Raw genomic sequence first — 54,275 nt, 5'->3', positions numbered from 1 at the left:
CGCGAAGGGTCTGCGGCCGCCGCCGGACGAGGCCGGCGCCCGCGGGTTCAGGAAATGCGACGAGATCGACGGCTGCGCCGCAAGGACCGACGATCGCTTCATCGACCCCGTGACAGCGGAGCTACGCAACCAATGACCGACGCCTACATCTTCGACGCCGTGCGCACGCCGCGCGGCAAGGGCCGCAGGGACGGCGCGCTGCACGAGGTCACGGCGCTGAGGCTCGCCGCCGGGGCGCTCTGCGCGATCCGCGACCGCAACGACCTCGACACCGCACAGGTCGAGGACGTCATCCTCGGCTGCGTGACGGCCGTCGGCGAGCAGGGCGGCGAGATCGCGCGCTCCGCCGCGCTCTACGCCGGCTACGACGACGCGTGCCCCGGCCTGCACATCAACCGCTTCTGCGCCAGCGGCCTGGAGGCGGTGAACCTCGCCGCGAACCAGATCCGCGGCGGCGCCGGGGATCTCTACGTCGCCGGCGGAGTGGAGAGCATGAGCCGCGTGCCCATGGGCTCTGACGGCTTCGCGATCGGCGTCGATCCCTACCTCGCGATGAACAGCTATTTCGTGCCGCAGGGGATCAGCGCCGACCTCATCGCCACGAAATACGGCTTCTCCCGCGATGACGTGGACGCCTACGCCGTCGAGAGCCAGAAGCGCGCCGCCCGCGCCTGGAACGAGGGCCGCTTCGACCGCGCGGTGGTGCCGGTGCGCGACCAGAACGGCGTGAAGATCCTCGACCGCGACGAGCACATGCGGCCCGAGACCGACATGCAGTCGCTCGGCGCGCTGAAACCCGCCTTCAGGGAGATGGGCGAGGTCATGCCCGGCTTCGACGCGGTGGCGCTGATGCGCTACCCCGAGATCGAGCGCATCGACCATGTTCACCACGCCGGCAACTCCTCGGGCATCGTCGACGGCGCCGCGGCGCTGCTGGTCGGCTCCAGGGAAGCAGGCGAGCGCATGGGCCTGAAGCCGCGCGCGCGCATCCGCGCCACGGCCCGCATCGGCGCCGAGCCGACGATCATGCTCACCGGCCCGGTGCCCGTCACCGAGAAGATCCTGAAGCAGGCCGGCATGGCGATCGGCGACATCGACCTGTTCGAGGTCAACGAGGCCTTCGCCAGCGTCGTGCTGCGCTTCATGCAGGCGTTCGACGCGCCCCACGAAAAGGTCAACGTGAACGGCGGCGCCATCGCCATGGGCCACCCTCTGGGCGCCACCGGCGCCATGATCCTCGGCGCCGCGCTGGAGGAGCTGGAGCGCAGCGGCGGGGGCGTGGCGCTCGCCACGCTCTGCGTCGCGTCGGGCATGGGCGCCGCGACGATCATCGAGCGGGTCTGAGGCGCCGATGGCGCGCGAGATCGAGACCTTCATCGAGGGCTACCGCAAGTCGCTCGGAGAGGGCGACATCGAGTCGGTGGTCGCCGCCTATCGCCTGCCCCTGCCGGTGATCCGGCCGGACCGCACCGTGATGGTGACTGAGGCGCGCGTGCTGCATGCGGAGATCACCAAGATCATCGACACCTATCGCTGGGCCGGCATGAGAACTATCGCCATCGGCGGCCTGCGCATCGACGGCTTCGACCCCGGGATGCACATGGTCAGCCTCACCTGGCGGCCGCTGAACGAGATCGGCGAGGAAGTCGCCGCCGTCGACGTGACCTACGCCGTCCGCCGCACCATGGGCGGCGCGCGCATCGCCGCCGTGGTGGCCCACAACGAGGAGCGCCGGCGCGACCCGCTCATCAGCGCCTGGTATCATCAACTCACCAGCCAGGTCGCCGAAGCGCGGCGCGGCAAGACCTGAAAACAGGGCCGGTGCGCCGGCGGGAGAGCAGCCATGACCGAGATCTTCAGCTACAGCGTGGATGACGGCGTCGCCGTGATCGCTTGGGATCTGCCCGGCGCGTCGATGAACGTGCTCACGCTCGACGGCGTCGCGCAGCTCGACGCCTGCGTTGACCGCGCGCTGGCCGACCCGGAGGTTCGCGGCGCGGTGATCGCGTCGGGCAAGCGCGACTTCGCCGGCGGCATGGACCTCGGCGTGATCGCGACGATGAAGGAGCGCGCCGGCGCCGACCCGGCCGCCGCCATCTTCGGCTTCGTGATGCAGCTGCACGGCGTGCTGCGCAAGATCGAGCGCGCCGGCGCCGACCCCAAGACCGGCAAGGGCGGCAAGCCCTTCGCCTGGGCGAGCCCCGGCACAGCGATGGGCATAGGGCTTGAGCTCGGCCTCGCCTGCCACCGCCGCTTCGCCGCCGACAACCCGAAGGCGAAGATCGGCCTGCCCGAGATACTCGTCGGCATCTTCCCCGGCGCCGGCGGCACGACGCGGCTCGTCCGGATGATGGGCGTGATGGCCGCCGCGCCGTTCCTGCTGGAGGGCAAGACGCCGGACCCCGCCCGCGCGAAGTCCGCGGGCCTGATCGACGAGGTGACGCCGCCCGACGCCCTGCTGGAGACGGCGAAGGCCTGGGCGCGCGGGGCCGGCGAGGCGGCGGCCGTCAAGCCGTGGGACCAGAAGGGCTACAAGCTGCCCGGCGGCGCGCCCTACACGCCCGCCGGCTTCCCCGTCTTCCTCGGCGCCGTCGCCATGACCCACGGCAAGAGCAGGGGCGCCTATCCCGCGCCCAAGGCGATGCTGAGCGCGGTCTACGAGGGCGCGCTGGTGGATTTCGACACCGCCATCCGCATCGAGGCGCGCTGGTTCACCTCCGTGCTGATGAACCCGTCCTCCGAGGCGATGATCCGCTCGCTCTTCATCGACAAGCAGGCGCTGGAGAAGGGCGCCTCGCGCCCGTTCGACGTGCCCGACCAGACGGTTAGGAAGCTCGGCGTGCTCGGCGCGGGGATGATGGGCGCCGGCGTCGCCTATGTCTCGCTGCTGGCCGGCATGGAGGTCGTGCTGATCGACCGCGACGCGGCCGCCGCCGAGCGCGGCCGCGCCACCGTGGAGAGCCTCTGCGACGGCGCGGTGAAGGCCCGGCGGCTCGACGCCGACGGCAGGGCCGCCACGCTCGCGCGGCTGACCGCCACCCCCGACTACGCCGCGCTGCAGGGCTGCGACCTCGTGGTGGAGGCGGTGTTCGAGGATCCGAGGATCAAGGCCGAGGCCACCGCCAAGGCCGAGGCGCATCTCGGCGGGAACGCCGTGTTCGCCACCAACACCTCCACCCTGCCGATCGGCGAACTGGCCAGGGCCAGCCGCGACCCCGCGCGCTTCATCGGCATCCATTTCTTCTCGCCGGTGCACAAGATGATGCTGGTCGAGATCATCAAGGGCGCGCAGACCGGCGACGTCGCGGTGGCCAAGGCGCTCGACTTCGTGCGCCAGCTTCGCAAGACGCCGATCGTCGTCAACGACGCGCGGTTCTTCTACGCCAACCGCTGCATCATCCCCTACATCAACGAGGGGCTGCGGATGATCGCCGAGGGCATGGCGCCCTCGCTGATCGACAACGCCGCGAAGATGCTGGGGATGCCGGTGGGCCCGCTGCAGCTCACCGACGAGACCTCGCTGGAGCTGGGGCTCTCCATCGCCCGCGCCACGAAGGCCGCCACGGGGGACGCCGACCCGGAGAACCCCGCCGACGCGCTGCTCGAGGCGCTGGTGGAGACGCACGGCCGCAAGGGCCGCAAGAACGGCAAAGGCCTCTACGACTACGACGACAGGGGCAAGCGGCTGGGCTTCTGGCCGGGGCTGGCCGGGATGCACCCGCACGCCCCCGAGCAGCCGCCGCTGGAGGACGTGCAGAACCGCCTGATGCTGGCGCAGGCGCTGGAGGCCGTGCGCGCCTATGAGGAGGGCGTGCTGACCGACATGCGCGAGGGCGATGTCGGCGCGATCCTGGGCTGGGGCTTCGCGCCGTGGTCGGGCGGGCCGTTCTCGTGGATCGACATGACCGGCCCGGCCCGCGTAGTCGCCATCTGCGACGACCTCGCGGCGCGCTGCGGCGCGCGCTTCGCGGCGCCGGCGCTCCTGCGCGAGACGGCGGCGGCGGGCGGCCGCCTCCGCGCCACGGCGACGGCGCGCGCCGCCTGAGTCCCGGCCGGCTTCCAGCTAAATTTCTTGCTACCGAACCGCTCTTAACGCGGCATTTGTGAGAAATCCTACAGCCTGCGGGCGAGATCGGCGGCACTGTCTTTGCCAGGACAGCGAGTCGCTCGCGCCCGCAGGAGACTGGAAATCATGGCGCTCGACTTGGACGCGGCCGCACTGTTCTTTATCGCAGCAGCGGTTTGCGTTGCCTATCTGATCATCTGCTTCGTCCTTTTGGGCGGCATACAGACGACCGCACGCCTCGCACAGCGGCTGGGCAGGACAGTGGGACGCGGATGCCGCGGCTCCGCCAAGGCTCGGCGCACGCGCCCGCGCAACAAGATCATCCTTTAGGCCCCACCAGCCGTGGAGGGCATCATGCGCCCAAACGCAAGAACTACCGCGCCCGAATTCATAGACTGGGTCATCACCCAGCCCGAAGTGCGCCGCCACGCGCTCGTGGACGGATGCGTGGTGGCGATCGGCGCCCATACGCTCGCGGCGCTGCGCGCGCGCGAGGACGTCGCCATCGCCCTGCGGACCGCGATGCGCCTGTCGGGCGCCGCCGGCACCGTGCTGGCCGACGGCTCGCCGATCGTCGTGAACGCCACCACGGTCTATCCCGCCGACGTGGCGCTGCTGAGCGGCGGCGGCATGGGCCAGCTCGGCGTGCAGGCCGATACGCCGGTCGTCATCTGCGACGTGCTCAGCCCGCTCCAGATTTCGGTCGACACCGCGCGCAAGCTCTCCGACTACTTCAGCCTGCCCAGCGTGCGGCACTACCTGCTCGTGGATGTCGAGCGCAGGCTGCTGATCCAGCACAGCCGCGCCGCCGGCCCGACGCCGGAGAGCGGCGTGCTGATCGAGTCGCGCGTGCTGCGGTCAGGCGTGGTCGAGCTCGGCGGGGTGGTCGAGCTCGGCGGCGTGGCGATGACGATCCGCGCGGAGGATCTGTTCGTCTCAGCCTGAGCGCGGGCCGTCCCGTCAGGCGGCGACGTCGTCCTCCAGGAACCCGCGGATGTTGTCCTCGAAGCTCGCGTCGGCGACGAAGCCGAGGCGCAGCGCGTGGTCGGGGCGAAGCCCGGCGCGCCAGCCCATGACGATGCGCTCGATCACCGGGTCGCGCTCCCATGTGATGCGCGTCGCGGCCTCCGGCCCGGCCACCCGCGTCATCGCCGCGATCATCTCGCCCACGGTGTCGCGCCGCCCCGGCAGCGCGAAGGCGCGGGTCGCGCCCAGCGCCGCGCCGTCGACCTCCGCGGCGTGGATCAGGTTGCGGATCACCACGCGCGGCGAGCAGTGCCAGATCGGGTAGTCCTCGCCCACCGGGCAGTTCGCGGTCTGGCCCTGCAACGGCTCGCGGAAGATCGACGACATGAAGGACGACGCCGCCGCGTTGGGCTTGCCCGGCCGCACCGTCACCGTCGGCAGCCGCACCGAGCGCCCGTCGATCAGCCCGCGGCGGGCGTGGTCGCTGACCAGCAGCTCGACCGCCGCCTTCTGCGCGCCGTAGGAGGTCTGCGGCTGCAGCGCGACGAAATCGTGCAGCGGGTCGGGCACGTCGCCGCCATAGACCGCCACCGACGAGGCGAAGACGAGAACCGGCGCCCCGCCGGCGGCGCGCGCGCCCTCCAGCACGTTGAGCGAGCCCTGCAGGTTCACGGCGAGACCCGTCTCCAGCTCCGCCTCGGCCTGGCCGGACACCACCGCGGCGAGGTGGAAGATCGCGTCCCACCCCTGCCCCAGCAGCGCAGCCGTCGCGGCGCGGTCGGTGATGTCGAGCGCCAGACCCTCGGCGCCGGACACCGGCTCCGGCGCGGCGAGATCGACCTGCGCCAGCCGCGAGATCGCCGCGCCGCGGAGACTTCCCCGCGCCGCGAGCGCGCCGGCGAGCTTGCGGCCGAGAAAGCCGCCGCCGCCAAGGATCAGCGCGCGCATCAGCCGAACGCCTTCGCGACCTGCATCTGCTCGCCGAGGCCCGCGATGCCGAGCTTCATCGTGTCGCCGGGCTTGAGGAAGACCTGCGGCTTCATGCCCATGCCCACGCCCTCCGGCGTGCCGGTGGCGATGACGTCCCCGGTGCGCAGCGTCATGAAGCGGCTCATGTAGCTGACGATATGGGCGACGCCGAAGATCATGTCCGAGGTGCTGCTGTCCTGCACCTTGCGCCCGTTCAGCTCCAGCCACAGCGGCAGGTTCTGCGGGTCGGCGATCTCGTCGGTCGTGACGAGCCATGGGCCGATGGGCGCGAAGCCGGGGGCGGATTTGCCCTTGACCCACTGGCCGCCCTTCTCGACCTGCCACTCGCGCTCGGAGAGGTCGTTGATCACGCAGTAGCCGGCGACATGCTTCAGCGCGTCGGCCTCGGACACATGGCTGCAGGGCGCGCCGATGACGACGCCAAGCTCAACCTCCCAGTCGGACTTCACGCTGTCCTTCGGGATCGTCACCGGATCGTTCGGCCCGGCGATGGTCGAGGTCGCCTTGTTGAACAAGATCGGCTCGGCCGGCGGCTTCGCCCCGGTCTCCGCGGCGTGGCGGGCGTAGTTGAGGCCGATGCACCAGAAGTTCGGCGTATCCGCCACGCAGGGGCCGATGCGCGGCGCGCCCTCGACCAGCGGCAGGCTCGACGGATCCAGGGCGCGGATCGCCTCGATGGCGGCGAGCGACACGCCCGCGCCGTTGAAGTCGGCGCAGCGACCCGACAGGTCGCGGACACGGCCCTCGGCGTCGAGCATTCCCGGCTTCTCTTCGCCCGCATTCCCGAAGCGCAACAGTTTCATGTTTTTCCCTCCCGTCAGGCGCCGCCGCGCCCCTTCCCGTCTCCGGTAAAGCACGATGGCCCGGCATCGCCAAGCGCCGGAGGCCGCCCTGAACCGGGCGAAGCATCAGGCGCCAGCGGGAACCTCCTGCGGCGCCGACAGCGCGCTCGTCGCGGCCCGGCCTCGTCGAAGACGGTCAAATCGGGAAAACATCCAGATCGCGTTAAACAATTGGCAATGGAAACTCGGCGAAAGCATCATGCATGATCCCGGCATTTCAGGAGGCCGACGTGCGTAAATGGTTCGGAAACGACTTGGACGATGCCCAGAACATGGCGGCGGTGGATGGCGCCTTCGCCGTCATCGAGTTCTCGCCCGACGGCGCCATCCTTCGCGCGAACGCGAATTTCCTCAGCGCGAGCGGCTTCAGCGAAGACGAGATCACCGGCCGCCACCATCGCATGTTCATGCCGGACGGCGCCGCGCAATCCGCCTGCTACGCCAAGTTCTGGGCGACGCTCGGCCGCGGCGAGCCGGTTTCGGGCCTGTTCGAGCGACGCAGGAAGGACGGCTCGCCGCTCTGGCTCGAAGCGAGCTACGCGCCGGTGAAGGACCGGCGCGGCCGGGTGCTCAGCGTCATCAAGGTCGCGCTCGACGTCACCGCGTCCCAACTTGTCCTCGGCGACGCCGCCGCCCAGCTCGCCGCGATATCGCGCAGCCAGGCGGTGATCGAATTCAAGCCCTGCGGCGAGATCCTGACAGCCAACGAAAACTTCCTCGCCGGGATCGGCTACGCCGAAGCGGAGATCGTCGGCAGACACCACCGCATTTTCGTCGATCCGGAGGAGGCCCGGTCGCCGGATTACGCGAGACTATGGCGCGACCTCGCCGACGGCCAACCGCAACAGGGCCAGTTCCGACGGATCACCAAGTCTGGGAAGGACATCTTCATCCAGGCGACCTACACGCCGATCCTCGACGCGCGGGGCAAGACCGTGAAGGTGGTGAAGTTCGCCACCGACATCACCGGGCGCGTCACGGCCCAGCAACTGCTGCGCGACAGGCTCGGCGACCTGGCGGACGGCGCGCTGGACGTCGCCATCGCCGAACGGCCTGATCCCGAGTTCACCGTCCTGTTTGAAGCCTTCAACGCCACCGTCGACCGCCTGCGGGAGATGGTCGGCGCGATTCGCGCGCTATCCGTCAAGGTCTCGGCGAGCGCGGACGCCATCGACGACGGCGCCACCTCGCTGTCGAGCCGCAGCGAAAGCCAGGCGGCGTCGCTGGAGGAGACCTCAGCGACGATGGAGCAGATCAGCGTCACCGCGGCCAACAGCGCCGGGTCGGCCAGGGCCGCGCGGACGACGTCCGAGGACGCCGCGGAGCGGACGGCGGCGGCGCGGGAGGCCGCCAGCGCGGCGACCGAGGCGATGCGCTCGATCCGCAGCGTCGCCGGGCGCATCGGCGAGATCAGCGGCGTCATCACCACCATCGCCTCGCAGACCAACCTGCTCGCGCTCAACGCCAGCGTCGAGGCGGCGCGCGCCGGCGAGGCCGGGCGCGGCTTCGCGGTGGTCGCCGCGGAGGTGCGCGACCTCGCCCAGCGCAGCGGCAAGGCGGCCAGCGACATCGCCAAGCTGGCGGACGAAAGCCGCGGGCACATCGACCGCGGTGTTGAGGTGGTCGAGCGGACGGGCGGCGCGCTCGGCCTGACGTCGGAGGCGATCCGCGAGGCGCTCGCCGCGTTCACCGAGATTTCCCAGGCGTCCACCGAGCAGGCGTCGGGCGTCACCGAGGTGTCCGCCAGCCTGCGCCAGCTTGACACGATCACCCAGGAGAACGCGGCGATGGCCGACCGCCTGTCGAACGACACGCGCGCGCTTCAGGCGCAGGCGGCGGAGCTCAACGGACTTGTCGCCGGGTTCCGCGAGAGCCGGCAAGAGCGCAGCGCGCTGGCCGCCTGAGCACGCCGACGCCCTCGCGCCCCTGCAGGCGGCGACGCCCCGCGCAGGTGCTCAGTGGTTGTCGCGCGGCAATGCCTCGGCGGCCCGCCGGTAGGCGGTGGCGAACTCCAGGCAACCGCCGTCCGACAGCTGGCCGACATGGGCTCGGTAGAGCTCCTGCCACGGCGTCTGGTTCCTCAGGTCCGGCGGCGACCACGCCGCGCGCCGGGCCTCGAACTCGGCCGCATCCACCAGCAGGTCGAGCCGCCCGGCGTTGAGGTCGAGCTTCACGCGGTCGCCGGTCCTGATGAAGGCGAGCCCGCCGCCGATGGCGGCCTCGGGCGAGGCGTTCAGGATCGAGGGCGACTCCGACGTGCCCGACTGCCGCCCGTCCCCCACCGTAGGCAGGTGGTTGACGCCCATCTGAAGCAGCGCGTCCGGCGGCTGCATGTTCACCACCTCCGCCGAGCCGGGATAGCCGACCGGGCCGACGCCGCGGATGAACAGCATGCAGTCCGCCGCGATCTGCAGGGAGGGGTCGTTGATGCGGTGGTGGTAGTCCTCCGGCCCCTCGAACACGATGGCGCGCGCCTCGTGGACGCCCTCCGCGCCGGGGTGCTGAAGGTAGCGGGTGCGAAAATCCTCCGAGATCACCGAGGTCTTCATCAGCGCGCTCTCGAAAAGGTTGCCGGTCAGCACGAGGAAGCCCGCCTTCTCGCGCAGCGGCTCGGAGACGGGGCGGATCACGTCGCGGTCTGTCGAGCGGCGCGCGCCGACATTGTCCTCCACGGTGCCGCCCGTGACCGTCAGCGCGTCGCCGTGCAGCAGGCCCGCCGCGCGCATCTCGCCCATAACCGCCGCCACGCCGCCCGCGCGGTGGAAGCCCTCGCCGAGATGGCTGCCGGCGGGCTGCATGTTCACCAGCAGCGGCAGGTCGTAGCCGATGGCCTGCCAGTCGCAGATGCTGATCTCGACGCCCGCATGGCGCGCGATGGCGGCGATGTGCGGCGGCGCATTGGTCGAGCCGCCGATGGCGGTGTTGACCATGATCGCGTTCTCCACCGCCTTGCGGGTGATGATCTTGGAGGGCCGGAGATCCTCCTTGACCATGTCGACGATGCGTCGGCCGGTGTGGTAGGCGGCGTCCATGCGCGCCTTGTAGGGCGCGGGGATCTGCGCCGTGCCCGGCAGCATCATGCCCAGCGCCTCGGCCAGCGCGTTCATGGTCGAGGCCGTGCCCATGGTGTTGCAGTGGCCGAGCGAGGGCGCCGCGGCGCAGACCCGCTCCATGAACTCGGGGTAGTCGATGAGGCCCTCGCCAAGCAGCCGGCGGCTCTCCCAGATGATCGTGCCCGAGCCCGCCAGCCTGCCGCGCCACCAGCCGTCGAGCATCGGCCCGCCGTTGAGGCAGATCGCCGGCAGGTCGACGGTTGCCGCGCCCATCAGCATCGCCGGCGTGGTCTTGTCGCAGCCGGTTGTGAGGATCACGCCGTCGATCGGGTAGCCGTGCAGCACCTCCACCAGTCCCAGATAGGCGAGGTTGCGGTCGAGCGCGGCGGTCGGTCGCTTGCCGGTCTCCTGGATGGGATGCACCGGGAACTCGATGGGCACGCCGCCGGCGTCCCGGATCCCCATCTTCATGCGCTCGGCGAGGAAGACGTGGATCTTGTTGCAGGGCGCGAGGTCGCTGCCGGTCTGGGCGATGCCGATCATCGGGCGGCCCGACTGAAGCTCCTCCCGCGTGTAGCCGTGGTTCTGGTAGCGCTCGACATAGAGCGCCGTCATGCCCGGATTGCCGGGATTGTCGAACCATTCCTGGCTGCGGAAGCGACGGTCGCGCGCCATGGGCCTTGCTCCGGCGAAGGGACAGACACGGGAAATCCCGCGTTTCTAAATCGATTAAGCCTTGGGCGACGGCGCCCGGTCAAGAGGCGCCCCGCCGCGCATGTCTCGTGCATCCGCGCGACGTCACCGCGGCGCGCCGATGGCCTAGGGTGACGTCAGGGAAGCCATGACGGCCCCCGCAACGCGTCATCGAGAAGGAGCACGCCATGCCCGGCCTCAGCCGGCGCCTGTTCGCGTGCGCGGCGGCATTCGCCCTCGCGCAGACCGCGGCGCCATCGCTCGCCATCGCCCAGGAAGACGCCCGATCCTGCGTCGGCCTGCTCTACTCCACTTCCGAGGATTTCCAGGCCTTCAACCCGCCGCCGGACGGCCCCGTGATCTCCGACGGTGATCTGCTGGCGCGTGCGCCCTCCGGCGCCGCGACGGTCTGCCGCCGCAACGCCGAGCTGATCCGCCGGTTCGACATCGACGGCGTCGACCTCGGGCTCGACGCCGTCCACGCCGTGCGCGAGGACGCCGAGAGCGAGCCGTCCCTCATCGCCTTCTCCACCGAACTCGACAGCCCCAACGGCGGACAGTTCACCGCCGGCGACCTGCTGTTCGACACCGGCGCGGCGATCCCCAACGTCGCGCTGCTGCAGCGCTTCGACGTGCGCCGCAGCCTCGACCTCGGCCTCGACGCGCTTCAGATCGTGGGCGAGCCCGAGAGCGTCCGCGGCTTCGCCGAGCGCGCCCGCGCCGCGGGAAGGGACGCCTTCGTCCAGAACCCCGGACTGTTGCTGGAGCTGTTCGAGAGCTTCGACGTGGACGTCTGGTTCTCGACCGAGGGCACGGCCCCGGAGCGCGACAAGCCGCTCTTTCTCGACGGCGACCTGCTCTCGGCGCGCACCGGCGCGATCGTGCGTCCGCAGACCGGGCTCTTCGCCATGCTGCCGGCGGGCATACCGGACCGCGGCGTGGACTATGGGCTCGACGCCTACACGATGGGCCTCGACCCGCTGGAGAACACGGTGATCGAGCTCATCTCGTCGGAGATCGTCGGGCGCGGCCGCACGACGTTCACGGACGGCGACGTGCTGTCGCCGGGGCCGAACCTCTACCTGCGCAACATCGACCTCATCGGGAACTTCGAGCCGCGCAGCTTCGACATGGGGCTCGATGCGCTGCACCTTCACGCCGGGCGCGTGGCGGACTGCGTCGCGCCGGGGATCACCGGGATCAGCGACGTCGCCATCGCCGACATCGACGCCAGCCCCATCGCAGGCGACGGCAAGACCGTGATCGACGACCGGCCCTTCGGCGGCGACATCCGCATCATCGGCTCGCTGCCCGACGCGGCGAACTGCCCCGACTTCGCCAACTACGAGTATCGCGTCGAGATCGACGACGGCGGCGGCTTCGACACGCCGATGCAGAAGGTCGCCGCGCACCCGGAGACCAACTTCTCGTCGGGCGCGGCCTGGCGGCGGATCGTGCGGCCGATGCCGGCCTCGCCCTGCCCGCCGGGGCCGAACGACGTCTACGCCTCGGACGCCGACGGCTGGTTCGCGGTGTCGGAGTACTCGAGGTGGCTCGTGGCGCCCTGCGGCTTCGGCCACGGCCCGGCGCTGGCGGTGTGGGACAGCGCCGTGTCGTTTCCTGTGGACGACGACGCGGCGCCCGGCGGCCCCTCGGTGGGCGACGTGCTGATCCGGGTGAAGATGCGCCCGGTCGGCGGCGGCGGGCCGACCTTCATCAGCAACGTCGTCAAGGTGCGCATCGACAACGAGCGCATCGACCTGCCGAACAACCTGCTGAGCCCGGCCACCGGCGACATGTGGTTCGACATCTATCTCGCCGGCGGCGCCGCGCCCATCGGCGACCAGTGCACGATCGAGGGCGAAGGCGCCGACGTCACGCTCGACCTGCAGGGCCGCGCCTTCGACGACCACTTCCTCGCCTACGACCTGAGCTGGAGCGGCGGCTACGTCGTGGGCCGGCACGCCGTGGCCTCGACGCCGGTCCTGTCGCGCAACTTCGACGGCGGGCGGCTCGACCTGACGGCGACCGGCACGCAGCCTCCGGGCTCGAACGCCATCCCGCTGGCCACGGCGTTCAACCTCTCGGCCGCCTACACCGCCGTCGCGAGCGCCCAGTCGCTGCCGGACACGGCCCTGCCCGACGTCTGCGGCTACACGATCTTCTACGGCGTGACCGAGCGCACGATCCTGCGCAACTTCGCGCCGAACGCCAACGTCGCCATTCCCGTCAACACGCGACGCGAGATGACGCGCTCCTTCTGCGTCACGCGCTGAGGCGGCGCCCCCCTTCTCTCCCCGGCCCGGCTTCGCCAGAGTGGCGCGCCGACAAGCAGGGGGGAGAAGAACAATGAACAGGATCGATCTTGAGGGCCGTCGCGCGGTGGTGACCGGCGGCGCGCAGGGCATCGGGCGGGCCGTGACCGAGCGCATGGTCGCCTCTGGCGCCAAGGTTCTGATCTGGGACCGCGAGCGCGGGCTCGCCGAGGCCGCCGCCGAGGCGATCGGGTGCGGCTTCGTACAGGTCGAGCTGACCGACTGGGACGCGGTGAAGTCCGCCAGCGCCCGCAGCGAGGCCGAGCTCGGCGGGGTGGACATCCTCGTTTGCAACGCCGGGATCGCGGGGCCGAACATGCCCGTCGCCGACTATGCGCCCGAGGACTGGCGACGCGTGATCGACGTCGACCTCAACGCCGTCTTCTACTGCCTCAAGGCGCTGACGCCGGGCATGGCGCAACGCGGCTACGGGCGCGTGGTCAACGTCGCCTCGGTGGCGGGCAAGGAGGGCAACCCCAACGCCAGCGCCTACTCCGCGGCAAAGGCCGGCGTGATCGCGCTCACCAAGTCGCTCGGCAAGGAGCTTGCGGGCAGGGACGTCGCGGTGAACTGCGTCACGCCCGCCGCGGCGAAGACCGCGATCTTCGACCAGATGACCGAGGAGCACATCGCCTTCATGCTGTCGAAGATCCCCCGCGGGCGCTTCGTCACGGTCGACGAGGTCGCCGCGATGATCGTCTGGCTCTGCTCGGCGGAGAACAGCTTCACCACCGGCGGCGTGTTCGACCTAAGCGGCGGCCGCGCGACCTACTGAGCTTCGTCAAAGCCCCGTCGCGCTGCGCCGCACCGCGACCGCGTGGCCGAAATCGGTCGGCGCCTGGGCCCGCATCAGGGTCGCGGCGCCGTCCTGGTTGACCGAGAACCACGCGGTGAACGGCTGGTCGGGCTGGCGCAGGTGCTTGTCCTTGTAGCCGGCGACGCGCCGGAAGCGCCCCTCGCAGCGCAGCGTGCCGCCGCTCTCGACCGCCGGGCCGAGAAGCAGGTCGAAGCGGCGCCGGCTGTCGAAGACGCTGAGCGTCCGGTCGCAGACCGCCGCCGCCGGAGCGGGGGCCAGCGCGGCTACGGCGGCGCTCAGCGGGTCGAGCGCGTCGCCCATCGCCGCGAGGTCGGCGTCGTAGTCGCGCGCGCGCAGCGGCGGCTCGGCCGCCAGCGCCAGCCCAGTGGCGCCGAAATCCATCTCGACGCGCTGGGCGGCGTCGCCGAAGCGGCCGTCGGCGACAAAGGCCTCCGGCGCCAGCCCCCGCGGCGTGTCGGCGCCGAACGCCTCCGCCTCCGCGGCGCCGGGAAAGAGCCAGCTCGCAAGCCCCGCCGCCTCCATCCGCGCGCTCGCGGCGTAGCGCGCGCCGCCGCGCTCGACGCCGAGGGTCAGCGCGCCGACCTTCAGGCCGCCGATGTACACCTCGTAGGACGCCTCGAAGGGCGCGCCCGTCTCCGGCGCCGGCGTCTCCGCCGAAACCGGCGCCGCCGCGGCAAGAAACAGCGCCAGGGCGGCGCGCATGGCTGCAGTCATCCAATTGTTCTCCCTGCTCTCGCGCGCGCCCGGGGCAGTTGCGGCGACGCGACGTTCCACTATCAGTGGGGCGTTTTCGGGATGTGGGCGCGAACGGGCCGCGGCGCAAATGAGCGAGACGTCACAAACGACGGCGTGGGCGGACGACCCGCTCGCGCTCGCCCGGCGCGTCGCCGCCGGCGAGCGGCGGGCGCTGGCCCGGGCGATCACGCTCGTCGAATCGACCCGCGGCGCGGATCGCGACGCGGCGCAGGCGCTGCTGGCCGCCCTGCCCCGGCATGAGACCACGCTGCGGCTTGGCCTCTCCGGCAGCCCCGGCGTCGGCAAGTCGACCTTCATCGAGGGGCTCGGCTGCGCGCTCACGGCGCGCGGCAGGCGGGTGGCGGTGCTGGCGGTGGACCCCTCCTCGACGCGCTCGGGCGGCTCGATCCTCGGCGACAAGACGCGGATGGAGCGGCTCGCGCGCGACCCCGCCGCCTTCATCCGGCCCTCGCCCTCGGGCGGCGGCCTCGGCGGCGTGGCGCGGCGCACGCGCGAGGCGATCCTGCTCGTGGAGGCCGCGGGCTTCGACGCCGTGATCGTCGAGACCGTGGGGGTCGGCCAGTCCGAGACCATGGTGGCGGAGATGACCGACGTCTTCGCCCTGCTCGTCGGCCCGGGCGGCGGCGACGACCTGCAGGGCGTCAAGCGCGGCGTGATGGAGATCGCCGATCTCGTGGTCGTGAACAAGGCCGACGGAGACCTCGCTCCCGCCGCCGCCCGCACCGCGACCGACTACGCCGGCGCCCTGCGCCTGATCCGCCCAAAGCCCGGCGACCCCGAAGGCTGGCCCCGCGCCATGACCTGCTCGGCGCTCACCGAGACCGGCGTCGTCGCGGTATGGGACGCCGCGGAGGCGCTCGACGCCGCCCGCGCGGCCACTGGCGCGAAGGCGCGGGCGCGGCGGGCGCAGGCGGCGCGCTGGTTCCGCTTCGAACTGGAGGAGGGGCTCAGGGCCGCCCTCGCCGCGCATGCCCCTTCGGCAGACCTCGCCCGCGCCATGGAGCGCGCCGTGGCCGAAGGCGAGACGACCCCCGCCGCGGCGGCGCAACGCGTGCTCGCGCGCTTCCTGGAACTGTGACGCCGCCCTTGCGCGCCGGGCCTGCCGCGCGTATAGGCCCCGCTCCCATGAGACCCGTCCGGCCGGTATGGGCTGCCGCGTCGGGTCATTGTCAGTTCTTCGATCAGGAGACCGAAATGCCCAAGATGAAGACGAAGTCGGGGGCCAAGAAGCGATTCAAGGTCACCGCCACCGGCCGCGTGAAGGTCGCGCAGGCCGGCAAGCGCCACGGCATGATCAAGCGGACGACCAAGTTCATCCGCAACGCCCGCGGAACCACTGTTCTGTGCAAGCCTGACGAGAAGATCGTCAAGCAGTTCCTGCCCTACGCGTAAGGAGGCGATGACCCATGTCCCGAGTTAAACGCGGCGTCACCGCCCACGCCCGCCACAAAAAGGTCCGCGACGCGGCCAAGGGCTATTTCGGCCGGCGCAAGAATGTCTTCCGCGTCGCCAAGCAGGCGGTCATCCGCGCCGAGGAATACGCGACGCGCGACCGGAAGACCCGCAAGCGCAACTTCCGCGCGCTGTGGATCCAGCGGATCAACGCCGCCGTGCGCGAAGTCGACGAGAGCCTCAGCTACTCGCGCTTCATCGACGGGCTGACCAAGGCCGGCGTCGAGGTAGACCGCAAGGTGCTGTCGGATCTCGCCGTGCACGAGCCCGCCGCCTTCGCCGCCGTCGTCGGCAAGGCCAAGGCCGCGCTGGCCCAGGCGTCGGCCTGATCGCGCGCTTGAAAACCGGCGCCCTTGGCGCCATGACCAGCCTCAGCGCCCGCCGGACCATGTGTCGGCGGGCTTTCAAACTTTGACGCAGGGATCCTATGGCCAAGGAAGAAACGCTTGAGTTTCCGGGGGTCGTGGTCGAGCTGCTGCCCAACGCCACGTTCCGGGTGGAGCTTGAGAACGGCCATGAGATCATCGCCCACACCGCCGGCAAGATGCGCAAGAACCGCATCCGCGTGCTGGCCGGGGACAAGGTGCAGGTCGAGATGACGCCTTACGACCTCACCAAGGGGCGGATCACCTATCGTTTCAAGTGACGTGCGGCTGATCCTCGGCTCGGCCTCGCCGCGCCGCGCCGCGCTGCTGGCGCAGATCGGCGTCAGACCCGATGCGGTGAGCCCGGCGGACATCGACGAGGCGCCCCGCCCCGCCGAACTCCCCCGACGCTATGTCGAGCGCATGGCGCGCGAGAAGGCCGCCGCCGTGGCGGCGGAGCCGCTGGCGCTGGTGCTGACGGCGGACACGGTGGTTTTCGCAGGCCGGCGCATCCTCGGCAAGCCCGAGACGGAGGGCGAGGCCGTCCAGTTCCTCATGCTGCTGTCGGGGCGGCGCCACCGGGTCGCCACCGCCGTGGCGCTGCGCCGCGGCGAGACGATCGCGCTGCGGCTGGTCGAAACGGTCGTGCGCTTCAAGCGGTTGTCCGACATGGAGATCTCGGCCTACATCCGGTCGGGCGAATGGCGCGGCAAGGCCGGCGGCTACGCGATCCAGGGTATCGGCGCGGCCTTCATCCCGTCGATCAACGGCAGCTACACCGCCGTCGTCGGCCTTCCGCTGACCGAGACGGCGGCGCTGCTCGCAGGCGCGGGCTACCCGGTGAGCTACGAGGGAGAGGCGGCGTGAGGGGCGTGGCGGCGGCGGTGGAGAATGTGGGCGGCGCGCTGGTGGCGGCGCGCGTGGTCGACGGCGCGCTCGACGATCTCTACGTCGACTCGCCGCCGAGCGACCTCACGCCGCAGCCCGAGGCCATGTACTGGGGCCGCGTCGACCGCGCGGCGCCGGCGATCGGCGCCGCCTTTGTCGCGCTGCCCGACGGCCAGCGCGGCTGGCTGCGCGGCGCCGACCGCAAGGCCGGCGAGATGGTGGGCGTGCAGGTCTCGCGCTGGGCGGAGGCCGGCAAGGCCGCGCCGCTCACCGACCGGCCCATCCTCAAGGGCGCGCTGGCGCTGCTGACGCCCGGCGCGCCGGGGGTCAACCTCGCCCGCTCCATCAAGGGCCACGAGACGCGCGAACGCCTGACCGCCGTCGCCGGGGCGGCGCTGGCCGGCGCGGGCGAGGATGTCGGCCTCGTCATCCGCAGCGCCGCCGGCGACGCCGACGAGGCTGCGCTGACCGCCGAGATCGCCGCCCTGCGCGCGGCCTTCGACGCGGTTCAGGAGCAACCGGCGGGCCGCGAGCCGAGCCTGCTGCGCGCCGCGCCCGACGCCGAGGCGCGCGCCCGGCGCGACTGGGCCGACGCCGACTGGCTCGACGGGCCGGAGCCCTTCGAGCGGCTCGGCGTGTGGGACGCGATAGAGGCGCTGCGCTCGCCGCGGGTCACCCTGCCCGGCGGCGGCTGGATGAGCGTGGAGGCGACGGCCGCGCTGGTGGCCGTCGACGTCAACACCGGCGAGGACTTCTCCAAGACCGCCTCGCAGACGGCCAACCTCGCCGCCTGCGCCGCCCTGCCCCGCGCGCTGCGGCTGCGCGGCTTCGGCGGCCTCGTCTACATCGACTTCGCGCCGCTGAAGAAGGGCGCGCGGCAGGGCGTGGACCTCGCGCTGAAGCGCGCCTTCGCCGTCGATCCGGTCGAGACGCAGGTCGTCGGCTGGACGCCGGCCGGCGCGGTGGAGCTCCAGCGCAAGCGCGAGCGCCGGCCGACCATGGCGCTGATCCGTGGCTGAGGCCGGCGCCTGCCCGATCTGCGGCCAGCCGCGCCACGCGCGGTTCCGCCCGTTCTGCTCGCGCCGCTGCGCCGACCTCGACCTCGTGAAGTGGCTCAAGGGCGACTACGCCGCGCCCGGCGAACCGGTCGACGAGGGCGATCTCGCCGGCGAGCGGTCGCGCGGTGGGGACGACCCGCGCCGCTGACGGCGCCGCTCAGGCCGTGAAGTCGTAGGCGTGAAGCCCGGCGCCCTCGCGCCGCAGCCAGGCCCGCCGCGCCCGATAGTCGGGGCAGAGCCGCGCGACCAGCGCCCAGAACGCCGGCCCGTGGTTCATCTCGCGCAGATGCGCCGCCTCGTGGATCGCGACGTACTCCTGCACCGCGACCGGGGCCATCGCGAGACGCCACGAGAAGGCGAGATCGCCCTGCGAGGTGCATGAGCCCCAGCGCGAGCGGGTGTCGCGCAGGCTGATGCGGCCATGGCGCGCACCCAGCATCGCCGCGGCCTTTCCGGCGGACTGCGCGAACCTTCCCTGCGCGCGGAGTTTCAGGAAGGCGGCGACCGCCGGGCCGGCGTTCCGCGTGGGCGTGAGAAGCCCCGCCTCGCGCAGGACGCAGGGGCCGCGCGCCCTGCCGCTGTCGATGACGCGCACGGGCGCGCCGTCGAGCATGATCGCGGCGCCGGGCGCGACCTTCACCCGCTCCGGCGCGCGGGAGAGCGCGTCGCGCAGCCAGCCCGACTGGCGGAGCAGGAAGCGCCGCGTATCGGCGTCCGGCGCGGCCGCCGGCGCCGTCAGCCGCGCCTCGCCGCCGCGCACCGACAGGGTGAAGCGCCGCGCCCGCGCCGAGCGCGTCAGCCGCACCAGCACCTCGGGGTCGTCGAGCCGGATGATCTCGGCGGACATCGGCGCGCCCTCCCGCGCCGCGCCGGTCAGGCGGCCTTCGGGCCGCCGCGCACGAACGAGCGCCGCGCGCGGATGAAGTCCCTGATGCGCGGCTGGATGTGCTGGCGGAACCGCGTGCCGTTGAAGACGCCGTAATGCCCGACCTTCGCCTGGATGTAGCTGGTCTTCTTCTCGGCGGGCAGGTTGCGGCACAGCTCCAGCGCCGCCTCGGTCTGGCCACGGCCGGTGATGTCGTCCGCCTCGCCCTCGATGCAGAACAGCCCGACGTCGGTGATCGCGCCGAGATCGACGGCGGCGCCGCGATGGGTGAACTCGCCCTTCGGCAGCGCGTGCTTCTGGAACACCGTCTCGACCGTCTGGAGATAGAACTCGGCCGTCAGGTCCATCACCGCGAGATACTCGTCGTAGAAGGCGCGGTGCGAGGCCGCGCTGTCGCCGTCGCCGCGCACCAGGTTGCGGAACTGCTTCACATGGGCGTCCACATGGCGGTCGAGGTTCATGGACATGAAGCCCGAGAGCTGCAGGAAGCCGGGATAGACCCGCCGCATGAAGCCGGGGTTCGGGAAGGGCACGGTGGTGACGACGTTCTTCTCGAACCAGGAAAGCGGCCGCGAGGTCGCCAGCACGTTCGGCTCGGTAGGGCTCACGCGGGTGTCGATGGGCGAGCCCATCAGCACCAGCGAGGCCGGGCGGTGCGGCGCCTTGATCGCCGACATGATGGCGGTGGAGGCCAGCGCCGGCACGCCGGGCTGGCAGACGCCCATGACCGCCGGGCGCTCGCCGTCCTGCGCCAGGAACTCGCAGAACTCGGCGATGTAGTCGATGTAGTCGTCTAGATCGAAGCGCCCCTTGGCGAGCGGCACGCTGCGCGCGTCGATCCAGTCGGAGATGTAGACGTCGTGCTCCGGCAGCATCGCCTCGACGGTGCCGCGCAGCAGCGTCGCGAAGTGGCCCGAAAGCGGCGCGAGGATCAGCACCTTGGGGTCGTTGCGTACGGCGGCGAGCGTCGATTTGCGCTTGAAGTGCAGCAGGTCGCAGAACGGCTTGCGGAGGACGACCTCCTCGACGATGTCGACCGTCTCGCCGGCGATCTCGGTCGTCTCGATCCCGAATTCGGGCTTGCCGTAGCGGCGCGTGGCGTTGACGAACATCTCGAAGGCGGCGGCGGTGGCGCGGAACCCGAGGGACACGTGCAGCGGATTGACCGGGTTTCTGAGGGCCTGAGCCCCTAGCTGCGCCGCGGCGCGGAACGGCGAAACAGCCGCATGGGTCAGTTCATAGGCGTGATAGAGCACGATGTTTCCCGCCGGGCCATGAAGATTTTGCATACGTTACGCGGCGGATATTAACGGGACAAGGCGATTTCGCAGATGCGAAGGCCGCGCTGACGCCGCACGGGCGCCGCGGTTCCGCACCGATCAAGGTCGCCCGGAGCCGGTGGCGGCGCTTGAAACGGGGGCCGAATCGCGCGAACGGCTGGTCATGTCCCAAGGATGGAGTCCGCTCTGGAACGCCGGCTGGCTGATCGCGTCGCACGCCGTCGCGGCGATGCTCGCCGTCGTCCTCGGCCTCGTGCAGCTTCTCGGGCCGAAGGGGTCGCAGGCGCACCGGGCGCTCGGCTGGCTCTGGGTCGCCCTGATGCTGTGGACGGCTGGCGGCAGCCTGTGGATCCACACGATGCGCGCCTTCGGGCCGTTCAGCGCGATCCACGCCCTGTCGCTCATCGTGCTGGCGACGACGCCGCTGGCGGCGCTCCACGGCCGGGCCGGACGCGTCGCGCGGCATCGGACGGGTATGATCATGCTCTACCTCTTGGCGCTGCTGCTTGCGGGCCTCTTCACGCTGGCGCCCGGCCGTGTGATGCATCGCGTCGTGTTCGGCGCGGGTTGACGCGCGCCGCAGGAGACCCGAACCGATGCAGGACGCGCCCCGCCCCGCCGCCCATGACCCCGCGCCGCTGACGCCCCGCGTCGCCGCGCTGCCGGCGACAGTGCCCTTCGTCGGCCCCGAGGCGCAGGAGCGCGCCCGAGGCCGCCCGTTCCGCGCGCGGCTCGGCGCCAACGAGAGCGGTTTCGGCCCGGCGCCGGAGGCGGTGGAGGCGATGGCGCGCGCGGCGGCGGAGGCCTGGGCCTACGGCGACCCCGAGATGCTCGACCTGCGCGCCGCCATCGGCGCGCGCCACGGGCTCGGCCCAGAGCATGTCGTGGTCGGCGAGGGCATCGACGGCCTGCTCGGCGTTTCGGCGCGGCTGTTTCTGGAGCCGGGACGCGCCGCCGTCACCTCGCTCGGCGCCTACCCGACGTTCAACTATCACGTCGCCGGCGTCGGCGCGCGGCTGGCGACCGTCCCCTATCGCGACGACCGGGAGGACGCCGCGGCGCTGGCGGCGGCGGCGCGGGCCGAGGGCGCCTCGCTGCTCTACTTCGCCAACCCCGACAACCCGATGGGCTCGGTAGCGACGCCGGCGGAGGTCTCGGCGCTGGTCGATGCGCTGCCGCCGGGCTGCCTGCTGCTGCTCGACGAGGCCTATGCGGAGTTCATGGACCCTGCGGCCCTGCCCGCGGTCGACCCCGCGCACCCGCGGGTGATCCGCCTGCGCACCTTCTCCAAGGCGATGGGGCTGGCGGGGCTGCGTGTCGGCTACGCCCTGACGGCGCCGGAGACGGCGCGCGCCTTCGACCGGCTGCGCAACCATTTCGGCGTCGGCCGCGTGGCGCAGGCGGGCGCGCTCGCGGCGACCGCCGCGACGGGGTGGCTGGAGGATGTCGTCGCGCGCACCGCTCGCGCCAGGGCGCGCATCGCCGAGGTCGCCGCCGCCAGCGGCCTGAGCGCGCTGCCCTCCGCGACGAACTTCGTCGCGGTGGACTGCGGCGCCGACGGCGACCTTGCCCGCGCAGTCCTGCAGGAGCTGCTCGCGCGGGACGTCTTTGCGCGGATGCCCGGGCCCGCGCCGCTCGACCGCTGCATCCGCGTCACCGCCGGGCCCGACGCCGCGCTCGACGTGTTCGAGGCGGCGCTCCCGGAGGCGCTGGCCGCCGCCCGACGCCGGGTCTGATGCTGCGGCGCAGCGAGGCGCCGGACCGCACCGGCGCCGTTTTCTGCGCCACTATGCGCGGACCTGGCGTTCCCACAGCCGCTCAGGCGCGCCAAGGCGCTGGCGCCCAACGCGAAATCGGCGTCATCTGGGGCGAAGCCGCGCAGAACCCACGCCGCGGCGCGGACAGGAGAGCGCGATGAGCACGGCCAGCCTAGGCACCCCCGAACAGCTGCGAGACCCCGACTATACGCCGCCGCTGGCGAAGGCGGTCCCGCTCGGCGTCCAGCATGTGCTGGCGATGTTCGTCTCGAACGTGACGCCGGCGATCATCGTCGCCGGCGCGGCGGGCTTCGGCTTCGGGTCGAACTCGCCCGACTTCCCGTCGATGATCTACATGATCCAGATGGCGATGGTGTTCGCCGGCGTCGCGACGCTGCTGCAGACCGTCGGCGTCGGCCCGGTCGGCGCGCGGCTGCCCATCGTGCAGGGCACCTCCTTCGCCTTCCTGCCGGTCATGATCCCCATCGTGGCCGGCCAGGGCGTCTCGGCGATGGGCGCGCTGATGACTGCGGCGCTGATCGGCGGGCTGTTCCACTTCAGCCTCGGCGCCGTGGTCGGCCGCATCCGCCACGCGCTGCCGCCGCTGGTGACGGGGCTGATCGTGCTGATGATCGGGCTGGCGCTGATCAAGGTCGGCATCCAGTACGCCGCCGGCGGCGTGCCGGCGCAGGGCACGCCGGCGTTCGGCTCGCTGGCGAACTGGTCGGTCGCGCTGGTGGTGATCCTCGTCACGCTGGCGGTGAAGTTCTTCACGAAGGGCCTGCTGAGCGTGGCCGCGGTGCTGATCGGGCTGATGGCGGGCTATGTCTTGGCGCTGGCGCTGGGCATGGTGAGCTTCGCCAACATCGGCCGCGCGGCGTGGTTCGAGGCGCCCTCGCCGTTCCGCTGGGGCTTCGAGCTGAACGCCGCGGCGATCATCGGCATGTGCTTCATGGCGGTGATCTCGGCGATCGAGACGGTCGGCGACGTGTCGGGGATCACCAAGGGCGGCGCCGGGCGCGAGGCGACCGACCGGGAGATCAGCGGCGCCACCTACGCCGACGGCGCCGGCACCGCCATCGCCGCCGTGTTCGGCGGGCTGCCGAACACCTCGTTCAGCCAGAATGTCGGGCTGATCGCCATGACCGGCGTCATGAGCCGCCATGTCGTGACCATCGGCGCGATATTCCTGATCCTCGCCGGTCTCGTGCCGAAGGTGGGCGCGGCGATCTCCTCGGTGCCGATCACGGTGCTGGGCGGCGGCGTGATCGTGATGTTCGGCATGGTGGCGGCGGCTGGCGTCTCGATGCTGGCGGACGTCAACTGGAACCGGCGCAACCTGCTGATCTTCGCGGTGGCGCTCTCGGTTGGGCTGGGGCTGCAACTCGTGCCCGACGCGCTCCAGCACATGCCTCGGACGGCGCAGATCCTGCTGACCTCCGGGCTGCTGCCGGCGGCGGCCATCGCCATCGCGCTGAACCTTCTGCTGCCGCAGGAGGCGGCGGACGAAAGCGCGCCCGAGGCCGCCCGCAATCTCGCCGAGGACATGCGCGGCGAGTCGCGGGGCTGACCTGATCGCTCAGTCGAGCGGAACCAGCGCGTCGCCGAGGCGCAGGACGCCCGGCGAAACGACCGAGGCGCAGATCCCGCCATGGCCCCGGACGGCGGCGTAGCCGCCGGGGCCCAGCGCCTCCTCCATGCGCGAGCAGGGCGCGCAGAGGCCGGCGCCCTCCAGCACCGCGGTCCCGAGGCGGAAGCGGCGGGCGCGCAGGCCCAGAAGGTTCACGCCCGCGACGACGACGTTGCGCCGCAGGGCCTCGGGCGGCGCGGCGCCGCGCCCGGCGAGCGCCGCGATCACGGGCAGATGCTCCGCCTGGATCAGCGTCACCGCGCGCCTGCCCGGCGCCTCGCGACGGTCCCCCGCCAACCCGGCGGGGCCGATCTCCGCGACCGCCACCGCGACGACCGGCGCCCGGCGGGCGGGGCGCACCCCGAGCCACGCCACCCGCCCCGGCCGCGCCCAGCGCGCCGCCATCGCCGCAAGCGGCGTCGCCTCTCCGCCCGCAAGCGGCGTCGCCTCTCCGCCCGCAAGCGGCGTCGCCTGTCCGCCTGCAGGCGTCGGCTCGTCTTGCGCCGCGTCGCCGCCCCGATACTGTGCGCCCATGAGCACCGCCCTGATCAGCCACCCCGCCTGCTTCGACCATGTCACGCCGCCGGGCCATCCGGAACGGGTCGACCGCCTGCGCGCCGTCGAGGCGGCGCTGGCCGGCGACGCCTTCCTCATGCTCACCCGCGTCGAGGCGCCGCGGGCGGAGGACGCCGCCCTGCTGCGCGCCCATCCGCAGGCGCATCTGGCGAAGCTCGCGGCGGCCGAGCCGGCGGAGGGCTGGGCCTCGCTCGACCCCGACACCCACATGGGGCCCGGCACGCTGGAAGCCGCCCGCCGCGCCGCCGGCGCCTGCGTGCTGGCGGTGGACATGGTGCTGGGCGGCGAGGTCGCGAACGCCTTCTGCGCCGTGCGCCCGCCCGGCCACCACGCCGAGGCGATGCGCGCCATGGGCTTCTGCTTCTACAACACCGCCGCCGTGGGGGCTCTGCACGCGGTCGAGGCGCATGGCCTCTCGCGCGTGGCCATCGTCGATTTCGACGTCCACCACGGCAACGGCAGCCAGGACATCTTCGCCGCCGACGGGCGGGTGCTCTACGCCTCCAGCCACGAGTGGCCGCTCTATCCCGGCTCCGGCGCCGCCGACGAGACCGGCGTCGGCAACATCTTCAACGCCCCGCTCAGGGGCGGTTCGGGCGGGGCGGAGTTCCGGGCGGCCTATGAGCGCGTGATCCTGCCGGCGCTGGACCGCTTCGCGCCGGAACTCCTGATCATCTCGGCGGGCTTCGACGCCCACGCCCGCGACCCGCTGGCGACGCTGCAGCTCGGCGAGGCGGATTTCGCGTGGATCACCGGGCGGCTCTGCGACGTGGCTGACGCCCATTGCCGCGGCCGGGTCGTCTCGACCCTCGAAGGCGGCTATGATCTGGAGGGTCTCGCGCGGTCGACCGCCGCGCATTTGAGGGTTCTGATGGAGCGCGCGCCATGAGCGGAAAGCCGGAAGCCGCCGAGGCGAAGTTCGACGCGAAGATCGCGGCGATGAGCTTCGAGGAGGCGATGGCCGCGCTGGAGCAGGTGGTCGAGCGGCTGGAGAGCGGCGACGAGCCGCTGGAGGCCTCCATCACGCTCTACGAGCGTGGCGAGGCGCTGCGCCGGCACTGCGAGGCCCGGCTGAAGGCCGCCGAGATGCGCGTCGAGAAGATCGTGCAGGGCGCCGGCGGCCCCGCCACAGAGCCGTTCCCCGAGCCGTGACCGCCCCCGCCACCCTCGCGCATGACGCCTTCACCGAGGCGCTGGCTTCAGCCGCGGCGCGCGCGGAGGCCGCGCTGGACGCGCTGCTGCCGCCGGCGGGCGAAGACGGCGCGGGCCGCCTCGCGGCGGCGATGCGCCACGCCACGCTCGGCGGCGGCAAGCGGCTGAGGGCGTTCCTCGCGATCGAGAGCGCGGCGCTCTTCGGCGTCGCCGCCGCTCAGGCCGACCGCGCGGCCGCGGCAGTGGAGCTGCTGCACGCCTACAGCCTCGTGCACGACGACCTGCCCTGCATGGACGACGACGACCTGCGCCGCGGCAAGCCGACGGTGCATGTCGCCTGGGACGAGGCGACGGCGGTGCTCGCCGGCGACGCGCTCCAGACGCTCGCCTTCGAGACGCTGGCCGCGCCGCAGACCAGCGACGACCCCGCCATGCGCGCGCAGCTCTGCCTTGCGCTCGCGCAGGCGTCGGGCCTGTCGGGCATGGTCGGAGGGCAGGCGCTCGACCTCGCCGCCGAGACGGCGCCCGAGCCGCTCGGGGCGGAGGCGATCGCCGCGCTCCAGCACCTCAAGACCGGCGCGCTGATCGCCTTCGCCGCGGAGGCCGGGGCGATCCTGGGCGGCGCGCCCGACGAAGCGCGCACGCGTCTTAAGGGTTTCGGGCGCGACCTTGGCGCCGCGTTTCAGATCCGCGACGACCTGCTAGACGTCGAGGGCGACGCCGTCTCCGCCGGCAAGCGCGTGGGCAAGGACGCCGCCGCCGGCAAGGCGACCTTCGTGACGACGCTCGGGCTGGACGGCGCGCGGGCCCGCGCGGCCGCCCATGCGGCTTCGGCCCGCGCGGCGCTCGCACCCTGGGGCGACCGGGCGGCCGCGCTCGCCGCCGCCGCCGACTACGCCATCGCGCGCCGCGCCTGACGCGACCGCGCAACGACACGAAGGACCAGCGCCATGGCCGACCCCCGCCTTCCCGACAACCGGCCCTCGACGCCGCTGCTCGACACCGTCGCCTCGCCCGCCGACCTCAAGGGCATGAGCGACGCCCAGCTGAGGCGCGTCGCCGACGAACTGCGCGCCGAGACGATCTCTGCGGTGTCCGTCACCGGCGGGCACCTCGGCGCCGGGCTCGGCGTCGTGGAGCTGACCGTGGCGATCCACGCCGTCTTCGACACGCCGAAGGACCGGCTGATCTGGGACGTCGGCCACCAGTGCTACCCCCACAAGATCCTGACCGGCAGGCGCGACCGCATCCGCACCCTGCGCATGGGCGGCGGGCTCTCGGGCTTCACCAAGCGCGCCGAGAGCGCGTACGACCCCTTCGGCGCGGCGCATTCCTCCACCTCGATCTCCGCCGCGCTGGGCTTCGCGACGGCGCGCGACCTCGGGCAGAGCGACCGGAACGGCGACGCCATCGCGGTGATCGGCGACGGGGCGATGTCGGCCGGCATGGCCTATGAGGCGCTGAACAACGCCGGCCACCAGAAGCGCCGCCTCATCGTCATCCTGAACGACAACGAGATGTCCATCGCGCCGCCGGTGGGCGCGATGTCGGACTATCTCACCCGGCTCTGGACGACCAACCCGTTCCAGGACTTCCGCGCCGCCGCGAAATCCGCCGAGCGCTTCCTGCCTGCGCCGCTGCGCGAGGGCGCCCGGCGCGCGCGCGAACTGATCAAGGGCGCGGCGCTCGGCGGCACGCTGTTCGAGGAGCTGGGCTTCGACTATGTCGGCCCCATCGACGGGCACGACATGGACTCGCTGCTGGCGGTGCTGCGCACGGTGAAGGCGCGCGCCGACGGGCCGGTGCTGATCCATGCGCTCACCAAGAAGGGCAAGGGCTACGCGCCCGCCGAAAGCGCGGACGACAAGTATCACGGCGTCTCGAAATTCGACGTTGTCACCGGAGCCCAGGCCAAGGCGGCCTCCAACGCGCCATCCTACACCAAGGTGTTCGCGAACGCGCTGATCGCCGAGGCCGAGGCCGACCCGCGCATCGTCGCCGTGACCGGCGCCATGCCGGACGGGACGGGCCTCAACCTCTTCGCCAGGCGCTTTCCGAATCGCTGCTTCGACGTCGGCATCGCCGAGCAGCACGCCGTCACCTACTGCGCCGGCATGGCGGCGGGCGGGCTGAAGCCCTTCGCGGCGATCTACTCGACATTCCTGCAGCGCGGCTACGACCAGGTGGTGCACGACGTCGCGATCCAGAAGCTGCCGGTGCGCTTCGCGATCGACCGCGCCGGGCTGGTAGGGGCCGACGGCGCCACCCACGCCGGCAGCTTCGACGTCGCCTATCTCAGCAACCTGCCGGGCTTCGTGGTGATGGCCGCCGCCGACGAGGCGGAGCTGATGCACATGGTCGCCACCGCGGCCGCCTACGACGAGGGCCCCAGCGCGTTCCGCTACCCGCGCGGCGAGGGCGTCGGCGTCGAGATGCCGGCGCGCGGCGTGCCGCTGGAGATCGGCAGGGGCCGGATCGTCAAGGAAGGCGGCAAGGTCGCGATCCTCAGCTTCGGCACGCGGCTCGCCGAGGCGATGAAGGCGGCGGAGGAGCTCGACGCGCGCGGCCTCTCCGCCACCGTCGCCGACGCCCGCTTCGCCAAGCCGCTCGACCGCGACCTGATCCTGCGTCTGGCGCGCGAGCACGCCGCGCTCATCACCGTCGAGGAGGGCGCGACGGGCGGCTTCGGCGCCCATGTGCTGCACCTGCTGGCGAACGAGGGCGCGCTCGACGGCGGCCTGCGCATCCGCACCCTGTGCTTCCCCGACGCCTTCATCGACCAGGACAGCCCGGCCCGCATGTACGAGCTGGCGGGCGTGAACGCCGGCCACATGGTCGCCGCCGCTCTGGCGGCGCTCGGCGAGGCGCCTTCCGATGCGGCGAGAGCCTGAACCCGTCGCGTCGGCCCACTTGCGCGTCGACGCGCCCGGCCCAACTTGACGCCGGAGTTTCTGCGGGAAACGGAAGTCGGAAGAGCGCATGGTCTGGTCTCTGGCGTATTCGAGCACGCCGCGCGTCGCGGCGCATTCGATCGAGATGCTCGACATCGCCCGCGTGGCGCTGCGCAGGAACGCCGCGCGCGACGTCAGCGGCGTACTGTACTTCAGCGACGTCGCGTTCTTTCAGGTGCTCGAGGGCGCCGAAGCCGACGTCGAGGCGATCTACGAGAGCATCCGGCGCGACCCGCGCCATGAGGAACTGACCCTGCTGGCCCGCGGCGCAGTTCCTGCGCGCCGTTTCGGCGGCTGGGCGATGCGCTTCTGCGACGCGTCCGACAACCCGCACCTGCGCGGACTGCTGGAGCGACGGCCGGTCACGCCCCAGGACATCTCCATGACGGTGCAGATGCGCATCGAGGCGTTGCTGGCGCCCTGACGGTGCGCCAGTCAGCCCGCGTCCCCGCCGGACGCGGCGCCGTAGCGGGCCACGACGGCCCTCTGGTCCGCCTTGCTGAGCCCCTTGAGGCGGATCGGGCCGTCGTCGGTCTCGAGCGTGGCGCTGAAGTAGCGCCCGCGCGCCAGCAGGCCGCCGCCGACGCCCGCCAGCGCCGCAGCGACGACGATCTGGACCATCAGACCGACGTCGACGGTCGCGGCCCCGCTCAGCCCCTTGGTGACGAGATAGACGAAGAACGAGACGCCGGTGAAGCAGGCGAGCCCGGGCGTGAGGCTGTTGCCGGCGCGCACATGGCGCACGGCGGCGGGATCGAGCCCCTCCAATTCGGGACGTCTGACCGCGTGCTCGTTCAAATCCACCTCCCGACGCCCGATGCCGGCGCGATCCCGGCGGGCCGAACGCTCTCCGATGACGCCGGCGGCGGCAAGGGCTTTCGAACAGGCGATATCATGCGGAGAGCGTCAGCCATCCGAGATAGGCCGCGTAGCCGCCGAGCAGCGCCGCGCCCTCGCCCCGCGTCACGCGCCAGCCCGTCACCGTCACGACGACGAGCGCGACGGTGGCGGCGAGCATCACCCAGCCGTCGAAGGCGGCGATCTCCGGCGGCGTCGCAAGCGGCTGGACCAGCGCAGTCACGCCGAGGATGCCGAGGATGTTGTAGATGTTCGAGCCGACGACGTTGCCGAAGGCGACGTCGCCCTGACCCCTGACCGCCGCCACCACGGAGGTGGTGAGTTCCGGCAGCGAGGTGCCGACCGCGACGATCGTGAGGCCGATGAGCGCGTCGGAGACGCCCAGGCCCGCCGCCAGCTCGATCGCTCCGTCCACGAGCAGCGACGCGCCGGGCAGCATCAGGGCGAAGCCCGCCGCCACGATGGCCCCCGACCGCCACAGCGGCGCGCGCGGCTCTCCGGCGGCAGCGGGGCCGGCGGGCGTCGCGGCGACCGGAGCGGCCGTCGGCGCCGTGGCGCCCCCGGCCTCCGCCTCGCGCTCCTGCGCCCAGGTCAGAACGATGTAGCCGACCAGAAGGGCCGCCAGCGCAGCGCCGGCGAGCCGGCCGATCTCGCCGTGGATCAGAAGGCCGACGCAGAGCAGCGTCGCCGCCACCAGCGCGATCCCGTCGCGCCTGAACGCGCCCGGCGTCGCAGCGACGGGGCGGATCAAGGCCGCCATGCCCAGAATGAGCAGGATGTTGCAGATGTTCGAGCCGACCACGTTGCCGACCGCCACGCCGGGAGACCCCGCCAGCGCGGCCTGCACCGAGGTCGCCAGCTCGGGCGTCGAAGTGCCGAAGCCGACGAGCGTCAGCCCCACCATCAGCGGCGACACGCCGAGCGCGGTGGCGATCGCGACGGCCCCGCGCACCAGCAGTTCGCCCCCGATCACGAGCAGCACGAGACCCAGACAGAGAAGAAATACGGTCATTCGGGGGGGCGTCTCCACGCAGCCGAGATCCGCGCGCCTCGACCGACGCCGCGGCAGGTGGCGATCCCGGCGCATGTCCGCAAGGCCGGGGCGCCGAGGGTCGCGACGGGGCGACGGATATCGGGCGCCGCGCGCCTCAGCGCCCGCGGAACGACGGCGCCCGCTTCTCGCGCATCGCCGCAAGCCCCTCGCGCAGATCCTCCGACGCCCAGGCGGCCGCGATGCGCGCCTGCGCGGCTTCGGGGTCCGGACGGCCTTCGGCGACCTCGAGGATCGACTGCTTCATCCCCTGCACCGCAAGCGGCGCGAGACAGGCGAGACGCTCCGTGCAGGCGTCGGTCTCCGCCGCAAGGCTCTCGCGCGCGACGAGGCGATCGACGAAACCCATCGCGAGAAGCTGCCCGGCGTCGAACGCCTCGGCCGCGAGGAACATCCGCCGCGTCCACTGCGCGCCGATGCGGCGCATCGCGCGGGCGATGCCGGCGGGCTCGTAGTGGATGCCGAGCGCCGCCGGCGGCACGCGGCAGGCCATCCCCTCCACGCCGATGCGGAAGTCGCAGGCCAGCGCGATCTCCGCCGCGCCGCCATAGACGCTGGCGTTCAGCGCGCAGACCGTCGGCAGCGGGAACTGCTCCAGCCCGTCGCAGAGCGCGGTCAGCGGATTGACCGACCAATCCTGCGTGGCGACGTCGCCGAGCGAGACGCCCGACGAGAACGCTCGCTCGCCGGTTCCCGTCACCACCAGCACCCGCACCCCGGGTGCGGCGTGGACCTCTGCGAGCGCGGCGGCGAAGGCTTCGAGGTCGGCCACCTCCAGCGCGTTGAGCTTCTCGGGGCGGTCGAGCCGGATGTCGGCGCGCGGCCCCCCGACGCTCAGGCGGATCGCGCTCACAGGTCGAACTCGGCGATGACGGGGGCGTGGTCGGAGGGCTTGTCCCAGCCCCGCGCGCCCTTGAGGACGGTAACGCGGCGGGCCGTCGGCGCGACGTCGGCGCTCGCCCAGACATGGTCGAGCCGCCTGCCGCGGTCGCTCAGCGCCCAGTCCTTCGCGCGGTAGCTCCACCAGGTGTAGAGCTTGCCCTCGGGCGTCAGGTCGCGCGTGACGTCGGCCCAGCCGCCGGCGGCGCGCGCCTTCTCGAAGGCCTCCACCTCCACCGGCGTATGGCTGACGACCTTCAGCAACTCCCGGTGGGACCACACGTCGTCCTCGCCCGGGGCGATGTTGAGGTCGCCCACGGCGATGGCGGGGCCGGCGCGGCCGCGCCCCCAGTCGGCCATCTCCGCCACGAAATCGAGCTTGTGGGCGAACTTGGCGTTGATGTTGCGATCCGGCTCGTCGCCGCCGGCGGGGACGTAGAAGTTGTGGATCTCCAGCCCGCTCCCGGTGCGCGCGGCGACGTGCCGCGCGTCTCCCTTGCCGCAGAAGTCGACATGGGGCAGCGGCTCCAGCGGCGCCCGGGAGAGGATCGCGACGCCGTTGTAGCCCTTGTCCCCCCGCGCCGCGAGCGCGTGGTAGCCGAGCGCGGCGAAAGGCTCGGCGGGGAACTTGTCGACCGGCGTCTTGGTCTCCTGCAGGCACAGGATGTCCGGCGCGGCCTCGCGCAGCAGGCGCTCGACGAGGCCGGCGCGCAGGCGCACCGAATTGATGTTCCAGGTGCAGACCGTCAGCGCCATGCCAAACCCTCGACCGGCGCCGCCGCGCGCCGGGCGCGACCCTAGCGGCGGGCGCCCGCGCTGGCCAGCGCGGCTGAGGCCGGCTCGATCGCGGCCTCCAGCCGCGCCATGAAGGCGGCGCGGTCGAGGCCGGGCTCGATCTCGGGCAGGAACTGCAGCACCGCGACGCCGGGGCGCAGCGACAGCCCGCGCGGCCAGCAGCTTCCCGAATTCGTGGCGACCGGCGCGCAGGACCGGCCCGACGCGGCGTAGACCGCGTGAACACCCACCTTGTAGGGCCGCTCGGCGGTCGAGACGCCCGGCGGCGTGCGCGTGCCCTGCGGGTAGATCACCATCTGGCCGCCCGCGCCCGCCACCTCGGTCAGCGCCGCCACCATGGCCTCAAGCGCCGCCGCGCCGCCGCCCCGGTCCACCGGCACCGCCCCCACGCGCAGCGCGTACCAGCCGAACACCGGCGCCCGCGTCAGCTCCCGCTTCATCACGAAGAAGGCCTCCGGCAGCGCGTGGTAGAGCATGAAGACGTCGAGCATCGACTGGTGCTTGGCGGCGACGAGCGCCGGCCCGCGCGGCGCCGGCCCGCGCACCGCCACGCGCACGCCGCCGAACACCCGCAGCAGCAGGAACGTCCAGGCGAAGAAGGTCTTCGCGACATGGCGCGCGGCGCCCCTCCAGATCAGCGCGAAGGGAAAGCCGAGCAGGCCGAAGACCGCCATGGAAGGATAGAAGACCGCGTAGAACGCGGCCCCGCGCAGCGTCGCCGTCAAGGCTCGTCCCCTCACTCCACCCGCGCCAGCATGGCGAGAATCGCCATTCGCGCCGTTGCGAAAGCCAGCGCCGCCGCGACGACGGGCGTCAGCGCGACCGCCGCCAGTCCCGCGACGTCCCGGCCGGGCGGCGCGAAGGCGGCGGCTGGCGCGCCGAGCGCGTCGGCTAGACCAAGCGCCGGCGCCGCGGACAGCGCCAGCACCGCCGCCGCCGCGCCCACCGCCCCGCCGACCAGCGCCCGCAGGGCGATCGGCCGTTCGAAGGCCGCGGCGATGAAGCCGTCGCGCGCCCCGTTCAGCCGCAGCGTCCGCACCGTGGAGGCGGCGCCTGACAGGCTCGCCCGCGCAGCCAGCGCGACCATCGCCGCCAGCGCGGCGCCCATGAGCCCGACGCACCAGAAGGCGAGGCGGCGGAACGCCGTCGCCGCGTCCGCCAGCGGCGCGCGCCACGCGGCGTGGTCGTCGTAGACGGCGCCGGGCGCCGCGGCGTTAAGTCGCGCCTGCACCTGCGCCGGGTCCGGCGGCGGCCTGCGCAGCGCCACGTCGATCAGCAGCGGCGCCGGGGCTTCGCCGAGCAGGTCCGCCGCCTCCGGCCCCAGCCACGGCGCGGTCAGCGCCGTCATGTCCTGCACCGAGAGCAGCCGCGCCGACGCGACGCCCTCGGTCGCGGCGAGCGCGGCCTCGGCGGCCAGCGCCACCGGCTCGGCCGCCTCGCGCCCGTCCGGCGCAGGCACGCGCACGGTCGCGGCGCCGCTCAGCCCGTCGGTCCAGGCCTCGGCCACGCGCGCGGCGCCGGCTGCGGCCTCCAGCGCCACGACAGCAAGAAAGCACATCGCCGCGCAGACCGCCGCCACGAGAAAGGGCGCCTCCGAGCGCGGGGCCAGCGCCCCGGCCCCGCGCCGCCTGCGCCGCGGCGCGCTCACAGCGGCGCCCCGGCGCGGATGATCACGCCCTCCTCCAGCCGGAGCGTCCGCGCCTGTCCGCGGCCCTGGGCCCGGCGGATCAGCGCCATGTCGTGCGTCGCCACCAGCACCGCCGCGCCGGCGCGGTTGAGTTCGAGAAACAGTTCCAGAATGCGGCCGGCGGCCTCCTCGTCGACGTCGCCAGTCGGCTCGTCGGCGAGCACCAGCTCCGGCGCCGTCACCACGGCGCGCGCCACCGCCGCGCGCTGCCGCTCGCCGGAGGAGAGCTCCCGCGGGAAGGCGTCGAGCCTGTCGCCCAGGCCCACCCAGGCCGCGAGCTCCTCGATGTCGCCGGCCCGCGCCGCCACGTCGGCCCCGGCGATGCGCAGCGGCAGCGCGATGTTGTCGCGGATGTCGAGATGCTCCAGCAGGTCGCAGTCCTGCAGCACCAGCCCCATGCGCCGTCGCATGGCGGCGCGGTCCGCGCCGCGGGTGTCGCCGCCGAACACCTTCACCGCGCCGCCCGTCGGCGTCAGCGCCAGATAGACGAGTTTCAGCAGCGTTGTCTTGCCGGCGCCGGAGCGTCCGGTGAGGAAATGCAGCGATCCCGGCTCCAGCGACAGCGATACGCCGCGCAGCACCTCGCGGGCGTCATAGCTGAAGCGCGTCGCTTCGAATTCGATCACGTCGGGGGGGCCCCTGTCGCCGTTGCGCAAGCGTCCGGCGACCTTCGCAGAGCCGCAGCGCCATCTCAAGCGCCGCCCCGGCGCTTGGAACCGGCGCCCGCCTTGGATATAGCGTGACGGGCGAGGCGCTTGCGCCGTCGCCGTCGACAACAGGCCGCGAATGGCGGCAGGCCGGAACGAGGGCGCCATGCAGATCACCTGTCCCGCCTGCGCCGCCGTCTACGAGGCTCCCGACGACGCGATCCCGGAAGGCGGCCGCATGGTCCGCTGCAGCGCCTGCCGCGCCGAATGGCGCGCGCGGCGCGCCGCGCCCGCCGGGCGCGGAAACGTCGAGGCGGCGGCGCCCGCCCTGGCGGCCTCTCGCCGCGCGGACGCGCCCCCAGCCGCGGCCGCGCTGCCCGCAGCGCCGGCGTCGCCCGCCCCGCCCGTCCAGACCCCGCCAGCCGCCGCCCCGCCAGCCCTCGTCCCCAGCGGCCCCGTCCCGAGCGGCGCCGCCCCGCGGTCCGATCCTCCGCCGCCGATGCTGGCGTCGCTGGAGGAGGAGCCGGAGGCGTCCCGGCCGCGCAGCGGCTTCCTGATCGGGTTCGCCGTGACCGCCGTCCTCAGCCTCGGGGCCGTCGCGCTCTACGCCCGCCACGACGCCGTCGCCGCGGCAGCCCCGCAGCTGGCCGGGCCGATCGCCCGCTATGTCGAGACCGTGGACAGGGGGCGCCAGGCGCTCGCCGACCTCGTGGAGCGGGGGCGCGCGGCGCTGGATGAGGCGAGCGGCGGCTGAAAGGCCGCCGCTCGCCCGCTCTTGGTCGGCTGGAGCGCGAATGCGTTAACCGGCCCCGGCCTATCCTCGCCGGACGCAGGAAACGTCAGGGCGACCGCATCCATGAACACCCGCGCGCCCGAAGGCGCCTTCCGCACCCCTTTCGGCCCGGTGACGATCGACGGCGCGACGACGCCGGCCGAGGTTGCGGAGGTCGCCCATGGCCTGCGCTCCGCCGCGCTCTCGCCACGCGCCCGCGAGGCCGCGGCCGCAGCCCATGCGCGCATGGCGGGATGCATCGAGGAGCGGCGGCTCGTCTACGGCGTCTGCACCGGCTTCGGCCCGCTCGCCGACCGCATCACCGCGCCGGAAGACATCGAGACCCTGCAGGAGAACCTGATCAACCATCTCGCCACCGGCGTCGGCAGGCCGCTGTCATGGGCGGCGGCGCGGGCGATGACGCTGGCCCGGCTCTCCTCGATCGCACAGGGCTGGTCGGGCGCCTCGGAGGAGGCGATCGGGCTGCTGGAGGCGCTGATCTGCTCGCGATACGCGCCGCGCGTGCCCGAAAAGGGCACCGTCGGGGCCTCCGGCGACCTCACGCCGCTGTCGCACATGGCGCTCGCGCTCATGGGCCGCGGCGGCTTCATCCGGGCCGACGGGTCGGACGCGCCCGACGCCGAGGTGTTCGCCGCGCTCGGCCGCCCGCCCCTGACGCTGCGCGCCCGCGACGGCCTGGCGCTGGTGAACGGCACCTCCGCCATGACAGGCGTCGCGTGCCTGAACGCCGCCGCCGCCGCCCGTCTCATCGCATGGGCCGAGGCGCTGACGGTGGGCGCGGCCGAACTGCTCTCGGGCCGGCTGGAGGCGTGGAGCGCCGCCTTCTCCGAGGCGCGGCCGCATCCTGGACAGGCGTTGGCCTCCGCCGAACTCCGCCGCCGCGCCGCCGGCGCCGCGCGTCTCGACGCCGAACCCGCCTCCCTGCGCCGCATCGACGCCCAGCCCGCGGGTGATTCGCGCCGCGCCGACCGCGCCGCGCAGGACGCCTACACCCTGCGCTGCGCGCCGCAGGTGATCGGCGCGGTGCGCGACGCCGCGACGTGGCACGAGACGGTGGTGCGGCGCGAACTCAACAGCGCCACCGACAACCCGATCTTTCCGGTCGGCGGACCGCCTGCGCTGCATGGCGGCAACTTCATGGGCCAGCACGTCGCCTTCGCGTCGGACGCGCTGAACACGGCGATGATCGCGCTCGCGGGGCTGGCGGAGCGGCAGGTCGCGCGCCTCACCGACGAGCGTCTCAACGGCGGGCTCCCGGCCTTCCTGCACCGCGGCCCCGCCGGGCTGAACAGCGGCCTGATGGGGGCGCAGGTGACGGCCACCGCGCTGCTCGCCGAGATGCGGACGCGCGCGACGCCGGCCTCGGCGCAGTCGATCTCGACCAACGGCGCGAATCAGGACGTCGTCAGCATGGGCACCATCGCGGCCCGCAACGCCGCGGCGCAGATCGAGGACGCCGGCGCCGTGCTCGCCATTCTCGCGCTCGCCGTGGCGCAGGGCGGCGACATCCTCGCCGAGCGCGGCGAGCACGAACCGCGGCTCGGCCCGGCCAGCCGCGCCGTCTGCGCCTGGGTGCGGGCGACGGCGCCGGAAGCGCCCTGCGACCGCCCCTTCAGCCCCGACATCGCGGCGCTCGCCGAGGCGATGGCGGGGAGCGACCCTCCCGGTTGACCGCGCGCCGCCGCGGCGGGCGCTTCGACGGCGCAGCGCATCCAGGCGGCGCGTCAAACTCCTCCATCGCGCCGAAGGCATCGGAATAAAACATGCGAACAAATCTGTTTCACTCACCTATTTAGAAAAACTTGCGGACATTTTTATTGCATTTCAAAGTACGAATTGCACATAATCGAGGCGCTTCACCAATTTTTAGAGCCTGCGCCCTAGTGGTTGATCGTGACCAACAGACGTCACCCCTGCGCCGGCGGCGCTGGATACAGAAAGGTGCAACTATGGCGATTGAAAAGAGTGTCGCGTCCACGAGCCTCGCAGAGGTTGTCGACCGGGTTCTCGAAAAGGGCGTCGTGATTGACGCCTTCATCCGCGTCTCCCTCGTCGGCATCGAGCTGCTGGCGATCGAGGTCCGCGCGGTGGTGGCTTCCGTCGAGACCTGGCTCAAGTACGCCGAGGCCATCGGCCTGACGGCCGACCCGCAGGCGGCCTGACCGCAGCCTGTCCGGCGGCGCGGACTGGCGCCCGGACGGGGGCGCGGACGGGGGCGCGGCGCGCTCCCGTCCGAGGGCCCCGCTCTTGATGGCGGATGGAGACGGCCGTGACCAACGACGCTGACTATCGCGCCCGTGCGCGCGCAGTGCGCGCCGAGGCCCGGACGAAGCTCCGCGAATTCAGGATCGAACGCCGCGCCGGCGTTCGACGCCCTGCGCCGGCCGAGGGCGCGCCAGCGCTCGAGACGGCGCAGGCCGTCGAATGCGCCGCAGCGCAGAGCGATCCCTACGACGACATGTCGGTGATGTCGGTCTCGGCCGACGCGGCGCGCCTGGCCGCGCCGGCGGAGGACGACCCCGACCACGAGACGCCTGCGCCGGCGCTCGCGGCGAGTTTCACGGGCTCCGCCCCCGACGCCGACCCGGAAGCCGACCCCGGCGCAGCTGAACTGGCGGAGCCCGCCGCGCGGCCGACGCCCACCGCCGCCCCCGCCACACGGCCGGCGACGCCGCCCCTTCGCGCGCGGCGCTACTGGAACCCGCAGCCCTCGGCCATGCGGCCGGCGCCACGCATCGAGGACGGCCCCGAAGCGATCGCGGCGCTTCCCGGCGTCGGGCCTGGGCTGGTCTGGCTGCTTGGGCAGGCCGGCGTGGCCACGCTCCACGACCTCGCCGCATCTGACCCCGACGCGCTGGCGGACCGGCTGGGCCTTGTCGGTCGCCTGGTCGACGTGCAGGCGCTGCGGGCCCTTGCAAGCGCCCGCCTCGGCTGACGCGCCTGCGCCGTCAGTGACGCAGGGGCTCGAAGACGAACTGTGCGTTCGGGAAATACTCGCGAATGAAGTCGAGCGTCTTCACCGCCTCCTTGATCGAGGAGGTGTGGTAAACCAGCACATCCTCTCCGTCTTCGCGAACAGCGAACCGCACTCCACCGACAGCCATGACGTCATCTCCCGATTGGTTCGCTACCGTGCGGGACATGATTCAACTTTTCAACAATTTTCAGGGTCTGTTAACCATAACGGACAGCATAAATATCCATTCAAATCATAACTGCAAAAATCTCAGGCATAAGCTTCGCTTAACATCTAAATACGAGTTTGATTTCGTTCCACGACTGAAACTGGCGGCGGCGTTCAGTTCCAGTATGCCAAGTCAAAGGAGCATACCGACCATGAATGACCTTGGATACCTGAGAAAACAAGGCGACACCTACGAGTTTCATTACCCGGCGCATGGCCTGATCGTGCGCGGCAACTTCGCAGAATGGGTGCTGGAGGCGGCCGCCGAGATCATCGCCCAGACCGAGAAGCTCAGCACCGACGGCCAGATCGAGGAGCTGAAGGCGCTTGCGGAGTTTGGCGAGGCGGACGAGATGGAGATCGACAGCGCGGTTTACGACGCAGGCGCCCGATTCGAGGCGGTGCCCCAGTGCACCGTGTCGATGGGGCCGATGGACTATCGCTGGATTTCTCCGGTCGGCCGCAGGCAGGGCGAGGACGCGGAGCCTGTCATCGCCCGCATCCACGACATGTCGCGGACGCGCAGCGACTCGTTCCTGAAGAACGTCGACGGCGTCGACACCACCGAAATTCCCGAGTGATCAGAACCAACCGCCTCGTCGGACCTGACGTGCAAGGAGCATACTGATGGAAATCATCCCCTTCGGCAGCAAGGACATCGACAACATCCTCAGCCGCGAGCCCGCTCGCGCCGAGTATCTGCCCTTCGGCGCCGTCTTGCTGAACCGCAACGCCCAGATCCTGAAGTACAACAAGGCCGAGGGTCTCATCGCCGGCCGCGAGCCAGGCGCCGTGGTCGGCAAGAACTTCTTCAACGACATCGCACCCTGCGCAAAGGGGAAGCGTTTTCATGGCGAGTTCATGAAGTTCCACAAGACTGGCCAGGTCAACACGCTGTTCGACTACGAGTTCGGCTACAAGGGCGCGAATGTGAGGGTGCGCATCCACCTGAAGTCCCAGCCGGACGGCCAGTCCTGCTGGATGTTCGTGAAGCGGGCCTGAGCCCGGCGGGAAGGCGGAGGCCGCGATGACGTTCCACGCAGGCGCGATGCGCGAGGAGACCGGCGCCCCCGTGACGGGCGCGCCCTCCGAGCGTTTCGCGCTGCGGCGCGACGGCGCGCGGCCCCTCGCCTTCTCGGGCGCGCGGCTGCTCTCCTCGGAGATGGACTGCGATGAAACCGGGGCGCGATTCGCCCTGGAGCTGTTCCTGACCGAGGAGGGCGAGGCGATCGCACGCGTCGGCGTCGATCCGCGCGGCGAAACGGGGGGCGCGGCGCTGCATGTGGCGAGTTCCGTCGCAGGGCCGGAAGATCTCGACGCGCTGATCGACCGGCTGGACCCCGCGGCCTGCCTTCCGACCTGTCTCGAAGCCGGCGGCGCGCGCGCCGAGAGCCTTGCCGCGCTCGCGGCGGGAATGCGGCGCGGCTATGCGGCCTTCGCCGCGTCGCTGCGCCGCGCCGCGCCCGCCGTCGGACCCGATCTCGACGAGGTCCGCGGCCTCGACGCGCCCCTGCGTCCGGCCCCGTTCGCGAACCCGCCCGCAGTCCCTGGGCCCGACAATCTTGCTGCGCCGCATGGCGCCGCGCCCATTTCGCCGCCGCCGCCGATCAGTCCCACCGCAACGTTGGAGACCGAAAGAATGTCCCAGATGAGCCCCTACGCCGACCGACAGATGCCGGAGCAGACCTATGACGCGCCCGCGCCGATGATGGGCGGCCCCGAGGCGCACGCGATCAAGCGCGTCGGCGCCAAGCCGCTCCGCTTCCACGGCGCCGAGCTGGCGATGTCGATGAGCTTCGTGCCCGGCGCGCCCTGCTGGTACGAGATCCAGCTGTTCCGCACCATCGACCAGCGCTTCGTCGCGGCCGTGAAGCTGTTCTTTCGCGACGAGGGCGAGCAGGACGTGATCCGCGCCTGGGAGTTCGACGATTTCGGCGGCCTCGTGGCGCATCTCGAGGCGTTCGATCCGGCCGATGACGTGCGCGTGGACGTCCAGCCGGACGACCCGACGCTCTCGCTGCCGGAGATGGCCGCCCATGCGCTCGCGCTGCGCGCTCGCGCCGCGGAGGCTCGCCGCCAGTACAGGTCGCTGCTTGGCGAGATCCTGCACGATCTCGACGTCGAGTAGTCCCCATGACGGCGCAGATCGACGCTCCGTGCGCCGACGCCCCGCCTGCGGCGCCAGTCGCCGCCGGCGGGGCGATCTCGTCCCCGCTTCTTGCGCGCGTGATCGATGCGCTGGTGGCGGAGGAGTTCGGCCGCATCCGCGGTCGGACGGTCGGCCCCGCCGAATGGACCCGCTGGACCGCGGCGACCCGCCTGGACGAGGACGCCGCCGGAGATGCGCCCTGCCCGGCGCTCGGCGCCGACAGCCTCGCGCGGCTGGAGATCATCGCAAGGGTCAACCAGTTCTTCCACCTGCACGAGACCGGCGCCGAGGACTACCTCGTGGTGCGCCCCACGCTGGGCGACTGGCGCGACATCGTCGCGGCCAGCCTGCGGCTCAGGGCCGAGCGGATCACCTTCCTCACCGGCGGCTCCACCGGCGCGCCGAAGCCGATCACCCATGCGCTCGCCGATCTCGTGGAGGAGGCGCGCGGCCACCGCGCCATTCTCGGGGCCGCGGGCGGGGGGCGCGTGATCGCGCTTGCGCCGCCGCAGCACATCTACGGCTTCCTGTGGGGCGGTCTCGCCCCCGACCTCCGCGGCGTCGAGACGCTTGACGGACGCGCCTGGGGGCCCGCCCGCGCGGCGTCGGAGGCGCGGGAGGGCGACGTCGTCATCGCCACGCCTTTCCTGTGGGATCTGATGCTGCGCAGCGGCGCGCGGTTCCGACCCGGCGTGACCGGCGTGACTTCGACCGCCCCGGCGCCGGAAGCGCTGTGGACGGCCCTGGCCGAGGCCGGGCTCGGGCGGCTGGTGGAGATCTATGGATCGAGCGAGACTGGCGGGCTCGGCTGGCGGGACGAAGCCGGCGCGCCCTTCGCGCCGCTGCCCCATCTCGCCTGCGACGGCGCGGAGATACGGCGGCGCCGCGACGGGGCGCGCCTGGCGCCGCCCGACCGCATCGACTGGCGCGGCGACGGATGCTTCGCGCCGGCGGGCCGGCTTGACGGCGCGGTGCAGGTCGGCGGCGTCAACGTCTCGACCGAACGGGTTCGCGCGCACCTGCTCCGACATCCCGGCGTCGCGGACTGCGCGGTGCGGCTGGGCGGCGCCGGCGCCGGGGCGCGGCTCAAGGCCTTCGTCGTCCCCGCGTCCGGCGCGGCGGCCGGGTCGCCGGTCCAGTCGCTGGTCCAGTCGCTGGAGGCGCACTGCGCCGCCCTGCCCGCCCCTGAGCGTCCGGCGCGCTTCGCCTTCGGCCCCGGACTGCCGCTGAACGCGATGGGCAAGCCGACCGACTGGAACTGAGGCCGCAGGCCGACGCGCCGTGCCCGAGGCCGCAGGCCGACGCGCCGTGCCCGAGGCCGCAGGCCGACGCGCCGTGTCCGAGGCCGCAGGCCGACGCGCCGTGCCCGAGGCCGCAGGCCGACGCGCCGTGTCCGAGGCCGCAGGCCGACCGACTGTGACTGACGCCACGGCGCGGCCCGTTCTTCGGTCGCAATTCACCAAGCGACAACGATTCGGCCCGTAACGTCCCGTCAAACAAGATCCCTCCTCCAAGAACTGGAGACGACGATGGGCGGACGGCTTTTCGGCGCAGCGGCGCCGGCGACCCCCGAAGACGACATGACGACGAGCCTTCGCGACGACGGCGGCCACGCGGACGACGGCGCGGCGCCCTTGCCCGACGACGACGCGCCCCTCGGCGCGGCGCCGGAGCCCCTCGCGCTGGACGCGCCCGGCGCCGCCGAGGGCGCCGACCCGGGCGACGTCTTCGCCGCCATGGTGGACGAGGCGGCCTCCGCCGCCGCCGGCGCACTGATCCTGCGCCCGCGCGCCGACCTCTTCATGGACGCCGAACTGCGCTCGATGCACTCGCGCGCGGTCGCCTACCTGCGCGCCGGGGCGCCCGTGCATTTCCGCGGCCCCGCCGGCGCCGGCAAGACGACGCTGGCGCTCCATGTCGCCGCCTGGCTCGGCCGACCGGTCTCGATGGTGACGGGCGACAGCCGGATGACCAGCGCCGACCTGCTCGGCCGCGAAGTGGGCGAGACCACGACACGCCTGCATGACCGCTATGTGAGCCGCGTCGTCAAGACGGCCTCCGCCACCCGCGTCGCCTGGTCCGACAGCGCGCTCACCGAGGCGATGACCAGGGGCTGGACGCTGATCTACGACGAGTTCACCCGCGCTCCCGCCGAAGCCAACAACGCTCTGCTCTCGGCGCTGGAGGAGCGGGTGCTGATCCTCTCCAACCCGGCCAGCGGGCGGCGCTACGTCCGCGCGCACCCCGAGTTCCGCGCCATCCTCACCTCCAACCCCGAGGAGTACGCCGGCGTCTCCGCCGCGCCCGACGCGCTGTTCGACCGCATGGTGACGTTCGACCTTTCGTGGGGCGACCACGCCGCCGAGCGCGGCATCGTCGCCAGCCGCACCGGGCTTGCCGAGGAGGACGCCGACGTGGTGGTGCGGCTGGTGCGCGCCGTGCGCGAGAGCGGCGCGAGGGCCGGCGCGGCCAGCCCCGCCTCGCTGCGCACCGCCATCCTGCTGGGCCGCATCATGGCGGCGCTCGGCGTCAGGGCGCAGGCGCGCGACGAGCGCTTCGCCCAGATCTGCCTCGACGTGCTGGAGGCGCGCGCGCCCCGCGGCGCGGACGGGGCCGGGCGCGCGGCCCACGCCGAGGCGTTGCGCGCCGCGATCCGCGACGCCTGCCGTGCTCGACGCCCCGCCAACCCATTCGCACCAGCGCCCGACGCCATCGTGACGGAGCCCGCAGCATGAAACGCCCCCAGCCCGCCATCCATCGCCGACCGGCCAGCGCGGTGGCGCGCAGCCCGCGCACGCGGACCGAGGCCGCCATCGAACTCGTCCGCGCCGAGTTCGAGCGCGAGCGGCTCGACCGCGACCTTTCCCTGCTCGCCCGTCGCGCCGCGCTCTCGGCCGAGACCCGCGACGCCTGCCGGCTCAAGAGCCGCAATCTCCGCGCCATGCTCGCCGAGGCCGACGCGCGCGAAACCGCAGACCGGAAAACGCCGTGAGCGCGCACGCCCGCCGAGAGGCGCAGGCGCTCGGCCATGATCCGGCGCCCGATCTCGCCCCAAGGCCCGGCCCGGTGGGCTTCGCCGACGCCATGAGCCTCGCCCGCCGCGCCGTCGCGCTCTACACCGAGCTGCGGGTGGATGCGGTCGCCAACTGCGAGATGGTCGACGGCGCGTGGCGCGTCAGCGTCGACGTGGTCGAGGCCCCCGCCCGCATGGGCGACAACGACCTCATCGCCGCCTACGACGTGACGCTGAGCCCCGAGGGCGACGTCACGAAGTTCACCCGGACCGGGCGCTATCACCGCAATGACGCCGCGAGGGCGGGCCGATGAGCGCCTATGGCGTCGAGGGCGCCGCCCGCGGCGACGGGCTGGCCGACATCCTGGAGCGCGTGCTCGACCGCGGCGTGGTGATCGCCGGCGACGTGTCGATCTCGCTCGTCGGCATCGAGCTCGTCACCATCAAGCTGCGGCTGCTGATCGCCTCGGTCGACAAGGCGCAGGAGATGGGCATCGACTGGTGGAGCGCCGACCCGACGCTGTCGGCCTCGGCCCGCGCGCTTCAGGCCGAGAACGACGCCCTGCGCGCCCAGATCGCCCGCATCGAGGCGAGGCTCGACGCAAGCCTCGACGCAGATCTCGACGCCCGACCATCCCCCGCCGCCCAGCCAGTCTGAGGAGCCCGCCCATGGCCAGCCGCGACGACAAGGAACTGAGGGGCCGCGAGGCGATCGAGGAGATCGACCGCCGCCTCGGCGGCCTGCTGGGACCGCTCGCCGAAGGGCTCGCCCGGATCGTCGACGCGGCGGAGAAGGCGCAGGACGCCGACGACGGGCGCCGCGAGGCGACAGTCGAGACCTCCCGCGGTCCGGTGAAGATGCGCAGCGGCTTCTCGGTCAAGGTCGGCGGTCTCGCCGGCGGCGGCCGCGACCCGGCGCGACCCGTCGCGACGCCGGCGGCGGCGGCGCAGCCGGCGGAGACGCCCCTCGCCGAGCCCCGCGTCGCCGAGCCGCACCACGACGTGTTCGAGACCGAGACCTCCTGGAGCCTCGCCGCCGAACTGCCCGGCGCCGCCGAGGCGGACCTGACGCTGACCCTCTCGAACGGGCGCCTGACGGTCGAGACGACCGGCGCGCGGCGCTGGCGGCTGTCCGTCGACGCCCCGGCGTGGCTGACCCGCGAGGCGCTTTCGACGCGGCTCGTCAACGGCATCCTCGACCTTGCAGCCCAGCGCGGAGGCGCGGCATGACCGCCGCCTACGCCTACGCGGTGATGCGCGCGCAGGACGCCGCGATCCCCGCCGACGCCCAGCCGCTGGCGGGCGGGCCGCTGTCGATCGCGCGCGCCGGCGGGCTCGCGGCGCTCGTCGGCGAGATCCCGCCGGGCGAGGTGCGCCGCACCCGTCGCAACCTGCTCGCCCATCTGCGCGTGCTGGAGGCCGCCATGGCGCAGGGCCCGCTGCTGCCGATGCGCTTCGGCGTCGTCGCCGACAGCGCCGAGGCCGTCGCGGCCGCCATCGCCCCGCGCGAGGCCGAGCTCACGGCGCTGCTCGCCGCCCATGACGGCCTCGCCGAATACGGCCTGCGCGTCACCTTCCCGCGGGAGGCGGCGCTGGCCGCGCTCGGACGCGCCCGCCCCGACTTCGCCGAGGCGCGCGCGCGCATCATGGCCGGCAGGGCGAGCGCCGAGGCGCAGATGGCGCTGATGGAGCTTGGCCGCCGCGTCGCCGAGGCGCTGGACGACCGCCGCAAGCAGGCGCAGCGCGCCCTGCTCGCCGCGCTGAAGCCGCTGGCGCGCGACCATGTGCTGCGCGCGCCGGAGGACGACGTCGAGGCGCTGCGCGCGGAATTCCTGCTGCCGAGAGCGGACGAGGCCGCCTTCGCCGCCGCCGCCGAGGCCGCCGCCGAGGCGCTCGACTTCGCCGGCGACGCGGCGGCGGCGCTGAAGCTGGTCGGTCCCGCGCCAGCCTACAACTTCGTGTCGCTGGCGCTCGACGCGCCGGCGCAGGCCGCCTGAGGCCGCCATGGGCATCCTCTCGACGCTGCTCACCCTGCCCGTCAGCGGCCCGATCAAGGGCGCGCTGTGGGTCGCGCAGAAGATCCATGAGAGCGCCGAGGCGGAGCTGCACGACCCCGCCGCCATCAAGCGCGCGCTGATCGACATGGAGCGGCGGCTCGACGCCGGCGAGATCGACGAGGAAACCTTCGAGGCGGCGGAGGCGGTGCTGCTCGACCGGCTGATGGAGGCGCAGCGACGCGGCCGCGCGGCCCAGCCATGACCCATGAGGGCCCCGCTCCCGAGGCCGCTTCCCGAACCGCCGCGGCGCGGCTGGTCGTGGACGCCGCCGCGCCGACCGACGCCGACCGCGGCGTGGCCCGCATCGAACCCGCCGCGATGGCCGCCCTCGGCCTGCGCCCCGGCGACCTGCTGCGCATAAAGGGCTCCGGAACGGCCTACGCCCGCGCCCTTCCCCTGCGCGCCCCCATCGGCGCCCCCATCGCCGCCCAGGTCGGCGACCGATCCGCCCGCGCTTCGGACGCCGCGGCCGCGCGCATCCGCCTCGACGAGGCGCAGCGCGCCAGCGCCGGCCTCGCGCTCGGCGACGCCGCCGAGGTCAGCGCGGCGCCGGCGCCGCCCCCCGCCGCCGCGCTCACCCTTCGCCTCGACGGGGCCGCCCCGCGCGACGCCGCGGAGATCGCCGCCGCGCTGGAGGACCATCCGCTGAGCGAGGGGGCCGTCGTCGCCGGCCGGCTGCCCGGCGGGCGTCGCTTCACCGCCGTCGTCGCCGCGCTCGACCCCGCGCCGCTGGCCCGCATGACCGCCGCCGCCCGCCTCACGCTCAGCGCGCCCGAAGCCGCCTCCCGCTACGGCGGCGTCGCGGGGCTGGAGGCGCAGGTCGCCCGCGTGCGCGAGATGGTCGAGCTGCCGCTGAAGCGGCCCGACCTCTTCGCCCGCCTGGGCGTCACGCCGCCGCGCGGGGTGCTCTTCACGGGCCCGCCGGGCTCGGGCAAGACGCTGCTGGCGCGCGCCGTGGCGGAGGAGAGCGGCGCGGCCTTCTTCCAGATCGACGGGCCCGAGATCGTCTCCAAGCACTACGGCGACAGCGAGGCCAAGCTGCGCGAGGTGTTCGCCGCCGCCGAAAAGCGGGCGCCGGCGGTGATCTTCATCGACGAGATCGACGCCATCGCCCCAAAGCGCGGCGATCTCTCGGGCGAGAAGCAGCTCGAACGCCGGCTGGTGGCGCAACTCCTGACCCTGATGGACGGGCTCTCGGCGCGCGGGCAGGTCGTGGTGATGGCCGCGACCAACATGCCCCATGCGCTCGACGGCGCGCTGCGCCGGCCGGGCCGCTTCGACCGCGAGATCGCCTTCGCCGCGCCCGACCGCGCCGCCCGACGCGCCATCCTCGCGCTGCATCTGGAGCGCGCGCCGCTGGCGCCGGACGTCGACCTCGAAGCGCTGGCCGAGGCGACGCCGGGCTTCGTCGGGGCCGATCTCGCCGCATTGGCGCGCGAGGCCGCCATGGCCGCCGTCGCCCGGGCCGCGCTGGAGGCGGGCGGCATGGAGCAGGTCGACGCCGCCACGCTCAGCGTCACAGGCGCCGACATGGAGGCCGCCCGCGCCGTGGTCGGCCCCTCGGCGCTGAGGGCCGCCCAAGTCGAGATCCCCGACGCGCGCTGGTCCGACATCGGCGGGCTCGACGCCGCCAAGCAGGCGCTGACCGAGGCCGTGATCTGGCCGATGCGCCATGGCGCCGCCCATCGCGCCCTCGGCCTCGCGCCCGTCTCCGGCGTGCTGCTCGCCGGCCCGCCGGGCGGGGGAAAGACGCTGCTGGCGCGCGCGCTGGCCGCCGAGAGCCAGGCCAACTTCATCGCCGTGCGCGGCGCGCATCTCGTCTCGCGCTGGCTCGGCGACAGCGAGAAGGCGGTCGCGGAGCTCTTTGCGCAGGCCCGCCACGCCGCGCCCTGCGTGCTGTTCTTCGACGAGATCGACGCGGTGGCCCCGGCCCGCGGCGCGGCGGACGCGGCGATGACCCGCGTGGTCGCGCAGCTTCTCGTGGAGATCGACGGCATCTGCCAGAGCCGCGGCGTCTTTCTGCTCGGCGCCACCAACCGCCCCGACGCCATCGACCCAGCGCTGCTGCGGCCGGGGCGCTTCGACGAGATCATCCGCCTCGACGCGCCCGACGCGACCGCCCGCCGCGACATCCTCGCCGTGCACACGCGGGAGACGCCGCTGGCCGAGGACGTCGACCTCGAGGCGCTGGCCAACGCCGCCGACGGGTGGAGCGGCGCGGAGCTGCGGGCGCTGGCGCAGGGCGCGGCTCGGGCGGCGCTGCGCCGCGCGCTAAGGGCCGGCGACGGCGCCGCGCCGCAGGTGCGGATGCTCGACTTCGCCGCGGCGCGCGCCGCGCGCGCCCGATCCAACGCCGCCCTGCGCGGCGACGGCGGCAGGGGAGACGGCGCATGACGCGACCGATGGAGTTCGTCGCCGTCATGGGCGCCGACGACGCCGGACGGCTGGAGGCGGGGGGGGGCGGCCCGTCGGAGCTCGCATTCTCGCGGCGGGGGCCGCTGACGGCCATCTTCGCGCCGGCGCCCTCGGTCGGCGGCCTGCGGGGCCTTCTTGGCGCCGCGGCGCGCGGCGGCGCAACGGCCCGGAAGGCCGCCGGCGCGGCGCTTGTCGCGCGCCAGAAACTGCTTGAGGCGCTGATGCGGGGCGGCGCGGTGCTGCCCGCCGCGCCCGGCGCGCGGCTTGCGCCCGGCGAGGCCCGGGGCGCGCTGGCCGCGAGCGCGGACGCGCTGCGCGAGGCGCTGGCGCGGCTGACGGGCTTCGCGCAGCATCAGGTCCGCATCTCGTGGGACGCGCCGCAGGCGCTGGCGCGGTTCCGCGACGCGCCGGAGATCGCCGCCGCGACGACCCGCGCCGGAGACGGCCGCCAAGCCTTCGCGCGGGCGCTCGCTCAGGGGGCGGCGGCGTTGCGGGCGCGGCTCGGCGCCGGCTTCGCGGCCGATCTGGCCGGCGTCGCCGAGGCGACCGCCATGCTGCCGCCGGAGGACGAGGCCGACCTGCTCAACCTCGTCGCGCTGACCGACGCGCCCGGCCTCGCCCTTCTGGAGCGGCGCCTGGAGGCGATCGACGCCATCTGGCCCGAGGGCCTTCGGATCCGCCTCATCGGCCCCAGCCCCGCGATCACCTTCGCCGCAGTCGCGGTCGAGCGCCCCGACGCCGCCGACCTGGACGCCGCGGCCAGATCGCTGGGCCTCGCCTGGCCGCTGGAGGAGCCGGGGCGCGTTTCGGCGGCCTTCCGTCGCGCCGCCGCCGCCGCGCACCCCGACGCGCATCCCGATACGCCGCCGGGAGCGCATTCGGGCGCCGGCGAGGCCGTCGCGCAGGCCCGCGCCGCCGCGGCGCTGCTTGCAGCCGCCGGCGCCGCCCGCGCGGCGCGGCTCGCCGCCGGCGAAGCGCCGGAAGGCCCCTTCCTCACCCTGCGCAGCGACGCGGAGGGCCCCGCGGCCCCTTCCCGCGCGCGCGCCGCCTGACTGCCGGAGAAGCCCGATGACATCCACAGAAGCGCACGCCCCCGCATCGACCGCGACCGCCCGCAGCCCCGACGCGCCCCTGCCCGGCTGGATCGTCCACGGCGTGGTGCGCGCCGGCGCGCGGCGACCGGCTGGCGCGCCGCCGCACAGCCGCATCGAGGTCGGAGACCTGCTCGCCCTCGTGTCGCCGTCGCTGCTCGACGCCGCGGCCGATCCGGCGCGGCAGGCGGCCGAGGCCATGCGTCACAACGCGATCCTTGCGGCCTACGCCCGTGAGACCGACGTGGCCCCTGCCCGCTTCGGCGCGCTCGCCTCCGGCCCCGCCGCCGCCGCCGCGCTGATCGCCGCCGAGGCCGAGCGCCACGCCGCGATCCTCGACCGCATCGCCGGCAGCGTCGAGATGGGCGCCCGCATCGTGCTGGCGCCCGAAACATCGGGCCCGCCGCCGCGGCCGGCGCTCTCCGCCAGACCCGACGACGGCGCCGGCTACCTGCGCGGCGTCGCCGCGGCGCGCGACGCCCGCCGCCGCGCCGCCGCCGAACAGGCCGAGGCCGTGACGCGGCTCGTGGCGGAGCTGACGGTGAAGGCGCGCGACGTGGCGCTCTTCCCGCCCCGTCCCGCCGCCGATGGAACGCAGCGCCTGGCCGACGCGGCGCTCCTCGTCTCGCGCCTCGAGACCGCGGCGCTGCGCTCGCGCGCGCTCGGGCTGGCGGAGACCGCCGCCGCAGCCGGGCTCGCCATCGAGATCACCGGGCCCTGGCCGGCCTACAGCTTCGCCGAACCCAAGCCTGCGCCCGAACCCGCCGAGGACTCCACCGCGGAGCCCGCCGCAGAGCCCGTCCCCGACGCGGCGCCCGCGGCCGCAAACGGATCGGGCGACGCGAAAGCCGCGCCGTGAGCCACGCCGCCTCCCCCGCGCCCGCCGCGACCTGCGTCGGCGAGGACGCGGCGCTTGTCGACGTGATCGACCGGCTTCTGGCGCGCGGCGTCGTCGTGCGCGGCGAGCTGTGGCTGACCGTCGCCGACGTGGAGCTCGTCTATGTCGGCGCGCAGATCGTGCTCGCCTCGCCCGAGGCCGTTCGCGCCTCATGGAGCGCGGGCCGATGACCGCCGCGCTGATCCTGCTCGGGGCCGCCCGCGCGGCCGACGCGGCGGCGATCGCGGCCGCCGGCCTGACGCTCGCGCAGTCCGGACCGCTCGCCGCGGTGCTCGACGCCGCGACGGAGGGTCAAGGCGCCGCCGGCGCGCGCGTGGCCGCGACCGCGCGCGCCGCCGCCGCCGCCGGGGCCTTCGCTCCCGTGCACGGCGGGCGGTTCTCGATCGAGGCCGCGCGCGCCTGGCTCGACGCCGAGGCGGAGGCGCTCTCGGAGGCGCTGGCGCGGCTCGCGGACCAGGCGGAGTGGGTGCTGACGCTCTCCCTGCCGCCCCGCGCCGCCGCCGATGCGACGCCGGCGGCGGGCGAACCGTCCGACGGCCGCGCATGGCTCAGGGCGCGGGCGGCGGCGCACGGCGCCGAGGCGCGCGACCGCCGACGCGCGGAGGCCGACGCCGCCGCCGCGCTGGCCGGCGTGGCGCGCGAGACCCGCGCGCGCGGCTTCGACACCGCCGCCGGGCGCGGCGTCGACGTCGCCGTGCTCGCCCCGCGCGGCGCCGGCCAGCGCGTGGAGGCCGCCGCCCGCGGGCTCGGCGCGGGGCTCACCGGCCCCTGGCCCGCGTTCAGCTTCGTCGCCGCCGCGCAGGGCGCCGCGTCGTGAGCGGGGCGCGCGCCACGATGGCGCTCGACGCCGAGGACTGCGCCGCCGCCGTCGAGGCGCTGCTGGCCTCGGCTCCGGACGGGCGCGTGGCCCTCTCCCCCGAGACGGTGGAGCGGGATCTGGCGCGGCTGGTGCTGGGCCTGATGGAGTTTATTCGCAAACTCATGGAGTTGCAGGCGATCCGCCGCATGGAGGCGGGCGCCCTGACGCCCGAGGAGGAGGCGCGCGTCGGCGAGACGCTGATGCGCGCGGCGGCCGCCCTGCGCGATCTCGCAGGCCGTTTCGGGCTGGAGGAGGCGGACCTGTCGCTCGATCTCGGCGCGCTCGGCAGACTTTCGTGATGCGCGCGCAGCGCGGGCGAAAGGCGCGGTGAACGCCGACTCGGGGGAGACAAATTTAACCATCTTGGCCCAAGCCTCTCCTCGCGGGTCGGCCAGAAGGGCGGGCGTCGCGGCGCCGAGGTCTAGAAACGGACGACAGCCATGGCCGATCAGCAATCGATGGATGAGACCCTCATGCGCCTTGCGCAGGCCGGCGTCGCCACCCACCACCTGAGTTTTCCCGACGGGCTGGCCGCGGAGGCCTCTCTCGACGACGAGGTGGCCGCGCTGGAGGCTCTCGCCGAACTGGTCGACGGGCCGATCTACCGAATCGATCCGCTGAGCTACGCCTTCGAGTGCAAGGGCGACCCCGAGGCCGTGGCCAGCGCCTTCGCCGAGAAGCTGGGCGCGCCGACGCCGCCGACGATCGTGGCGCTGGAGGCGCCCGCGCAGGCCCCGGAACGCCGCGCCTCCGACATGCTGACCCTGCTTGGCGCGCTGGCGCGGCCGGACGAGGCGCTCTCGACCGACCGGCGCGTGGTGATCGACGCGGGCTACGCCGCCGCCGCCGCCGAGGCCACCGCCGCGCGGATCAGCGAACTCGTCGACCGGCTCGAGGAGCGCCTGTCCGCCGGCCTTGAGGCCGGCGCCGCCGGGGCGGACCGGGGCGAGGCCGACCCCGCGATGATGGAGACGCTGGCGCGGATCGAGGCGGCGCTGACCGCCGCCGGCGACGCGGGCGAGACCGGCGAGACCGGCGACGGCGCGGACACGGCTGCGCGGCTCGGACGCATCGAGGACGCGCTCGCCGCGCTCGCCGCGCCGGCCGAGCCCGAAGACCTCGCAGCGCGGCTGGAGCGCATCGACGCGGCGCTGGCGGCGCTCGCGCCGGGCGACGGCGACGCGCTGACCGACAGGCTCGCCCGCATGGAGACTGCGCTCGCGGCGCTGGCCGAGACGCCGGCGGAGCCGCAGGGCGCCGCCGCGCTGGAGCGGCTGGACCGCATCGAGGCCGTGCTGGCGGGCCTCGCCGGCGCCGAGGGCGACGCCGCGTCTGACGACCGACTGGCGCGCATCGACGCCGCGACCGCCGCGCTGGCGGACGGCGGCGCCATGGACGACCGCCTCGCCAGGATCGAGGGCGCGCTCGCCGCGATGGCCGAGGCGCCGGCCGTCGCCGGCGGCGCCGCAGAAGCCGCCGCCGAAGCCGCGGTCGAGCGCCTCGACCGCATCGAGGCGGCGCTGGCCGCGCTCTCGGAAGCGCCCGCCGCGCAGGTCGATCCCGCCACCCAGGCCGCCGCCGAAGCCGCCGCCGCGCGACTGGAGCGGATCGAGGCGGCGCTGGCCGCGCTCGCGCAGGCCCCCGCCGCCACGACCGACGCAGAAGCCGAGGCCGCCGGCGAGGCCGAGGCCCGGCGCATGGACCGCATCGAGGCCGCGCTGGCCGGCCTCGCCGCCCGCCCGGCCGGCGCGGACGCCGAGACCGCCGCGCGGCTGACACGCATCGAGACCGCCCTCGCCGCGCTGGCCGCCGCGCCTGCGCAGCCGGCGCCCGACGCCGACGCCGCGCTCGCCCGCATCGAGGCCGCCCTCGCCGCGCCGCAGGCCGCAGCGCCGGAGCTCGCCGAGCGGATCGACCGCATCGAGGCGGCGCTGCAGGGACTGGCCGACGCCCCGACGGACGCCCCCGAGGCCCTCGCGCGGCTCGAGCAGGCCCTCGCGGCCGTCGCCGCGCGCCTCTCCGAACCCGCGCCCGCCCCAGAGGAGGCGATCGCCGCGCCGATGGCGGCGCTCGAAACCCGCCTCGACGCGCGCATGGACGCCCTCGCCGGAACCCTCGCCCGGCTCTCCGCCCGCCCCGATCCGACCGAGAGCCTCGCCCGTGAGCGCGACGGCCTGACCCGGATGATCTCGGCCCTGCACACGATCCTTGCCCGCTTCGACGGCCAGATCACCCGGATGATCGAGGCCGGCGGCGGCGGCGAGGCGCTCTCGTCCCGGATCGACGCCTTCGAGACCGCCCAGAGCTCGGCGCTCGACGCGCTGGGCGCGAAGCTCGCGGGGATCGACGACATCAGGGGCCGCCTCTCGGGCCTCGACGCCGCCGCCGGGGACGTCGCCGCGATGCGCGCCGACCTCGCGGCGCTCGCCGCCCTTGCGGAGCGGCCGCTCCCGACGCCGCCCGCCGTGGACTTTCACCGCGAGCGCGAGGGGCTCACCCGGCTGTCCTCGGCGCTCCAGACGATGCTCAACCGGATGGACGGCGAGATCACGCGGCTGGTCGAGGCCGCCGCCATCGGCGCCGCCGGCTCCGACGCCGCGGAGCGCCTCGCCCCGCGGCTCGACGAGATCGAGGCGACGGTGGCGCGTGCGGCCGGCGAGCTTCGCGCCGCGCTCGAAGACGCGCCAGGCGCGGCGACGCTGGCCGCCGACGTGATCGGCGAGGTCCGCGCGCTGGCCGCGCGGCCGACCAACCAGATCGACCTGCACCGCGAGCGCGAAGGGCTCACCCGACTTTCATCGGCGCTGCAGACCATGCTCGGCCGTCTCGACGCCGAGATCGGCCGGCTGGTCGCCGCGAGCGCGCGCGGCGCGGACGCGAGCGGCGTCGCCGAGGCGCTGGCCCCCCGCCTCGACGCGCTGGAGGTGCGGCTCGGCGAGCTGGCCGCGGCGCAGGACGGCGGTGAGGTGGCCGCGGCCGCGGCGGAACTGCGCGCCGCGCTGGAGCGCCACGGCGCCGGCGGCTCGATCGACCTCAAGCGCGAGCGCGAGAGCCTCGCGCGCCTCTCCTTCGGCCTGCAGACCGTCGCCTCCCGCCTCGAAGCGGAGGTCGGACGGCTGGCCGACAGCGGCCCCGAGGCCGCCGGGATGGACGGCGAGGCGCTGCGCGAGGCGCTCGCCCCGCTCGCCGAGCGCCTGCACGAGGTGGGCGAGCGCATCGACAGCGCGGCGGGGCTCGGCGCCGACCACGCCGCGGCGCTGGTGGACATGGTGCAGCGCGTCCGCGAGGAATGCGCCGAACTTCACGGCCTGCACGCCCGCTACATCGACGCGACGGCGAGCGACGGCGGCGGCGGAGGCGACGCGGCGGAGGCGCTGATGGAGCGCGTCTCGGCCACGCTCGCGGA

59 protein-coding genes (1 of these 59 cut by a window edge) are annotated in these 54,275 nt (G+C 73.6%); 45 read left to right on the top strand and 14 right to left on the bottom strand.

The annotated features are described in order from the left end of the window. The first annotated feature begins 132 nt into the window (after positions 1-132). The 5 genes from BLW43_RS09885 to BLW43_RS09865 all read left to right on the top strand — a co-directional run bounded on the left by BLW43_RS09885 (position 133) and on the right by BLW43_RS09865 (position 5,011). Positions 133-1,344: an acetyl-CoA C-acetyltransferase gene (locus BLW43_RS09885; protein WP_093252487.1), complete on the top strand. Its 1,212-nt coding sequence runs from the start codon at positions 133-135 to the stop codon at positions 1,342-1,344. Between the two features lie 7 nt (positions 1,345-1,351). Continuing rightward, positions 1,352-1,810, top strand: coding sequence for a DUF6841 family protein (locus BLW43_RS09880; RefSeq protein WP_093252484.1), 459 nt, complete (start codon positions 1,352-1,354; stop codon positions 1,808-1,810). 33 nt (positions 1,811-1,843) lie between these two features. Then, a complete protein-coding gene (locus BLW43_RS09875) occupies positions 1,844-4,045 on the top strand; it encodes a 3-hydroxyacyl-CoA dehydrogenase NAD-binding domain-containing protein (protein ID WP_093252480.1) in 2,202 nt (733 codons plus the stop codon). 147 nt (positions 4,046-4,192) lie between these two features. After that, positions 4,193-4,396, top strand: a complete 204-nt coding sequence (locus tag BLW43_RS09870; protein ID WP_093252476.1) for a hypothetical protein — start codon at positions 4,193-4,195, stop codon at positions 4,394-4,396. A 24-nt stretch (positions 4,397-4,420) separates the two neighbouring features. Next, positions 4,421-5,011, top strand: a complete 591-nt coding sequence (locus tag BLW43_RS09865) for a Uma2 family endonuclease (RefSeq protein ID WP_093252475.1) — start codon at positions 4,421-4,423, stop codon at positions 5,009-5,011. Positions 5,012-5,026: 15 nt separating this feature from the next. On the opposite strand, the gene denD is transcribed toward BLW43_RS09865, so the two are convergent. Further along, positions 5,027-5,980, bottom strand: a complete 954-nt coding sequence (gene denD / locus BLW43_RS09860) for a D-erythronate dehydrogenase (RefSeq protein ID WP_093252472.1) — start codon at positions 5,978-5,980, stop codon at positions 5,027-5,029. After that, on the bottom strand, positions 5,980-6,825 hold the full coding sequence (locus BLW43_RS09855) for a fumarylacetoacetate hydrolase family protein (protein ID WP_093252470.1): 846 nt from the start codon (positions 6,823-6,825) through the stop codon (positions 5,980-5,982). Before BLW43_RS09855 ends, denD begins: the two co-directional genes overlap by 1 nt. Positions 6,826-7,118: 293 nt before the next feature. Here BLW43_RS09855 and BLW43_RS09850 point away from each other — a divergent pair, with 293 nt between their 5' ends. After that, positions 7,119-8,768, top strand: coding sequence for a methyl-accepting chemotaxis protein (locus BLW43_RS09850; RefSeq protein ID WP_175478833.1), 1,650 nt, complete (start codon positions 7,119-7,121; stop codon positions 8,766-8,768). A 51-nt stretch (positions 8,769-8,819) separates the two neighbouring features. On the opposite strand, the gene BLW43_RS09845 is transcribed toward BLW43_RS09850, so the two are convergent. Next, complete coding sequence (locus BLW43_RS09845) at positions 8,820-10,592, bottom strand: IlvD/Edd family dehydratase (RefSeq protein WP_093252465.1); 1,773 nt, start codon at positions 10,590-10,592, stop codon at positions 8,820-8,822. Positions 10,593-10,798: 206 nt separating this feature from the next. Here BLW43_RS09845 and BLW43_RS09840 point away from each other — a divergent pair, with 206 nt between their 5' ends. Continuing rightward, positions 10,799-12,886: a hypothetical protein gene (locus BLW43_RS09840; protein WP_093252463.1), complete on the top strand. Its 2,088-nt coding sequence runs from the start codon at positions 10,799-10,801 to the stop codon at positions 12,884-12,886. A 73-nt stretch (positions 12,887-12,959) separates the two neighbouring features. Further along, positions 12,960-13,700, top strand: coding sequence for an SDR family NAD(P)-dependent oxidoreductase (locus BLW43_RS09835; RefSeq protein ID WP_093252460.1), 741 nt, complete (start codon positions 12,960-12,962; stop codon positions 13,698-13,700). A gap of 6 nt (positions 13,701-13,706) precedes the next feature. On the opposite strand, the gene BLW43_RS09830 is transcribed toward BLW43_RS09835, so the two are convergent. After that, positions 13,707-14,456 (bottom strand): DUF3108 domain-containing protein, encoded by a 750-nt coding sequence (locus BLW43_RS09830; RefSeq protein WP_093252458.1) that lies wholly within the window; start codon positions 14,454-14,456, stop codon positions 13,707-13,709. A 109-nt stretch (positions 14,457-14,565) separates the two neighbouring features. Between BLW43_RS09830 and meaB the strand changes: the two genes are divergently transcribed. From meaB to BLW43_RS09795, 7 genes are all read left to right on the top strand, one after another. Further along, positions 14,566-15,576, top strand: a complete 1,011-nt coding sequence (gene meaB, locus BLW43_RS09825; protein ID WP_093252455.1) for a methylmalonyl Co-A mutase-associated GTPase MeaB — start codon at positions 14,566-14,568, stop codon at positions 15,574-15,576. Positions 15,577-15,692: 116 nt separating this feature from the next. Next, positions 15,693-15,890 (top strand): 50S ribosomal protein L35, encoded by a 198-nt coding sequence (rpmI, locus tag BLW43_RS09820; RefSeq protein WP_093252452.1) that lies wholly within the window; start codon positions 15,693-15,695, stop codon positions 15,888-15,890. Positions 15,891-15,904: 14 nt separating this feature from the next. Continuing rightward, entirely contained in the window at positions 15,905-16,279 is a 375-nt protein-coding gene (gene rplT, locus BLW43_RS09815; protein WP_093252450.1) for a 50S ribosomal protein L20, read from the top strand. Between the two features lie 98 nt (positions 16,280-16,377). Beyond that, complete coding sequence (infA, locus tag BLW43_RS09810) at positions 16,378-16,596, top strand: translation initiation factor IF-1 (RefSeq protein ID WP_093252447.1); 219 nt, start codon at positions 16,378-16,380, stop codon at positions 16,594-16,596. A 1-nt stretch (position 16,597) separates the two neighbouring features. After that, positions 16,598-17,182: a Maf family protein gene (locus BLW43_RS09805; protein WP_093252445.1), complete on the top strand. Its 585-nt coding sequence runs from the start codon at positions 16,598-16,600 to the stop codon at positions 17,180-17,182. Continuing rightward, complete coding sequence (locus tag BLW43_RS09800; protein WP_245730992.1) at positions 17,179-18,222, top strand: ribonuclease E/G; 1,044 nt, start codon at positions 17,179-17,181, stop codon at positions 18,220-18,222. Before BLW43_RS09805 ends, BLW43_RS09800 begins: the two co-directional genes overlap by 4 nt. Beyond that, entirely contained in the window at positions 18,215-18,409 is a 195-nt protein-coding gene (locus BLW43_RS09795; RefSeq protein WP_093252442.1) for a DNA gyrase inhibitor YacG, read from the top strand. Before BLW43_RS09800 ends, BLW43_RS09795 begins: the two co-directional genes overlap by 8 nt. Before the next feature lie 9 nt (positions 18,410-18,418). On the opposite strand, the gene BLW43_RS09790 is transcribed toward BLW43_RS09795, so the two are convergent. Continuing rightward, positions 18,419-19,108 (bottom strand): M48 family metallopeptidase, encoded by a 690-nt coding sequence (locus BLW43_RS09790; protein WP_093252440.1) that lies wholly within the window; start codon positions 19,106-19,108, stop codon positions 18,419-18,421. A gap of 26 nt (positions 19,109-19,134) precedes the next feature. Then, positions 19,135-20,403 (bottom strand): polyhydroxyalkanoate depolymerase, encoded by a 1,269-nt coding sequence (locus tag BLW43_RS09785; RefSeq protein WP_093252728.1) that lies wholly within the window; start codon positions 20,401-20,403, stop codon positions 19,135-19,137. Between the two features lie 187 nt (positions 20,404-20,590). Here BLW43_RS09785 and BLW43_RS09780 point away from each other — a divergent pair, with 187 nt between their 5' ends. The 3 genes from BLW43_RS09780 to BLW43_RS09770 all read left to right on the top strand — a co-directional run bounded on the left by BLW43_RS09780 (position 20,591) and on the right by BLW43_RS09770 (position 23,754). Further along, positions 20,591-20,998: a DUF2306 domain-containing protein gene (locus BLW43_RS09780; RefSeq protein WP_093252725.1), complete on the top strand. Its 408-nt coding sequence runs from the start codon at positions 20,591-20,593 to the stop codon at positions 20,996-20,998. A gap of 25 nt (positions 20,999-21,023) precedes the next feature. Further along, a complete protein-coding gene (locus tag BLW43_RS09775) occupies positions 21,024-22,163 on the top strand; it encodes a pyridoxal phosphate-dependent aminotransferase (RefSeq protein ID WP_093252437.1) in 1,140 nt (379 codons plus the stop codon). 178 nt (positions 22,164-22,341) lie between these two features. Then, complete coding sequence (locus BLW43_RS09770; protein ID WP_093252433.1) at positions 22,342-23,754, top strand: uracil-xanthine permease family protein; 1,413 nt, start codon at positions 22,342-22,344, stop codon at positions 23,752-23,754. 9 nt (positions 23,755-23,763) lie between these two features. On the opposite strand, the gene BLW43_RS09765 is transcribed toward BLW43_RS09770, so the two are convergent. Continuing rightward, the gene (locus tag BLW43_RS09765) at positions 23,764-24,348 is read right to left on the bottom strand and encodes an MOSC domain-containing protein (RefSeq protein ID WP_342741604.1); all 585 of its coding nucleotides are present in this window, start codon (positions 24,346-24,348) and stop codon (positions 23,764-23,766) included. On the opposite strand from BLW43_RS09765, the gene BLW43_RS09760 reads away from it, so the two are divergent. The 5 genes from BLW43_RS09760 to BLW43_RS09740 all read left to right on the top strand — a co-directional run bounded on the left by BLW43_RS09760 (position 24,347) and on the right by BLW43_RS09740 (position 28,917). After that, positions 24,347-25,279 carry a histone deacetylase family protein gene (locus BLW43_RS09760; RefSeq protein ID WP_093252431.1) on the top strand — a complete coding sequence of 311 codons (933 nt, stop codon included), beginning with the start codon at positions 24,347-24,349 and terminating at the stop codon, positions 25,277-25,279. The two genes, BLW43_RS09765 and BLW43_RS09760, sit on opposite strands and share 2 nt — an antisense overlap. After that, positions 25,276-25,542 carry an exodeoxyribonuclease VII small subunit gene (locus BLW43_RS09755; RefSeq protein WP_093252428.1) on the top strand — a complete coding sequence of 89 codons (267 nt, stop codon included), beginning with the start codon at positions 25,276-25,278 and terminating at the stop codon, positions 25,540-25,542. The genes BLW43_RS09760 and BLW43_RS09755 overlap by 4 nt, the downstream gene beginning before the upstream one ends. Next, entirely contained in the window at positions 25,539-26,459 is a 921-nt protein-coding gene (locus BLW43_RS09750; protein ID WP_093252425.1) for a polyprenyl synthetase family protein, read from the top strand. The genes BLW43_RS09755 and BLW43_RS09750 overlap by 4 nt, the downstream gene beginning before the upstream one ends. A 33-nt stretch (positions 26,460-26,492) precedes the next feature. Then, positions 26,493-28,433 carry a 1-deoxy-D-xylulose-5-phosphate synthase gene (gene dxs, locus BLW43_RS09745; protein ID WP_093252424.1) on the top strand — a complete coding sequence of 647 codons (1,941 nt, stop codon included), beginning with the start codon at positions 26,493-26,495 and terminating at the stop codon, positions 28,431-28,433. Between the two features lie 88 nt (positions 28,434-28,521). Then, positions 28,522-28,917: a BLUF domain-containing protein gene (locus BLW43_RS09740; RefSeq protein WP_093252423.1), complete on the top strand. Its 396-nt coding sequence runs from the start codon at positions 28,522-28,524 to the stop codon at positions 28,915-28,917. An 11-nt stretch (positions 28,918-28,928) separates the two neighbouring features. Here the strand turns inward: BLW43_RS09740 and BLW43_RS09735 are convergent, their stop codons facing one another. The 7 genes from BLW43_RS09735 to BLW43_RS09705 form a co-directional block, all read right to left on the bottom strand. Then, positions 28,929-29,291, bottom strand: coding sequence for a hypothetical protein (locus BLW43_RS09735; protein ID WP_139284026.1), 363 nt, complete (start codon positions 29,289-29,291; stop codon positions 28,929-28,931). Between the two features lie 94 nt (positions 29,292-29,385). Beyond that, positions 29,386-30,363 carry a calcium/sodium antiporter gene (locus BLW43_RS09730; protein ID WP_093252396.1) on the bottom strand — a complete coding sequence of 326 codons (978 nt, stop codon included), beginning with the start codon at positions 30,361-30,363 and terminating at the stop codon, positions 29,386-29,388. A gap of 136 nt (positions 30,364-30,499) precedes the next feature. Next, entirely contained in the window at positions 30,500-31,255 is a 756-nt protein-coding gene (locus BLW43_RS09725) for an enoyl-CoA hydratase/isomerase family protein (protein WP_175478832.1), read from the bottom strand. Then, the gene (locus tag BLW43_RS09720) at positions 31,252-32,037 is read right to left on the bottom strand and encodes an exodeoxyribonuclease III (RefSeq protein WP_093252390.1); all 786 of its coding nucleotides are present in this window, start codon (positions 32,035-32,037) and stop codon (positions 31,252-31,254) included. The genes BLW43_RS09725 and BLW43_RS09720 overlap by 4 nt, the downstream gene beginning before the upstream one ends. 41 nt (positions 32,038-32,078) lie before the next feature. Next, positions 32,079-32,801 (bottom strand): lysophospholipid acyltransferase family protein, encoded by a 723-nt coding sequence (locus tag BLW43_RS09715; protein ID WP_245730991.1) that lies wholly within the window; start codon positions 32,799-32,801, stop codon positions 32,079-32,081. Between the two features lie 11 nt (positions 32,802-32,812). Continuing rightward, entirely contained in the window at positions 32,813-33,724 is a 912-nt protein-coding gene (locus BLW43_RS09710; protein WP_093252388.1) for a cell division FtsX domain-containing protein, read from the bottom strand. After that, on the bottom strand, positions 33,721-34,389 hold the full coding sequence (locus BLW43_RS09705) for a cell division ATP-binding protein FtsE (protein ID WP_093252715.1): 669 nt from the start codon (positions 34,387-34,389) through the stop codon (positions 33,721-33,723). Before BLW43_RS09705 ends, BLW43_RS09710 begins: the two co-directional genes overlap by 4 nt. Before the next feature lie 187 nt (positions 34,390-34,576). On the opposite strand from BLW43_RS09705, the gene BLW43_RS22900 reads away from it, so the two are divergent. The 22 genes from BLW43_RS22900 to BLW43_RS09595 form a co-directional block, all read left to right on the top strand. Next, positions 34,577-35,164, top strand: a complete 588-nt coding sequence (locus tag BLW43_RS22900; RefSeq protein ID WP_175478831.1) for a zinc-ribbon domain-containing protein — start codon at positions 34,577-34,579, stop codon at positions 35,162-35,164. A 102-nt stretch (positions 35,165-35,266) separates the two neighbouring features. Further along, positions 35,267-36,874, top strand: a complete 1,608-nt coding sequence (locus BLW43_RS09695; protein WP_093252386.1) for an HAL/PAL/TAL family ammonia-lyase — start codon at positions 35,267-35,269, stop codon at positions 36,872-36,874. 278 nt (positions 36,875-37,152) lie between these two features. Then, complete coding sequence (gene gvpA, locus BLW43_RS09690; protein ID WP_093252384.1) at positions 37,153-37,365, top strand: gas vesicle structural protein GvpA; 213 nt, start codon at positions 37,153-37,155, stop codon at positions 37,363-37,365. 107 nt (positions 37,366-37,472) lie between these two features. Continuing rightward, positions 37,473-38,138, top strand: coding sequence for a hypothetical protein (locus BLW43_RS24295; protein WP_139284024.1), 666 nt, complete (start codon positions 37,473-37,475; stop codon positions 38,136-38,138). A gap of 401 nt (positions 38,139-38,539) precedes the next feature. Beyond that, positions 38,540-38,968: a hypothetical protein gene (locus BLW43_RS09680; RefSeq protein ID WP_093252377.1), complete on the top strand. Its 429-nt coding sequence runs from the start codon at positions 38,540-38,542 to the stop codon at positions 38,966-38,968. A gap of 46 nt (positions 38,969-39,014) precedes the next feature. Further along, on the top strand, positions 39,015-39,389 hold the full coding sequence (gene pyp / locus BLW43_RS09675; RefSeq protein ID WP_093252375.1) for a photoactive yellow protein: 375 nt from the start codon (positions 39,015-39,017) through the stop codon (positions 39,387-39,389). A 25-nt stretch (positions 39,390-39,414) separates the two neighbouring features. After that, the gene (locus BLW43_RS09670) at positions 39,415-40,515 is read left to right on the top strand and encodes a hypothetical protein (protein ID WP_093252374.1); all 1,101 of its coding nucleotides are present in this window, start codon (positions 39,415-39,417) and stop codon (positions 40,513-40,515) included. Positions 40,516-40,520: 5 nt separating this feature from the next. Next, positions 40,521-41,798 (top strand): 4-coumarate--CoA ligase, encoded by a 1,278-nt coding sequence (gene pcl / locus BLW43_RS09665; RefSeq protein WP_093252372.1) that lies wholly within the window; start codon positions 40,521-40,523, stop codon positions 41,796-41,798. Positions 41,799-42,065: 267 nt separating this feature from the next. Then, on the top strand, positions 42,066-43,271 hold the full coding sequence (gvpN, locus tag BLW43_RS09660) for a gas vesicle protein GvpN (protein ID WP_093252370.1): 1,206 nt from the start codon (positions 42,066-42,068) through the stop codon (positions 43,269-43,271). Continuing rightward, on the top strand, positions 43,268-43,528 hold the full coding sequence (locus tag BLW43_RS09655) for a hypothetical protein (protein ID WP_093252368.1): 261 nt from the start codon (positions 43,268-43,270) through the stop codon (positions 43,526-43,528). The genes gvpN and BLW43_RS09655 overlap by 4 nt, the downstream gene beginning before the upstream one ends. Next, the gene (gene gvpO / locus BLW43_RS09650; RefSeq protein ID WP_093252365.1) at positions 43,525-43,863 is read left to right on the top strand and encodes a gas vesicle protein GvpO; all 339 of its coding nucleotides are present in this window, start codon (positions 43,525-43,527) and stop codon (positions 43,861-43,863) included. Before BLW43_RS09655 ends, gvpO begins: the two co-directional genes overlap by 4 nt. After that, positions 43,860-44,207 (top strand): gas vesicle protein, encoded by a 348-nt coding sequence (locus BLW43_RS09645; protein WP_093252364.1) that lies wholly within the window; start codon positions 43,860-43,862, stop codon positions 44,205-44,207. Before gvpO ends, BLW43_RS09645 begins: the two co-directional genes overlap by 4 nt. Before the next feature lie 11 nt (positions 44,208-44,218). Beyond that, positions 44,219-44,779, top strand: a complete 561-nt coding sequence (locus BLW43_RS09640; RefSeq protein ID WP_093252363.1) for an Hsp20/alpha crystallin family protein — start codon at positions 44,219-44,221, stop codon at positions 44,777-44,779. Beyond that, positions 44,776-45,546: a GvpL/GvpF family gas vesicle protein gene (locus BLW43_RS09635; RefSeq protein ID WP_093252362.1), complete on the top strand. Its 771-nt coding sequence runs from the start codon at positions 44,776-44,778 to the stop codon at positions 45,544-45,546. Before BLW43_RS09640 ends, BLW43_RS09635 begins: the two co-directional genes overlap by 4 nt. Positions 45,547-45,553: 7 nt before the next feature. Then, positions 45,554-45,808: a gas vesicle protein GvpG gene (locus BLW43_RS09630; RefSeq protein ID WP_093252361.1), complete on the top strand. Its 255-nt coding sequence runs from the start codon at positions 45,554-45,556 to the stop codon at positions 45,806-45,808. Continuing rightward, positions 45,805-48,000, top strand: a complete 2,196-nt coding sequence (locus BLW43_RS09625; protein WP_093252360.1) for an AAA family ATPase — start codon at positions 45,805-45,807, stop codon at positions 47,998-48,000. The genes BLW43_RS09630 and BLW43_RS09625 overlap by 4 nt, the downstream gene beginning before the upstream one ends. Further along, positions 47,997-49,073 (top strand): GvpL/GvpF family gas vesicle protein, encoded by a 1,077-nt coding sequence (locus tag BLW43_RS09620; RefSeq protein WP_093252359.1) that lies wholly within the window; start codon positions 47,997-47,999, stop codon positions 49,071-49,073. Before BLW43_RS09625 ends, BLW43_RS09620 begins: the two co-directional genes overlap by 4 nt. 16 nt (positions 49,074-49,089) lie before the next feature. Continuing rightward, complete coding sequence (locus tag BLW43_RS09615; protein WP_093252358.1) at positions 49,090-49,971, top strand: GvpL/GvpF family gas vesicle protein; 882 nt, start codon at positions 49,090-49,092, stop codon at positions 49,969-49,971. Further along, positions 49,968-50,180: a gas vesicle protein gene (locus BLW43_RS09610; RefSeq protein WP_093252357.1), complete on the top strand. Its 213-nt coding sequence runs from the start codon at positions 49,968-49,970 to the stop codon at positions 50,178-50,180. The genes BLW43_RS09615 and BLW43_RS09610 overlap by 4 nt, the downstream gene beginning before the upstream one ends. Next, positions 50,177-50,827, top strand: a complete 651-nt coding sequence (locus BLW43_RS09605) for a GvpL/GvpF family gas vesicle protein (protein WP_175478830.1) — start codon at positions 50,177-50,179, stop codon at positions 50,825-50,827. Before BLW43_RS09610 ends, BLW43_RS09605 begins: the two co-directional genes overlap by 4 nt. Then, the gene (locus tag BLW43_RS09600; protein ID WP_245730990.1) at positions 50,824-51,168 is read left to right on the top strand and encodes a gas vesicle protein K; all 345 of its coding nucleotides are present in this window, start codon (positions 50,824-50,826) and stop codon (positions 51,166-51,168) included. The genes BLW43_RS09605 and BLW43_RS09600 overlap by 4 nt, the downstream gene beginning before the upstream one ends. Before the next feature lie 159 nt (positions 51,169-51,327). Further along, a protein-coding gene (locus BLW43_RS09595; protein ID WP_139284023.1) for a hypothetical protein crosses the window boundary here: on the top strand, positions 51,328-54,275 show its 5' portion. The gene runs 85 nt beyond the window's last position; the window shows 2,948 of its 3,033 coding nt (coding positions 1-2,948); it begins with the start codon at positions 51,328-51,330; the stop codon falls past the right edge of the window.

This window comes from Rubrimonas cliftonensis (assembly GCF_900107585.1).
Taxonomy (GTDB): Bacteria; Pseudomonadota; Alphaproteobacteria; order Rhodobacterales; family Rhodobacteraceae; genus Rubrimonas; species Rubrimonas cliftonensis.
This window is presented reverse-complemented; position numbering and strand designations above follow the sequence as displayed.

Bases quoted from the DNA above. Each gene is read 5' to 3' on its own strand.
- BLW43_RS09830 (WP_093252458.1), bottom strand. From the start codon at position 14,456: ATGACTGCAGCCATGCGCGCCGCCCTGGCGCTGTTTCTTGCCGCGGCG.
- BLW43_RS09870 (WP_093252476.1), top strand. From the start codon at position 4,193: ATGGCGCTCGACTTGGACGCGGCCGCACTGTTCTTTATCGCAGCAGCG.
- BLW43_RS09625 (WP_093252360.1), top strand. From the start codon at position 45,805: ATGACCCATGAGGGCCCCGCTCCCGAGGCCGCTTCCCGAACCGCCGCG.
- BLW43_RS09840 (WP_093252463.1), top strand. From the start codon at position 10,799: ATGCCCGGCCTCAGCCGGCGCCTGTTCGCGTGCGCGGCGGCATTCGCC.
- BLW43_RS09615 (WP_093252358.1), top strand. From the start codon at position 49,090: ATGACATCCACAGAAGCGCACGCCCCCGCATCGACCGCGACCGCCCGC.
- BLW43_RS09655 (WP_093252368.1), top strand. From the start codon at position 43,268: ATGAAACGCCCCCAGCCCGCCATCCATCGCCGACCGGCCAGCGCGGTG.
- BLW43_RS09740 (WP_093252423.1), top strand. From the start codon at position 28,522: ATGGTCTGGTCTCTGGCGTATTCGAGCACGCCGCGCGTCGCGGCGCAT.
- gvpA (WP_093252384.1), top strand. From the start codon at position 37,153: ATGGCGATTGAAAAGAGTGTCGCGTCCACGAGCCTCGCAGAGGTTGTC.
- denD (WP_093252472.1), bottom strand. From the start codon at position 5,980: ATGCGCGCGCTGATCCTTGGCGGCGGCGGCTTTCTCGGCCGCAAGCTC.
- BLW43_RS09635 (WP_093252362.1), top strand. From the start codon at position 44,776: ATGACCGCCGCCTACGCCTACGCGGTGATGCGCGCGCAGGACGCCGCG.
- BLW43_RS09845 (WP_093252465.1), bottom strand. From the start codon at position 10,592: ATGGCGCGCGACCGTCGCTTCCGCAGCCAGGAATGGTTCGACAATCCC.
- gvpN (WP_093252370.1), top strand. From the start codon at position 42,066: ATGGGCGGACGGCTTTTCGGCGCAGCGGCGCCGGCGACCCCCGAAGAC.
- BLW43_RS22900 (WP_175478831.1), top strand. From the start codon at position 34,577: ATGCAGATCACCTGTCCCGCCTGCGCCGCCGTCTACGAGGCTCCCGAC.
- BLW43_RS09765 (WP_342741604.1), bottom strand. From the start codon at position 24,348: ATGGGCGCACAGTATCGGGGCGGCGACGCGGCGCAAGACGAGCCGACG.
- BLW43_RS09875 (WP_093252480.1), top strand. From the start codon at position 1,844: ATGACCGAGATCTTCAGCTACAGCGTGGATGACGGCGTCGCCGTGATC.
- BLW43_RS09775 (WP_093252437.1), top strand. From the start codon at position 21,024: ATGCAGGACGCGCCCCGCCCCGCCGCCCATGACCCCGCGCCGCTGACG.
- BLW43_RS09605 (WP_175478830.1), top strand. From the start codon at position 50,177: ATGACCGCCGCGCTGATCCTGCTCGGGGCCGCCCGCGCGGCCGACGCG.
- BLW43_RS09880 (WP_093252484.1), top strand. From the start codon at position 1,352: ATGGCGCGCGAGATCGAGACCTTCATCGAGGGCTACCGCAAGTCGCTC.
- BLW43_RS09695 (WP_093252386.1), top strand. From the start codon at position 35,267: ATGAACACCCGCGCGCCCGAAGGCGCCTTCCGCACCCCTTTCGGCCCG.
- BLW43_RS09855 (WP_093252470.1), bottom strand. From the start codon at position 6,825: ATGAAACTGTTGCGCTTCGGGAATGCGGGCGAAGAGAAGCCGGGAATG.
- pyp (WP_093252375.1), top strand. From the start codon at position 39,015: ATGGAAATCATCCCCTTCGGCAGCAAGGACATCGACAACATCCTCAGC.
- BLW43_RS09885 (WP_093252487.1), top strand. From the start codon at position 133: ATGACCGACGCCTACATCTTCGACGCCGTGCGCACGCCGCGCGGCAAG.
- BLW43_RS09865 (WP_093252475.1), top strand. From the start codon at position 4,421: ATGCGCCCAAACGCAAGAACTACCGCGCCCGAATTCATAGACTGGGTC.
- BLW43_RS09620 (WP_093252359.1), top strand. From the start codon at position 47,997: ATGACGCGACCGATGGAGTTCGTCGCCGTCATGGGCGCCGACGACGCC.
- BLW43_RS09670 (WP_093252374.1), top strand. From the start codon at position 39,415: ATGACGTTCCACGCAGGCGCGATGCGCGAGGAGACCGGCGCCCCCGTG.
- BLW43_RS09730 (WP_093252396.1), bottom strand. From the start codon at position 30,363: ATGACCGTATTTCTTCTCTGTCTGGGTCTCGTGCTGCTCGTGATCGGG.
- BLW43_RS09630 (WP_093252361.1), top strand. From the start codon at position 45,554: ATGGGCATCCTCTCGACGCTGCTCACCCTGCCCGTCAGCGGCCCGATC.
- BLW43_RS09640 (WP_093252363.1), top strand. From the start codon at position 44,219: ATGGCCAGCCGCGACGACAAGGAACTGAGGGGCCGCGAGGCGATCGAG.
- BLW43_RS09755 (WP_093252428.1), top strand. From the start codon at position 25,276: ATGAGCGGAAAGCCGGAAGCCGCCGAGGCGAAGTTCGACGCGAAGATC.
- infA (WP_093252447.1), top strand. From the start codon at position 16,378: ATGGCCAAGGAAGAAACGCTTGAGTTTCCGGGGGTCGTGGTCGAGCTG.
- BLW43_RS09780 (WP_093252725.1), top strand. From the start codon at position 20,591: ATGTCCCAAGGATGGAGTCCGCTCTGGAACGCCGGCTGGCTGATCGCG.
- BLW43_RS09720 (WP_093252390.1), bottom strand. From the start codon at position 32,037: ATGGCGCTGACGGTCTGCACCTGGAACATCAATTCGGTGCGCCTGCGC.
- BLW43_RS09680 (WP_093252377.1), top strand. From the start codon at position 38,540: ATGAATGACCTTGGATACCTGAGAAAACAAGGCGACACCTACGAGTTT.
- pcl (WP_093252372.1), top strand. From the start codon at position 40,521: ATGACGGCGCAGATCGACGCTCCGTGCGCCGACGCCCCGCCTGCGGCG.
- BLW43_RS09770 (WP_093252433.1), top strand. From the start codon at position 22,342: ATGAGCACGGCCAGCCTAGGCACCCCCGAACAGCTGCGAGACCCCGAC.
- BLW43_RS09760 (WP_093252431.1), top strand. From the start codon at position 24,347: ATGAGCACCGCCCTGATCAGCCACCCCGCCTGCTTCGACCATGTCACG.
- rpmI (WP_093252452.1), top strand. From the start codon at position 15,693: ATGCCCAAGATGAAGACGAAGTCGGGGGCCAAGAAGCGATTCAAGGTC.
- dxs (WP_093252424.1), top strand. From the start codon at position 26,493: ATGGCCGACCCCCGCCTTCCCGACAACCGGCCCTCGACGCCGCTGCTC.
- BLW43_RS09645 (WP_093252364.1), top strand. From the start codon at position 43,860: ATGAGCGCCTATGGCGTCGAGGGCGCCGCCCGCGGCGACGGGCTGGCC.
- meaB (WP_093252455.1), top strand. From the start codon at position 14,566: ATGAGCGAGACGTCACAAACGACGGCGTGGGCGGACGACCCGCTCGCG.
- BLW43_RS09835 (WP_093252460.1), top strand. From the start codon at position 12,960: ATGAACAGGATCGATCTTGAGGGCCGTCGCGCGGTGGTGACCGGCGGC.
- BLW43_RS09790 (WP_093252440.1), bottom strand. From the start codon at position 19,108: ATGTCCGCCGAGATCATCCGGCTCGACGACCCCGAGGTGCTGGTGCGG.
- rplT (WP_093252450.1), top strand. From the start codon at position 15,905: ATGTCCCGAGTTAAACGCGGCGTCACCGCCCACGCCCGCCACAAAAAG.